The sequence below is a fragment of the Phycicoccus sp. CSK15P-2 genome (assembly GCF_016888005.1).
In the GTDB taxonomy this organism is placed as follows: domain Bacteria; phylum Actinomycetota; class Actinomycetes; order Actinomycetales; family Dermatophilaceae; genus Phycicoccus.
Genome location: NZ_JAFDVE010000012.1, coordinates 1 through 56,129, shown reverse-complemented (window position 1 = coordinate 56,129; position 56,129 = coordinate 1). Strand labels below are relative to the sequence as shown.

General features: G+C 72.3%; 52 protein-coding genes, 1 pseudogene and 1 riboswitch (1 of these 54 running past the window's edge). Of the genes and pseudogenes, 29 read left to right on the top strand and 24 right to left on the bottom strand.

Annotated features, from left to right (window positions below; genetic code table 11):
- The 4 genes in view from JQN72_RS08130 to JQN72_RS08115 are tightly spaced (at most 1 nt apart) and all read left to right on the top strand, a layout consistent with a single transcriptional unit that may run on beyond the window.
- Positions 1-570: the 3' portion of an energy-coupling factor ABC transporter permease gene (locus tag JQN72_RS08130; RefSeq protein ID WP_204134678.1), read on the top strand. 117 nt of this gene lie to the left of the window's left edge; the window shows 570 of its 687 coding nt (coding positions 118-687); the start codon falls outside the window, past its left edge; its stop codon occupies positions 568-570.
- A complete protein-coding gene (locus JQN72_RS08125) occupies positions 563-889 on the top strand; it encodes an energy-coupling factor ABC transporter substrate-binding protein (RefSeq protein WP_204134677.1) in 327 nt (108 codons plus the stop codon). The genes JQN72_RS08130 and JQN72_RS08125 overlap by 8 nt, the downstream gene beginning before the upstream one ends.
- A 1-nt stretch (position 890) precedes the next feature.
- Positions 891-1,652, top strand: a complete 762-nt coding sequence (gene cbiQ / locus JQN72_RS08120; RefSeq protein ID WP_204134676.1) for a cobalt ECF transporter T component CbiQ — start codon at positions 891-893, stop codon at positions 1,650-1,652.
- Complete coding sequence (locus JQN72_RS08115; protein ID WP_204134675.1) at positions 1,649-2,500, top strand: energy-coupling factor ABC transporter ATP-binding protein; 852 nt, start codon at positions 1,649-1,651, stop codon at positions 2,498-2,500. Before cbiQ ends, JQN72_RS08115 begins: the two co-directional genes overlap by 4 nt.
- A gap of 22 nt (positions 2,501-2,522) precedes the next feature.
- Here JQN72_RS08115 and JQN72_RS08110 read toward each other — a convergent pair whose 3' ends face one another.
- The 5 genes from JQN72_RS08110 to JQN72_RS08085 all read right to left on the bottom strand — a co-directional run bounded on the left by JQN72_RS08110 (position 2,523) and on the right by JQN72_RS08085 (position 7,808).
- A complete protein-coding gene (locus JQN72_RS08110) occupies positions 2,523-3,083 on the bottom strand; it encodes a TetR/AcrR family transcriptional regulator (RefSeq protein WP_204134674.1) in 561 nt (186 codons plus the stop codon).
- On the bottom strand, positions 3,083-3,913 hold the full coding sequence (locus tag JQN72_RS08105; protein ID WP_204134673.1) for an alpha/beta fold hydrolase: 831 nt from the start codon (positions 3,911-3,913) through the stop codon (positions 3,083-3,085). The genes JQN72_RS08110 and JQN72_RS08105 overlap by 1 nt, the downstream gene beginning before the upstream one ends.
- Before the next feature lie 129 nt (positions 3,914-4,042).
- Complete coding sequence (locus JQN72_RS18340; protein ID WP_239100337.1) at positions 4,043-6,049, bottom strand: precorrin-2 C(20)-methyltransferase; 2,007 nt, start codon at positions 6,047-6,049, stop codon at positions 4,043-4,045.
- Entirely contained in the window at positions 6,046-6,714 is a 669-nt protein-coding gene (locus JQN72_RS08090; RefSeq protein ID WP_204134672.1) for a precorrin-8X methylmutase, read from the bottom strand. Before JQN72_RS08090 ends, JQN72_RS18340 begins: the two co-directional genes overlap by 4 nt.
- On the bottom strand, positions 6,711-7,808 hold the full coding sequence (locus tag JQN72_RS08085) for a cobalamin biosynthesis protein CobG (protein ID WP_204134671.1): 1,098 nt from the start codon (positions 7,806-7,808) through the stop codon (positions 6,711-6,713). The genes JQN72_RS08090 and JQN72_RS08085 overlap by 4 nt, the downstream gene beginning before the upstream one ends.
- Before the next feature lie 54 nt (positions 7,809-7,862).
- A riboswitch (cobalamin riboswitch) is annotated at positions 7,863-7,925 on the top strand.
- Positions 7,926-8,000: 75 nt separating this feature from the next.
- Here JQN72_RS08085 and cobN point away from each other — a divergent pair.
- The 3 genes from cobN to JQN72_RS08070 all read left to right on the top strand — a co-directional run bounded on the left by cobN (position 8,001) and on the right by JQN72_RS08070 (position 14,467).
- Complete coding sequence (cobN, locus tag JQN72_RS08080; RefSeq protein WP_204134670.1) at positions 8,001-11,651, top strand: cobaltochelatase subunit CobN; 3,651 nt, start codon at positions 8,001-8,003, stop codon at positions 11,649-11,651.
- Between the two features lies 1 nt (position 11,652).
- On the top strand, positions 11,653-13,416 hold the full coding sequence (bluB, locus tag JQN72_RS18785; protein ID WP_304622426.1) for a 5,6-dimethylbenzimidazole synthase: 1,764 nt from the start codon (positions 11,653-11,655) through the stop codon (positions 13,414-13,416).
- Positions 13,417-13,687: 271 nt separating this feature from the next.
- Positions 13,688-14,467, top strand: coding sequence for a hypothetical protein (locus JQN72_RS08070; protein WP_204134669.1), 780 nt, complete (start codon positions 13,688-13,690; stop codon positions 14,465-14,467).
- A 365-nt stretch (positions 14,468-14,832) separates the two neighbouring features.
- Here JQN72_RS08070 and JQN72_RS08065 read toward each other — a convergent pair whose 3' ends face one another.
- From JQN72_RS08065 to JQN72_RS08055, 3 genes are all read right to left on the bottom strand, one after another.
- Positions 14,833-15,147, bottom strand: a complete 315-nt coding sequence (locus JQN72_RS08065) for a hypothetical protein (protein ID WP_204134668.1) — start codon at positions 15,145-15,147, stop codon at positions 14,833-14,835.
- Positions 15,148-15,225: 78 nt separating this feature from the next.
- Entirely contained in the window at positions 15,226-15,645 is a 420-nt protein-coding gene (locus JQN72_RS08060) for a type II toxin-antitoxin system VapC family toxin (protein ID WP_204134667.1), read from the bottom strand.
- Positions 15,642-15,872, bottom strand: coding sequence for a toxin-antitoxin system antitoxin subunit (locus tag JQN72_RS08055; RefSeq protein WP_204134666.1), 231 nt, complete (start codon positions 15,870-15,872; stop codon positions 15,642-15,644). Before JQN72_RS08055 ends, JQN72_RS08060 begins: the two co-directional genes overlap by 4 nt.
- A 364-nt stretch (positions 15,873-16,236) precedes the next feature.
- Here JQN72_RS08055 and JQN72_RS08050 point away from each other — a divergent pair, with 364 nt between their 5' ends.
- Together JQN72_RS08050 and JQN72_RS08045 are read left to right on the top strand one after the other, a co-directional pair.
- Positions 16,237-16,458 carry an antitoxin gene (locus JQN72_RS08050; RefSeq protein ID WP_204134665.1) on the top strand — a complete coding sequence of 74 codons (222 nt, stop codon included), beginning with the start codon at positions 16,237-16,239 and terminating at the stop codon, positions 16,456-16,458.
- On the top strand, positions 16,449-16,859 hold the full coding sequence (locus JQN72_RS08045) for a PIN domain nuclease (RefSeq protein ID WP_204134664.1): 411 nt from the start codon (positions 16,449-16,451) through the stop codon (positions 16,857-16,859). The genes JQN72_RS08050 and JQN72_RS08045 overlap by 10 nt, the downstream gene beginning before the upstream one ends.
- 206 nt (positions 16,860-17,065) lie before the next feature.
- On the opposite strand, the gene JQN72_RS08040 is transcribed toward JQN72_RS08045, so the two are convergent.
- From JQN72_RS08040 to sbnA, 3 genes are all read right to left on the bottom strand, one after another.
- Complete coding sequence (locus JQN72_RS08040) at positions 17,066-17,362, bottom strand: hypothetical protein (protein ID WP_204134663.1); 297 nt, start codon at positions 17,360-17,362, stop codon at positions 17,066-17,068.
- A gap of 203 nt (positions 17,363-17,565) precedes the next feature.
- Positions 17,566-20,556: an FAD/NAD(P)-binding protein gene (locus JQN72_RS08035; RefSeq protein WP_204134662.1), complete on the bottom strand. Its 2,991-nt coding sequence runs from the start codon at positions 20,554-20,556 to the stop codon at positions 17,566-17,568.
- Positions 20,553-21,596, bottom strand: a complete 1,044-nt coding sequence (gene sbnA, locus JQN72_RS08030; protein ID WP_204134661.1) for a 2,3-diaminopropionate biosynthesis protein SbnA — start codon at positions 21,594-21,596, stop codon at positions 20,553-20,555. The genes JQN72_RS08035 and sbnA overlap by 4 nt, the downstream gene beginning before the upstream one ends.
- Positions 21,597-22,054: 458 nt before the next feature.
- Here sbnA and JQN72_RS08025 point away from each other — a divergent pair, with 458 nt between their 5' ends.
- On the top strand, positions 22,055-22,714 hold the full coding sequence (locus JQN72_RS08025) for a response regulator transcription factor (protein WP_204134660.1): 660 nt from the start codon (positions 22,055-22,057) through the stop codon (positions 22,712-22,714).
- Between the two features lie 730 nt (positions 22,715-23,444).
- Here the strand turns inward: JQN72_RS08025 and JQN72_RS08020 are convergent.
- The gene (locus tag JQN72_RS08020; protein ID WP_204134659.1) at positions 23,445-23,687 is read right to left on the bottom strand and encodes a toxin; all 243 of its coding nucleotides are present in this window, start codon (positions 23,685-23,687) and stop codon (positions 23,445-23,447) included.
- Positions 23,684-23,917: a ribbon-helix-helix domain-containing protein gene (locus tag JQN72_RS08015; protein WP_307812518.1), complete on the bottom strand. Its 234-nt coding sequence runs from the start codon at positions 23,915-23,917 to the stop codon at positions 23,684-23,686. The genes JQN72_RS08020 and JQN72_RS08015 overlap by 4 nt, the downstream gene beginning before the upstream one ends.
- A gap of 307 nt (positions 23,918-24,224) precedes the next feature.
- Between JQN72_RS08015 and JQN72_RS08010 the strand changes: the two genes are divergently transcribed.
- Positions 24,225-24,839 (top strand): chromosome condensation regulator, encoded by a 615-nt coding sequence (locus tag JQN72_RS08010; protein ID WP_204134657.1) that lies wholly within the window; start codon positions 24,225-24,227, stop codon positions 24,837-24,839.
- A gap of 55 nt (positions 24,840-24,894) precedes the next feature.
- On the opposite strand, the gene JQN72_RS08005 is transcribed toward JQN72_RS08010, so the two are convergent.
- The 3 genes from JQN72_RS08005 to JQN72_RS07995 are packed head-to-tail and all read right to left on the bottom strand — an operon-like array spanning position 24,895 to position 28,163.
- Positions 24,895-25,845, bottom strand: a complete 951-nt coding sequence (locus JQN72_RS08005; RefSeq protein ID WP_204134656.1) for a class II glutamine amidotransferase — start codon at positions 25,843-25,845, stop codon at positions 24,895-24,897.
- Positions 25,846-25,887: 42 nt separating this feature from the next.
- Positions 25,888-26,706, bottom strand: a complete 819-nt coding sequence (gene cobF, locus JQN72_RS08000; RefSeq protein WP_204134655.1) for a precorrin-6A synthase (deacetylating) — start codon at positions 26,704-26,706, stop codon at positions 25,888-25,890.
- Positions 26,703-28,163, bottom strand: coding sequence for a cobyric acid synthase (locus JQN72_RS07995; protein ID WP_204134654.1), 1,461 nt, complete (start codon positions 28,161-28,163; stop codon positions 26,703-26,705). The genes cobF and JQN72_RS07995 overlap by 4 nt, the downstream gene beginning before the upstream one ends.
- A 36-nt stretch (positions 28,164-28,199) precedes the next feature.
- Here JQN72_RS07995 and JQN72_RS07990 point away from each other — a divergent pair, with 36 nt between their 5' ends.
- The 3 genes from JQN72_RS07990 (at position 28,200) to JQN72_RS07980 (ending at position 34,600) form a co-directional block, all read left to right on the top strand.
- Positions 28,200-28,787 carry a histidine phosphatase family protein gene (locus JQN72_RS07990; protein ID WP_204134653.1) on the top strand — a complete coding sequence of 196 codons (588 nt, stop codon included), beginning with the start codon at positions 28,200-28,202 and terminating at the stop codon, positions 28,785-28,787.
- 239 nt (positions 28,788-29,026) lie between these two features.
- On the top strand, positions 29,027-32,362 hold the full coding sequence (gene ileS / locus JQN72_RS07985; protein ID WP_204134652.1) for an isoleucine--tRNA ligase: 3,336 nt from the start codon (positions 29,027-29,029) through the stop codon (positions 32,360-32,362).
- A 162-nt stretch (positions 32,363-32,524) separates the two neighbouring features.
- Complete coding sequence (locus JQN72_RS07980) at positions 32,525-34,600, top strand: M14 family metallopeptidase (RefSeq protein WP_239100336.1); 2,076 nt, start codon at positions 32,525-32,527, stop codon at positions 34,598-34,600.
- 138 nt (positions 34,601-34,738) lie between these two features.
- Here the strand turns inward: JQN72_RS07980 and JQN72_RS07975 are convergent, their stop codons facing one another.
- Positions 34,739-34,996 (bottom strand): hypothetical protein, encoded by a 258-nt coding sequence (locus JQN72_RS07975; protein ID WP_204134651.1) that lies wholly within the window; start codon positions 34,994-34,996, stop codon positions 34,739-34,741.
- A gap of 131 nt (positions 34,997-35,127) precedes the next feature.
- Between JQN72_RS07975 and JQN72_RS07970 the strand changes: the two genes are divergently transcribed.
- A complete protein-coding gene (locus JQN72_RS07970) occupies positions 35,128-36,519 on the top strand; it encodes a folylpolyglutamate synthase/dihydrofolate synthase family protein (RefSeq protein ID WP_307812516.1) in 1,392 nt (463 codons plus the stop codon).
- Between the two features lie 66 nt (positions 36,520-36,585).
- Here JQN72_RS07970 and JQN72_RS07965 read toward each other — a convergent pair whose 3' ends face one another.
- Entirely contained in the window at positions 36,586-36,945 is a 360-nt protein-coding gene (locus JQN72_RS07965; protein ID WP_204134649.1) for a hypothetical protein, read from the bottom strand.
- A gap of 201 nt (positions 36,946-37,146) precedes the next feature.
- Between JQN72_RS07965 and JQN72_RS07960 the strand changes: the two genes are divergently transcribed.
- The 7 genes from JQN72_RS07960 (at position 37,147) to JQN72_RS07930 (ending at position 42,047) form a co-directional block, all read left to right on the top strand.
- Entirely contained in the window at positions 37,147-37,434 is a 288-nt protein-coding gene (locus JQN72_RS07960; protein WP_204134648.1) for a hypothetical protein, read from the top strand.
- A complete protein-coding gene (locus JQN72_RS07955) occupies positions 37,431-37,847 on the top strand; it encodes a DUF4233 domain-containing protein (RefSeq protein ID WP_204134647.1) in 417 nt (138 codons plus the stop codon). The genes JQN72_RS07960 and JQN72_RS07955 overlap by 4 nt, the downstream gene beginning before the upstream one ends.
- Positions 37,848-37,856: 9 nt before the next feature.
- Positions 37,857-38,279, top strand: coding sequence for a nucleoside-diphosphate kinase (gene ndk / locus JQN72_RS07950; protein WP_204134646.1), 423 nt, complete (start codon positions 37,857-37,859; stop codon positions 38,277-38,279).
- A 54-nt stretch (positions 38,280-38,333) separates the two neighbouring features.
- The gene (gene lpdA, locus JQN72_RS07945; RefSeq protein ID WP_204134645.1) at positions 38,334-39,725 is read left to right on the top strand and encodes a dihydrolipoyl dehydrogenase; all 1,392 of its coding nucleotides are present in this window, start codon (positions 38,334-38,336) and stop codon (positions 39,723-39,725) included.
- A gap of 19 nt (positions 39,726-39,744) precedes the next feature.
- Entirely contained in the window at positions 39,745-41,157 is a 1,413-nt protein-coding gene (locus JQN72_RS07940) for a pyridoxal-dependent decarboxylase (RefSeq protein ID WP_204134644.1), read from the top strand.
- A 71-nt stretch (positions 41,158-41,228) separates the two neighbouring features.
- On the top strand, positions 41,229-41,609 hold the full coding sequence (locus JQN72_RS07935; protein WP_204134643.1) for a hypothetical protein: 381 nt from the start codon (positions 41,229-41,231) through the stop codon (positions 41,607-41,609).
- 33 nt (positions 41,610-41,642) lie between these two features.
- A complete protein-coding gene (locus tag JQN72_RS07930; protein ID WP_204134642.1) occupies positions 41,643-42,047 on the top strand; it encodes a DUF1330 domain-containing protein in 405 nt (134 codons plus the stop codon).
- Positions 42,048-42,057: 10 nt separating this feature from the next.
- Here the strand turns inward: JQN72_RS07930 and JQN72_RS07925 are convergent, their stop codons facing one another.
- The 3 genes from JQN72_RS07925 to JQN72_RS07915 are packed head-to-tail and all read right to left on the bottom strand — an operon-like array spanning position 42,058 to position 45,844.
- Positions 42,058-44,316 (bottom strand): xanthine dehydrogenase family protein molybdopterin-binding subunit, encoded by a 2,259-nt coding sequence (locus JQN72_RS07925; protein WP_204134641.1) that lies wholly within the window; start codon positions 44,314-44,316, stop codon positions 42,058-42,060.
- Complete coding sequence (locus tag JQN72_RS07920; protein WP_204134640.1) at positions 44,313-45,320, bottom strand: xanthine dehydrogenase family protein subunit M; 1,008 nt, start codon at positions 45,318-45,320, stop codon at positions 44,313-44,315. Before JQN72_RS07920 ends, JQN72_RS07925 begins: the two co-directional genes overlap by 4 nt.
- On the bottom strand, positions 45,317-45,844 hold the full coding sequence (locus JQN72_RS07915) for a 2Fe-2S iron-sulfur cluster-binding protein (protein ID WP_204134639.1): 528 nt from the start codon (positions 45,842-45,844) through the stop codon (positions 45,317-45,319). The genes JQN72_RS07920 and JQN72_RS07915 overlap by 4 nt, the downstream gene beginning before the upstream one ends.
- Positions 45,845-45,929: 85 nt before the next feature.
- On the opposite strand from JQN72_RS07915, the gene JQN72_RS07910 reads away from it, so the two are divergent.
- Both JQN72_RS07910 and JQN72_RS07905 read left to right on the top strand, forming a co-directional pair.
- On the top strand, positions 45,930-46,658 hold the full coding sequence (locus tag JQN72_RS07910; RefSeq protein ID WP_204134638.1) for a TetR/AcrR family transcriptional regulator: 729 nt from the start codon (positions 45,930-45,932) through the stop codon (positions 46,656-46,658).
- 51 nt (positions 46,659-46,709) lie between these two features.
- Entirely contained in the window at positions 46,710-47,882 is a 1,173-nt protein-coding gene (locus tag JQN72_RS07905; RefSeq protein WP_204134637.1) for an alpha/beta hydrolase, read from the top strand.
- A 7-nt stretch (positions 47,883-47,889) separates the two neighbouring features.
- On the opposite strand, the gene JQN72_RS18870 is transcribed toward JQN72_RS07905, so the two are convergent.
- Complete coding sequence (locus JQN72_RS18870) at positions 47,890-48,891, bottom strand: hypothetical protein (protein WP_307812514.1); 1,002 nt, start codon at positions 48,889-48,891, stop codon at positions 47,890-47,892.
- 596 nt (positions 48,892-49,487) lie between these two features.
- Here JQN72_RS18870 and JQN72_RS18865 point away from each other — a divergent pair.
- Genes JQN72_RS18865 through JQN72_RS07890 form a run of 3 tightly spaced genes read left to right on the top strand, consistent with a single transcriptional unit; the run spans position 49,488 to position 51,837 of the window.
- Positions 49,488-50,153, top strand: coding sequence for a hypothetical protein (locus JQN72_RS18865; protein WP_307812513.1), 666 nt, complete (start codon positions 49,488-49,490; stop codon positions 50,151-50,153).
- Positions 50,150-51,073 (top strand): ABC transporter ATP-binding protein, encoded by a 924-nt coding sequence (locus tag JQN72_RS07895; protein ID WP_204134636.1) that lies wholly within the window; start codon positions 50,150-50,152, stop codon positions 51,071-51,073. Before JQN72_RS18865 ends, JQN72_RS07895 begins: the two co-directional genes overlap by 4 nt.
- Positions 51,070-51,837 (top strand): hypothetical protein, encoded by a 768-nt coding sequence (locus tag JQN72_RS07890; protein ID WP_204134635.1) that lies wholly within the window; start codon positions 51,070-51,072, stop codon positions 51,835-51,837. Before JQN72_RS07895 ends, JQN72_RS07890 begins: the two co-directional genes overlap by 4 nt.
- Positions 51,838-51,853: 16 nt before the next feature.
- On the opposite strand, the gene JQN72_RS07885 is transcribed toward JQN72_RS07890, so the two are convergent.
- Positions 51,854-53,392 (bottom strand): MFS transporter, encoded by a 1,539-nt coding sequence (locus tag JQN72_RS07885; protein WP_204134634.1) that lies wholly within the window; start codon positions 53,390-53,392, stop codon positions 51,854-51,856.
- A 69-nt stretch (positions 53,393-53,461) separates the two neighbouring features.
- Here JQN72_RS07885 and JQN72_RS07880 point away from each other — a divergent pair, with 69 nt between their 5' ends.
- Both JQN72_RS07880 and JQN72_RS18860 read left to right on the top strand, forming a co-directional pair.
- Complete coding sequence (locus JQN72_RS07880; protein ID WP_204134633.1) at positions 53,462-54,103, top strand: TetR/AcrR family transcriptional regulator; 642 nt, start codon at positions 53,462-53,464, stop codon at positions 54,101-54,103.
- 683 nt (positions 54,104-54,786) lie between these two features.
- Entirely contained in the window at positions 54,787-55,812 is a 1,026-nt protein-coding gene (locus JQN72_RS18860) for a Shedu immune nuclease family protein (protein ID WP_204134632.1), read from the top strand.
- Positions 55,813-55,965: 153 nt separating this feature from the next.
- Here the strand turns inward: JQN72_RS18860 and JQN72_RS18320 are convergent.
- Positions 55,966-56,129 (bottom strand): annotated as a pseudogene (locus JQN72_RS18320) (IS630 family transposase); the annotation flags it as partial.

Below are 56,129 nucleotides of genomic sequence, written 5' to 3'. Positions count from 1 at the left end.
GACGCCCGCCTGCTCCTCGGGGCAGCGGGGGCGTTCACGTTCGTCCTCTCCGCCCTCAAGCTGCCCTCGGTCACCGGGTCCTCCTCGCACCCCACCGGCACGGGTGTGGGGGCCATCGTCTTCCGGCCGCCCGTCATGGCGCTGCTCGGCACGGTCGTCCTGCTCTTCCAGGCGCTGCTGCTCGCGCACGGCGGGCTGACGACCCTCGGGGCCAACGTGTTCTCGATGGCCGTCCTCGGGCCGTGGGCCGGGTACGGCTGCTACCGGCTGCTGCGCCGCGCACCGCTCGCCGTCGCCGTGTTCGTCGGGGTGGCGGTCGCCGACCTCGCGACGTACGTGACGACGGCGTTCCAGCTCGCCCTGGCGTTCCCCGACCCCACGAGCGGTCTCGTCGGCTCGCTCGCCCGCTTCCTCGGCATCTTCGCCGTCACCCAGGTCCCGCTCGCCGTCGTCGAGGGCATCCTCGGTGTCCTGCTCGTCCGGGCGCTGCGCTCGTGGGCCGGACCCGAGCTCGCCGGCCTCGGCCGGGTGGGCGAGCCCGACGTCCGGGAGGAGACCGTCGATGCGTGAGCACCGCACCACCCTGGTCCTCGTCGTCCTCGCGGTGGCCGTCGTCCTCGGCTGCTTCCTCGTCGCCGGCAACGTCGGGTACGGCGGCACCGACGGCGCCGCCACCGACGCCATCACCGCCACCGACCCCGGCTACCAGCCGTGGTTCGAGCACCTATGGGCCCCCGAGAGCAAGGAGATCGAGTCCGCGCTCTTCGCCCTCCAGGCGGCCCTCGGGGGAGCGGTCATCGGCTTCGTGTTCGGGACGCTGCGCGAGCGTCGGCGCCGGCGTGCCCCGCGGACCGGCGGCGACCGGGGCCACGAGGAGGTGCACGGCTGAGATGGCCCGCCTCGCCATCGACGACGCGGCGTGGGGCAACCGCTGGCGCACCCGCAGCACGGGGGAGAAGGCGCTGCTCGCGCTCGGGCTGCTGCTCGTCGCCGTGACGACCCGGGAGCCCGGGGTGAGCGCCGCAGTGCTCGTCGTCGCCGTCACGTGCGCGCTCGCGCAGGCGCGGGTGCCGTGGCGCACCTACCTGCGGGTCGTCCTCGCACCGGCGACCTTCGTCGTCCTCGGGGCGGCGAGCATCGCCGTGACCGTCGGCAGCGGGACGGGAGACGCCGTGTGGTCGGCCGGGCCGGTGGCCGTCACCGAGGCCACGCTGGCCCGGGCGGCCGAGGTGCTCGGTCGTTCGCTGGCCGCCACCTCCGCGATGGCCCTGCTCGCCACGACGACCCCGCTCGTCGACCTCGTCGCCGGGATGCGCCGGCTTCGGGTGCCCGAGGCGGTCGTCGACGTCGCCGAGGTCATGTACCGCTTCGTCTTCCTGCTGCTCGACACCCTCGCGACGGTCCGCGAGGCCCAGGCGTCCCGGCTCGGGTACGGCGGTGGCCGGGCGGCCCGCCGGTCGCTCGGGATGCTCGCGTCGACCGTGTTCGTCCGGGCGTGGACCCGGGCCCAGCGGCTGGAGGACGGCCTGGCCGGCCGGGGTGGGACGGGGTCGCTGCGGACTCTGGCCGCCGACCGCCCGGTGTCGGTGCCGTTCGTGCTCGTCTCGGGCGCTGTGCTCGCCGTCCTGTCGACGTGGTCGGTGGTGGGATGACGCACCGCCTCGCCCAGCACGAGCCCTCGGCCGTCCCGGTCCTGCTCTCCGCCGCGGGGGTGCACGCCGGCTACCCGGGCCACGACGACGTCCTCGACTGCGTGTCGGTCGAGGTCGCCCGCGGGCGGCGGCTGGCCGTCCTCGGGGCGAACGGGTCCGGGAAGACGACGCTGCTGCGGTGCCTGTCGGGTGCGCACCGCCCGAGCACGGGTGACGTCCTCGTCCACGGCGAGCCGCTGCGGTACCGGGCGGCGGCATTGCGCGCGCATCGGCAGCGCGTCCAGCTCGTCCTCCAGGACCCCGACGACCAGCTCTTCTCCGCCGACGTCCGGCGGGACGTCTCGTTCGGGCCGGTCAACCTCGGGCTGCCGGACGCGGAGGTGCGCCGACGGGTCGGCGAGTCGCTGGAGGCGCTCGGGGTCGCACACGTCGCGGACCGGGCCGTGCACCAGCTGAGCTACGGTCAGCGCAAGCGGGTCGCGGTGGCCGGAGCCGTCGCGATGCGTCCGGACGTCCTGCTCCTCGACGAGCCGACCGCCGGGCTCGACCCGCACGGGGTGACGGCGATGTTCGCCGCGCTGGGGCGGCTCGAGCGAGGTGGGACGACCGTCGTCATGGCCACCCACGACGTCGACCTCGCGTGGGCCTGGGCCGACGAGGTCGCCGTCGTCGTCGACCGCGTGGTCCACCAGGACGTCCTCGTCAAGGTGATGACCGACACCGACCTCATGATCCGCGCTGGACTCGCCGTGCCGTGGCCGGTACGGCTGCTGCGCGATCTGGGCCGCGAGATCGACGTCGTGGCGCCACCGCGGACCTCCGCCGACGTCGCGGCCCTCCTGCGCTGACCCGCCGGGACCGGCACGGGGCTCAGCGTGAGGCTGCGGCGCGCAGCAGGGCGTCGAGGGAGTCGACGAGGACCGCGAAGCTGTCGTCGATGTCCACGGGAAGGGCGAACCCGCCGCCGGCCTCGATGTCGACGAAGCCGTGCAGCGAGGAGCGCAGCACCCGAACGTGGTGCTCGTCGACGGCCGCCGCGCCGTAGCCGGCGAGAGCGGCGGTGATGCAGTCGAGCACCCGGGCGGCCGCGGTGGCGAACTCCTCGCCGGCCACCCGGTGCTGGGTCAGCGGGTAGCTGCCGGGGTGGGACCGGGCGAAGGCGCGGTAGGCGTGGGCCAGGGCCGCCAGGGCGTCGCGGCCCGCCAGCCCGCGGACGGCGTCTCCGAGGTCGCGGGCCAGCTGGTCGGCGGCGTCGACCGCGACGAGCCCGAGGAGGTCCTCGAGACCGTCGACGTGCTTGTAGAGGCTCGGCGGCGCCACGCCGAGCTCGGCCGCCACGGCGGACATCGTCAGCGCGGGAACGCCGCGCTCGTCGACGAGCCGCCGCGCGGTCCGGGCGACGGTCGTGGGCGTCAGGCCGGCTCGGGGCATCAGCGGGCGTTCTCCTGGAGGAAGGACAGGACGAGGGCGGCGGTCTCCTCCGGGTACTGGGTGTGCGGGTAGTGCCCCGCGCCCTCGACGACCTCGAGCCGGCCCAGCCCGGCCGGGAGCCCGGCGACGACGGCCTCGCCCTCGGCGACCGGGTCGGCCCAGTCCGGGTCCTGCGAGCCCGCCACGACGAGGACGGGGCAGCGCACGTCCGCCAGGCGCTCCCCGGCGTCGGCCGGCGAGGTCCGTCCCATGGCGCGCAGGGCGTCCATCCGGCCCGGCTCCCGCAGCTCGCGCGCCATCCGCTCCAGCTGGGCGTCCCAGTCGGCAGGCCGCCGTCCCGGGACGGCGAGGGCGAGGTAGCGCTGCCAGGCCGTGACGCTGCCGAACAGCGCGGTGCGCAGCAGGGCGGTCATCCCGCGGCGGTACCGTCCGACGCGCAGGTCGGAGAGCCGCACGGACTGGGCGCGGGTGAACGGCGCGAGCTCGACGAGGGCGGTGACCAGCTCGGGGGCCTCCGCCGCTGCGATGGTGACTGACCCACCGGAGATGGAGTGCCCGACGAGGACCGCGGGTGCGCCGAGGTGGCGGAGCAGGGCGACGAGGTCCCCGGCGATGTCGGCGCGGCTGTAGGACGGCCAGCCGACGCTGGATGCGCCGCAGCCGCGCAGGTCGACGGCCACGACGCGGTACCCGGCGTCGACGAGGAGCGGGCTCAGGTGGCGGTAGGCGGCGCGGCTGTCGCCCATGCCGTGGGCCAGCACGACGGTGGGGCCGGTACCGGTGACCTCGTAGGCGATCGTTCCGCCGTCGAGCTGAAGCGTGTCGGACATGCTGGGGTCCTTCTGGCTAATTATCATAGCTAAAAGCTATGGCTATTAGTCTATGGGTGTCAAGCACTCCGGCGGGATGGGCCTCGGGTGCTCCGGATGCGGTCGAGGGACGAGGGCACCCGGAGCGGGTCAGTCGACGAAGCGCGGGGTCCAGACCCGGCCGGTCGGGGTGACCCGGGTGCGGGAGGAGCCGATGATGACCAGGCAGCGCATGTCGACGGTCTCGGGGTCCAGGTCGCCGAGGGTCGTGACCCGCAGCTCCTCGCCGTTTCGGCCGACGTCCTTGGCGACGACGACGACGCGGTCGGGGGTGGCGACCTCGCGGACGGCGTCGAGGGCCTGTCCGAGCTGGTCGGGGCGGCTGCGTGAGCGCGGGTTGTAGAGCGCGACGGCGAGGTCGGCGCGGACGGCGGAGACGAGGCGGTCGAGCAGGACGTCCCACGGCTTGAGCCGGTCCGAGAGGGAGATGAGCGCGTGGTCGCCGCCGAGCAGGGCGCCGGCGAGCGCGGACGCGGCGTGTGCTGCCGTCACGCCCGGCACGACGTGCACGGGGACGTCGACGTAGCGTGGGTCCTCGGCGGCCTCGAACACCGCGGCGGCCATCCCGAAGACCCCGGCGTCCCCTCCGGAGACCACGGCGACCGACTCGCCGCCGAGGGCGAGCTCGAGGGCGTGCCGGGCGCGGTCGACCTCGACGGTGTTGCCGCTGGGGTGGCGCTGCAGCCCCTCGCGCTGGGTGACTCGCTGGACGTACGGTGCGTACCCGACGACGTGCTGCACGCCGGCGAGCACCTCGGCCGCCTCCGGGGTGAGCCACGCGTCGGGTCCCGGGCCGAGGCCGACCACGTGGACGACCGGCCCGTCGCCGGCGCCGGGTGCGAGGCCGGCCCGGTGCGCGGCGTGTGTGTCGGACTTTGGTGTGGTGTCGCTCTGGTGCGTGGTGAGCGCGTCGGACCCTGCGGCGGTGCCGACCCGGTGCAGCACAGCACCCGCGCCCGGGACGTCCATGTGCTCCGGATCCTGGGCCACCACCCCCGTCCCCGATCCTGGCGCACATGTACCTGTGCTCCCAGTGGTGGGCCGGCGTTCGTCCGGAGGGGGCGTCTGTTCCGGAGTGCGCGTGTGCTCCGCGAGGTGGGCTCGCGGCTCCGATCCTGGAGCGGATGTACGTGTGCTCCGGGAGGTGGGCCGGTTTTCGTCCGGAAGACCGGGGTGCCCCGAGGTGTGTGGGGCTGGCCCGGATGTCGGAGCATCTGGACGTCCCGTGACCGACCCCTGACCACCGGCTTCCCGGTCGGGTCCCGCCGCGCCCGCGGCCTCGAGTCCGGCCGCACTCGTGACCTCGGCCCCGACTGCCCTCGCTCCGAATGTTCGCCCCGGAGCGCGCCCGGCGGCATCCGCGCGCAGGTCGGCACCCGGCACGACGACGACCGACATGTACGGCACGGCCTCGGCCGCCACATCGGCCACCGGCAGCACCCGCTGCTCGCGGCTGCTCGCCCGCTCGACGTAGAGCGCGTCGTCCAGCCGCCCGGCCTGGCGCAGCGCCTCACGGACGTTTGCGAAGGTCCGCCCGAGCTTCATGACGACCGCGGCGTCGGTGTCGGCGAGCCGCCGCGCGAGCTCGGGTACCGGCAGCGTCCCGGGCAGCACGGTGAGGGTGTCCTCGTGCCGGCTGAGCCCGGTGCCGACCGCCGCGCTCGCCGCGGACACCGACGTCACCCCGGGGACGACCTCGGTGGGGAACTCCTCGCGCAGCACGTCGTGGACGTACATGAACGAGCCGTAGAAGAGCGGGTCACCCTCGGCGAGCACGACCACCGACCGTCCGGCCGCGAGGTGGGCCCGCAGCCGCTCGGTGCACTCGAGGTAGAAGTCGGCCAACGCCCCGTAGTAGCCACCGGGATGGTCGGTGCTTCCGGTCGTCACCGGGTAGACCAGCGGCTCCTCGACGGCTCCCGGCCCCAGGTGTGCCGCCGCGATGCCCCGTGCGGTCGACTCCCGGTGCGCGGCCCGGTGATAGGCCACGACGTCGGCGGACGCCACGAGCGCGGCGGCCCGCAGCGTCATGAGGTCGGGGTCGCCGGGGCCCACCCCGACGCCGTAGAGGTGGCCGGGCTCCGCGCCGCGGGTCATGCCAGCTCGTCCGGGTCGGCGATGGCGTTGAGCGCGGCCGCGGCCATCGCCGAGCCGCCGCGCCGGCCGTGCACGACGACCCACGGCACCTGGCCGCCGCCGGGCAGCGCGTGCTCGGCCAGGGCGACCTTGGACTCGGCGGAGCCGATGAAGCCGACGGGCATCCCGACGACCGCGGCCGGGCGCGGCCCGCCGTCCAGCAGCATCTCGAGCAGGTGGAACAGCGCGGTCGGGGCGTTGCCGACGGCGACGACGGCGCCGTCGAGCCGCTCGGCCCACAGCGACACCGCCGCGGCGGCCCGGGTCGTCCCCCAGGCGAGAGCCAGCCCCGGCACCTCCGGCTCCCGCAGCGTGCACAGCACCTCGTTGTCCGCCGGCAGGCGGCGCCGGGTGACGCCGGAGGCGAGCATCTGCGAGTCGGTGAGGACCGGCGCGCCGGCGAGCAGCGCCGCCCGGGCGTCCCGCACGACGTCGGGGTGGGCCGCGAGGTCGTGGACGACGCCGACGTCCCCGGCCGCGTGCACGACCCGGGTGGCGACGCCGTGCAGGTCCTCGGGCAGCGCCGAGAGGTCGCTCTCGTCGCGGATCGTCGCGAAGGAGCGCCGGTAGATCTCCAGCCCGTCGGTGACGTAGTCGTACCGGCGGGTCGGGGGGAGCAGGGTCATGCGGGGTCTCCGGGGAGCAGGGACAGGACGGCGTCGGCGTCGGCCGGGGCCAGCGCGACGACGTCGCCCTCCCGGGCGCCGCAGCGCCGCTCGCAGCCGACGACGTGGACGGGAGCCGGGAGGGTGCGTCCGGCGGCGTCGGCGCGGCGGACCGTCTCGGTGGCCACGGCCAGCGTCCCGGAGCGGCCCTTGGCGCAGTGCGGCGCCCCGACGCAGGCGCTGACCCGGGCCGCGGCCGACTCCGGCGAGACGACGAGCCCGGCGGCGGCCAGGCGCCCGGCCGCGGCCGGCCCGTCCGGGACGACGACCGACCGCCACGGCGTGACGACGACGAAGCGTGCCTCCGCCGCCAGCGCCGCGACGTGCCCGGGCGTCAGCATCCCCAGCGGGACGCCGGCGACGAGGTCGGCGCCGGCGGGCCCGGGGCGCACCGGCGGGGCGACCGACGGCGAGCAGGCGAACAGCCCGTCGAGCACGGGGGAGCCGTCCGGGAGGTCGCGGACGTTCCACACCCCCTCGGGGGCGTGCGCGAGGAACGCCTGCGCCACCTCGAGCACCGCGTCGACGGCGTCCTCCGGCGCGACCGGGCGGCCCCGGCCGCCGGCCAGCAGCAGCCCGCCGCGGGGCGAGAGCTGCTGGTAGGCGACGTCGTACGGCTCGGAGAGCGGCGAGCCCGCGGCGTCGGCCACGGCGAACAGGAAGCGGCCCGGCAGGGCGGCCAGCGCCGGGTCGGCGCACAGGGCGCGGTCGAGGGCGCGCACGAGCGGCTGCAGCCCCGGTGCCATGGGGGAGGCGAGGATGTTGCGCACCCGCTCGTGGCTGGCCGACGGCAGCAGCCCGGTGGCCTCGACCGCCGCGACGAACGCCTCCGGGAGCGGGTCGGGCAGGCCCCGCAGCTGGAGGTTCCCGCGGCTCGTCAGCTGGAGCACGGGGGCCCCGAACCGGCCCGCGAGGTCGGCCAGCCGGGTGAGGACGTCGGTGCGCACGACCCCGCCGGGCACGCGCAGCCGGACGAGCGCGCCGTCCTCGGCGACATGCGGGCGGAGCAGGCCCGGGCAGCGGTCCGCCGTGGGCCGGGCGGGGGAGGTGGACATCGCCGCCAGCGTACGCGGCACGCCCGGGTAGGCTCCGCTACGTCCGACGTCGACGGAACCCGGTGCGAGTCCGGGACGGTCCCGCCACTGTGAGCCCCTCCGGGGCGAGTCAGGAACGCCGCCGCGGATGCCCGGCCGCGCCGGGCCCCACACCCGACATGGGGGCGAGGAAACCCCCGGAGGAGTCCGCCCGTGCCGCGCATCGCGTTGCTCTCGACGTCCGACACCGACCTGCTGTCCGCCCGCGCCAGCGGGGCCGACTTCGTCGTCGCCAACCCCGCCCGCCCCGGGCACACCGACCTCGCCGCCGCCTTCGAGGAGGCCGACGTCGTCGTCGCCCGCATCCTCGGCACTCCGGACGACCTGTGCTCCGGCTTCGCCCGCATCCGCGAGACCGGCGTCCCGATGGTCGTCGTCGGTGGCGAGCAGGCCCCGAACGCCCAGCTGATGGCCGAGTCCAGGGCGCCGCAGGGCGTCGTCCGCGAGGCGCACGAGTACCTGCGGCACGGTGGCGCCGACAACCTCGCCCAGCTGCACGCGTTCCTGTCCGACACGCTGCTGCTCACCGGCGAGGGCTTCGAGCCGCCGGCCGAGCTGCCCGCCTGGGGCGTCCTGGACCGCCCCGAGCCCGAGCCGACGGACTCCCCCCGGCCGCGGGTCGGCATCCTCTTCTACCGGGCGCAGTACGCCGCCGGGAACACCGCCTACGCGCACGCTCTCGCCGACGCCGTCGACGCCGCCGGGGGCGTCGGCGAGCCGGTCTTCGCCGCCTCGCTGCGCGACGCCCCGGCCGGACTGCTCGAGCAGCTCGGCACCTATGACGCGATCGTCACGACCGTCCTCGCCGCCGGCGGTGCGGGCACCAGGGCCGCGGACGCCTCGGCCGGTGGCGACGACGAGTCGTGGGACGTCGCCCAGCTGGCCGCCCTCGACGTCCCGCTCCTCCAGGGCCTGTGCCTCACGTGGAGCCGCGCCGAGTGGGAGGCCGCCGACGACGGCATGTCCCCGCTCGACGTCGCCACCCAGGTCGCCATCCCGGAGTTCGACGGGCGTCTCGTCACCGTCCCGTTCTCGTTCAAGGAGACCGACGCCGACGGGCTGGCCCGCTACGTCGCCGACCCCGAGCGGTGCGCCCGGGTCGCGGGCATCGCCCTCGGTCACGCCCGGCTGCGGCACGTGCCGCCGGCCGAGCGCCGCGTCGCCGTCGTCCTGTCGGCGTACCCGACGAAGCACTCCCGGATCGGCAACGCCGTCGGGCTCGACACCCCGGTCTCGACCGTCCGGCTGCTCCGGATGATGCGCGAGGCCGGCTACGACCTCGGCGGCCCGGGCGCCATCCCGGGGCTGGACCCGCTGCCCGAGGTCGAGGGCGAGGCACCCGACACGACCGCCGGCAACGCGCTCGTCCACGCGCTCATCGCCGCCGGCGGACAGGACCCGGAGTGGCTCTCCGAGACCCAGCTGACCGAGCACCACGTCCGCATCCCGGCGAGCCGCTACCGTGAGTGGTTCGCGCGCTTCCCGGACGACCTGCGCGCCGGCGTCACCGAAGCCTGGGGCGAGGCGCCGGGCGAGGTGTTCGTCGACCACTCGGGCGAGGAGCCCGAGATCGTCACGGCGGCGCTGCGGGCCGGCAACGTCGTCCTCCTCGTCCAGCCGCCGCGCGGCTTCGGGGAGAACCCGATCGCGATCTACCACGACCCCGACCTCGCGCCGAGCCACCACTACCTCGCCACGTACCGGTGGGTCGAGGAGGAGTTCGGGGCGCACGCCGTCGTCCACATGGGCAAGCACGGCAACCTCGAGTGGCTGCCGGGCAAGAACCTCGCGATGTCCGCGTCGTGCGGCACGGATGCCGCGCTCGGCAGCGTCCCGCTGGTCTACCCGTTCCTCGTCAACGACCCGGGCGAGGGCACCCAGGCCAAGCGCCGCGCGCACGCGACGGTCGTCGACCACCTCGTGCCGCCGATGGCCCGCGCCGAGTCGTACGGCGACATCGCCCGGCTCGAGCAGCTGCTCGACGAGTACGGCAACGTCTCGGTCATGGACCCGGCCAAGGCGCCGGCGCTGCGCGGCGAGATCTGGACGCTCATCCAGGCCGCGCAGATGCACCATGACCTCGGCATCGAGGAGCGCCCGGACGACGAGACGTTCGACGACTTCGTCATGCACGTCGACGGCTGGTTGTGCGAGGTCAAGGACGTCCAGATCCGCGACGGCCTGCACGTCCTCGGTCAGCCGCCGGAGGGCCCGCAGCTCGTCGACCTCACCCTCGCGATCCTGCGCGCCGCCCAGGTGTTCGGCGGGCAGCGCGGGGCGGTGCCGGGGCTGCGCAGCGCCCTCGGGCTCGCCGAGGGCGAGTCGAGCACCGCCCGCACCGACGAGGTCGAGGCCTGCGCCCGGCGGCTCGTCGAGGCCGTGGCGGAGGCCGGATGGGACGCCGCGGCCGTCCCCGGCGTCGTCGCCGCCGAGCTCGGTGAGCCGAACGCCGGTGCCGAGGCGTCGCTGACCTTCGCCTGCGACGAGGTCGTGCCCCGGCTGCGCGGCACGACCGACGAGCTCGCGATGGTGCTGCACGCCCTCGACGGCGGCTACGTCCCGGCCGGGCCGTCCGGCTCGCCGCTGCGCGGGTTGGTCAACGTGCTGCCCACCGGCCGGAACTTCTACTCCGTCGACCCCAAGGCCATTCCGTCGCGGCTGGCGTACGAGACGGGCTCGGCGATGGCCGAGTCGCTGCTCGAGCGCTACCGCGAGGACAGCGGCGAGCTGCCGCAGTCGGTCGGGCTGTCGGCGTGGGGGACCTCGGCGATGCGCACCTCCGGCGACGACCTCGGCGAGGTGCTCGCGCTGCTCGGTGTGATCCCGGTCTGGGACGAGCAGTCGCGGCGGGTCACCGGGCTCGAGGTCATCCCGCTCGCCGAGCTCGGCCGGCCGCGGATCGACGTCACGGTGCGGATCTCCGGGTTCTTCCGGGATGCGTTCCCGCACGTCGTCGACCTGCTCGACGACGCCGTGGCGCTCGTCGTCGGGCTCGACGAGCCGCTCGACATGAACTACCCGAAGGCGCACGCGCAGGCCGACCTCGCCGAGCACGGCGACGAGCGCCGGGCCCGGACCCGGATCTTCGGCTCGAAGCCGGGCTCCTATGGTGCCGGCATCCTCGAGGTCGTCGAGTCCGGCTCGTGGCGCGACGACGCCGACCTCGCCGAGGTCTACACCGCGTGGGGCGGGTTCGCCTACGGCCGCGACCTCGACGGCGCACCCGCACGCGAGGACATGGAGCGCAGCTACCGGCGCATCCAGGTAGCGGCGAAGAACGTCGACAACCGCGAGTCGGACATCCTCGACTCCGACGACTACTTCCAGTACCACGGCGGGATGGTCGCGACGGTGCGCGCGCTCACCGGTGCGGCGCCGAAGGCGTACGTCGGCGACTCGACGACGCCCGACCTCGTGCGCACCCGCTCGCTGCACGAGGAGACCTCGCGGGTGTTCCGGGCGCGGGTGGTCAACCCGCGCTGGGTCGCGGCGATGCGTCGGCACGGCTACAAGGGCGCGTTCGAGCTCGCGGCGACGGTCGACTACATGTTCGGCTTCGACGCCACGTCCGGGGTCGTCGACGACTGGATGTACGACAAGGTGGCGCGCGAGTACGTGCTCGACGACGAGACCCAGGCGTTCCTGCGGCATGCCAACCCGTGGGCTCTGCGCGGCATCGTCGAGAAGCTGTCCGAGGCCGCCGACCGCGGGCTGTGGGAGGAGCCGGACCCCGAGCTCGTCGCCGAGATGCAGCGGGTCTACCTCGAGGTCGAGGGCGACATCGAGGCCGGCCAGGAGGTCTGAGATGGAGCCGGTCACGCCGCCCGCCGGGGGGTACGCCCGCCCGGTGCCGCTCGTCGGTGACACGACGAGCGCGGCGGCCCGCGCGGCCGACCCGGACGGCTGGGCGATGGGCCCCGACGTCGTGGCGGCGCTCGGCGAGGTCGTGGCCGGGCGGCGGGACATCCGGCGCTTCCGCCCCGACCCGGTGCCTGACACGCTGCTGACGGCCGTGCTCGAGGCGGGGCACCGCGCGCCGAGCGTGGGGCACAGCCAGCCGTGGCGGTTCGTCGTCGTGCGGGACGCGTCGACGCGGGACCGGGCTGCGGCCCTGGCGGATGCGGCGCGGCTGCGCCAGGCCGAGGTGCTCACCGAGGACCGCGCGGCGCGGCTGCTCGACCTCAAGCTCGAAGGGCTGCGCGAGGCCCCGGTGGGGGTCGTCGTGGCGTGCGACCGGCGGACGCCCGCGGCGGGGGTGCTCGGCCGCGCGACCTTCCCCGACACCGACATGTGGTCGTGTGCCACCGCCGTGCAGAACATGTGGCTCACGGCGCGGGCGCTCGGGCTCGGGATGGGGTGGGTGACGCTCTTCGAGCCGGCCGACCTCGCCGGGCTGCTCGGGCTGCCGGACGGGGTCGAGACGCTGGGCTGGCTGTGTCTGGGCTGGCCGGACGAGCGGCCGCCGGAGCCGGGGCTGCAGCGGGCGGCGTGGTCGAAGCGGGCGCCGTTGGCCGACGTCGTCCTCCACGAGCGGTGGCCGGACGAGGACGGTGGGCCGGCGGCGCCGGTGTCGCACCTGCGCGGGCCGTCGTCGTCCCGGCTGGTGGGGGCGACGGATGCGGCGGATGCCCAGCTGGCCGCCCCGGAGGCGCTCGGGGTGCTCGACCGGGTCGTGGCCCGGGTGCGTTCCCTGGGTTCCGGGCCGGTGACGGGCGGGACGCTCGTGCTGGCGGCGGCGGACCATCCGGTGGCCGGCCTCGGGGTCAGTGCGTTCCCGTCGTCGGTGACCCGTGACGTGGCGCTCGCCGCGGTGGCGGGGGAGTCGGCCGGTGTGCTGGCGGCCCGTGGCGCGGGGCTCGGCGTGGTCGTCGTGGACGCGGGGGTGTCGGGTGGGCTCGTGCCGGGTGCGCTCGATGCGCGGCCGGTGTCCGGGCGGGGTGACCTGGTCTCGGCCGACGCGCTGGCTGGCGAGGACGTGGACCGGCTGGTTGCGGCTGGGGTGGCGGTCGGGCGGGATGCCGCGGCGTCGGGGGTCGTCGTGCTCGGTGAGGTCGGCATCGGCAACACGACCGTCGCGGCGGCGCTCGCGGCGGCCCTGGTGGGGCTGCCGGCGGAGGACGTCGTGGGGCTGGGCGTCGGCGCGGATGCGGAGACGCTGGAGCGCAAGCGGACCGTCGTCGCTGCTGCGCTGGAGCGGGTGGGGGATGCGTCCGGGCTGTCGGCCCGGGCTCTGCTGGCGGCGCTGGGCGGGGGAGAGGTGGCCGTGCTCACCGGGGTCGTGCTCGGTGCGGCCCGGGCCGGTGCGGCCGTTGTCTTGGATGGTCTCGCCGCGTCGGTGCCGGCGCTGCTCGCCGTGCGGGAGGAGCCTGCCGTCCAGGCGCACCTCGTCGCCGGTCAGCGCAGCCGCGAGAAGGCGCACGCCGCGGTGCTGCGCGAGCTCGGGCTCGAGCCGGTCCTGGCATTGCGCCTGCGGGCCGGGGAGGGCGTCGGCGGATGCCTCGCCGCGTCACTCGTCCTGCAGTCGCTGCACATCCGCACCACCCTCGCCGTGACCCAGGACCCCCGCTGACGCGGCGCCCCCATCGATCCCGGGCCGCGCAGGGCTGCCGCGGACTTCAGCTGCCGGCGGGAGGGTTGGACGATTCTCACCGCGCGAGCCTTCCCAACATCCCCTGTGCTGGCAACACCATTCTCGAGCGTCGTCGTGAGCGCACGGCTTCAACATGCGTCACTCCGCCGCGAAGCGCCGTGCTCCGATTCCGTGGGACTTCGTCGGATGAGAACGGGCGTTGGTGGGTGGGCCGTCATCATGGTGGTCTTGAACCGAAAGGGGATGTGCCGTGTCGCACGAGATGCAGGTCCTCATCTTCGACAGCGTGCTCGGCGAAGGCGAGGTGCCGACTGCGCTCGCGACCGTGGATGATGTGGCGTCTTCTGAAAGCATCCGAGCCGAGATGGCAGAGTTCGCGGCAGATGTCTCGAAGGTCCGCCATGTCACGGATGTCGATGTCATCGCGGGCCGGGCGGTTCTGGTTACCGCGCCGCCTGAGCACATCCGCCACGTCGCCGAGTACTGCGTCAGCTATCGCCCTGAGGGCAGCACAGTGGTCGACCCCGTGTCGTACGCCGTGCTCTCGCAGTGGACGGACGTCGAGGAGACCTTCGAGGAACCACCACTTGATTCCGACCTCGCCGAACGATTGCAGAGAGTGTTCGAGGCTGTGTCCGCCCAACTGGGAGCAACATTGACCGCCACCAGCGCGGTGTTCGGCCCCCCGGCCCTACGTCAGCTCCATGACGGCCTGTCTCACGAGTGGCGCCACGGCGATGAGTCGAGACTGCTGGTCGTGGAAGTCGTGGTCTCGGTTTTCGGACCACGCGTGAGCATCGTCGCAGCGGAATGCCCGCGAGCCAGCTTGACCGCGTCCAACACCGGGCGTCCCCAGGAAGACCACCTCACGCCGACCCACTGCACTGTGGGCGACCTGGAGGCAATGGACAACTCGCGCTCTTGGGAGTTCGCCATCGCGAGTCCCACGTGGGACCACGTTCTCGCCGCGGCCTGCATCGACCTTGCGACCTGGATCGATGCGTTGGCTTCGCGCGCGACGGAACACTAGCCCCTTTCGCCGCCTGTCGACCTACCGAGCCGCGGCAGTACCGAGCGCTCTCGGGCAGGATGCGTGCCATGGCGGAGTCCGGCGGCGTGACGATCTCACTGACATCGGACGAGGCGTTGGTCTTGTTCGCTCTTCTCCACCGTTGGGAGGACGCGAACAGGGTCACCGAGCCCGAGCACCGGTCGGAACAGGTTGCCCTGTGGGCGTTGTCAGCGCTCTTGGAACGCGAACTGCGTGAGCCGTTCGACCCTCGGTACGTGGACCTTGTTCGCAGCGCGAGGAGCCGACTGGCGCGGGTCGAGTAGAGGCGCCTGACTGCAACGTCCGGAGGCCGAACAGCGTCACACCGCCGCGAGTTCACGCGGTCATCGGCTCTGGCGCTCTGCACCCGTGTCGAAGTAGCGGTCGAGGTACTGCTCAGTGGCAAGGTCGCTATCTCGCATCAGACTGAATACCTCGGCACCATGGTCGATAGGGTCGCCCAGCACGTAGCCCTGCGCGAGACCGGTGTAGCTCGCGTCGACCATCTCCGCGTACTCCAAGGCTTCGTTCTCAGCGAGCTGGATTCCAGCCGCGACATCGGGCACTCGCCAGATCGTCACACGCTCTTCGAAGGTCCGCGTTCCGTCAACCTCGGACTCAAAGACACACCGAACTGCCACCCAGCCGCTCGACTCCATCGGCCGAGTTTGCCAGTCGGAAACAGGCGGATTCGACGGGTAGCCCACATCGCCGCCTGCCGACCGCGCTCAGAGGTGTTAATGCTCGAAGGGGTTGATGAGGGACAACCCGGCGGTGGTGGAGAAGTCGTCGGTGTTGCGGGTGGCCAGTTCGTGGCCGCCGGCGATGCAGATACCGGCGATCTGAGCGTCGGCTAGGGACATGCGTCGGCCCGCCGCTTGGGCGGCTACCAGGATCGAGGCGGTCTGTCGGGCTGCTGGCAGGTCGTAGATCACCACGGCGTCTGCGAAGGCCTCCACCAGCGTGGTCCAGCGATTCTCGAGGTCCCGACGTCTGCGGCCCACGGGCAAGCGCCCGAGGCCGCGCTCGATCTCCTCAACGGTGACCACGCAGATCGACAGATCGGCAGGTGCGATGGAGCCTGCCCAGACCAAGACGCCCGGGTCCGGGGCATCTCTCATGAACTCCGACACCACGTTGGTGTCAGCGATGATCACGAAAGGTCCACCGGCCGGGGCTGGTCTGTCCGGGGCGGGACCTCGAGGCCACCGGCCTCCGCCATCACTGTGTGCAGGGACAGCAGGAAGTTGCGATCCGGGACGTTGACCGCCGCGTCGAGGATCGACCGGACCTCCGCCTCGACCGAGCGACCGTGCTCTGCTGCGCGTCCTCGGAGCCGGGCGTGAGTGCGCTCGTCGAGCTGCCGGATCGTCAAGGTGCTCATCGCCGACCTCCTTCCACTGACAGCAATGCTAGCACCTTGCCGACCTTTGGTCGTGGCGCCAAGCACGTGCCCCTCTTCGCCGCAAGACGCTCGGATGCGTCCGTCATGCGTGGGCGCCTCGGGATCGAGCGTCGAGACGTCAGGTCTGTCGAGTGTGAGCCGGTTGTCGTAGATGATTCTGGCGTGCAGTTCGACTACGCCTCCCAGAACATCGCCTGTATGACGCGGCCTCGCGCTGGCACACCGGGCCCGATCGGAGCGGCCCGAAGCAACTGATTGACGCGGCCACGCAATGCCTGGTCGAAGGCCTGGACTCGGAGGGGGCCTCTACCGCTGATATCATGAGATATCGGAGGTGGTTCGCATGGCTGACGTCCTGATCCGTGACGTCCCCGAAGCAGTGCTGGCCGGAGTCGACGCCCACGCCGCGCGGTTGGGCCTGTCGCGGGTGGAGTACATCCGCCGACGCCTGGCCGCCGATGCGGCGACCTCGGATGGCACGGTCTGCGGGTCCGACCTACGCGCCTTCGCCGACCTCGCTGGCGACCTCGATGATCCTCAGGTGATGGGCGCTGCGTGGCAGTGACCGAGTGGCTGGTCGACAAGTCAGCCTTGGTCCGGCTGGGTGACAGCCCGGACGCGGAAGACTGGGCTGGGCGGATCGGGCGGGGTCTGGTGCGTATCGCGACCGTGACCCGTTTGGAGGTCGGCTACTCCGCCCGCAGCGGTCAGGATGCCCGCGCCCTGTTCGCCCGGTCCCCGTTGTCGGCGATGCCCGTGGAGTACCTGACCCCGGCGACCGAGGACCGCGCGCTCGAAGTACAGCTACTGCTGGCGGCGCAGGGGCAGCACCGCGCGCCGTCGATCCCGGACCTCGTCATCGCCGCCGTCGCGGAGCTGGCCGGGCTCACCGTGCTCCACCTCGACAAGGACTTCGACCTCATCGCCGGCATCACCGGCCAACCCGTCGAACGACTCACGCTCTGAGCGCGGCAGGGGCACCTGCCCCTCTTCGCCGCGAGCCGGGCGCCTGAGGGCCGGTCCTAGCGGCGCGGTGGGGGAGTAGGTTGCGTGGACGGCCGCCCCGGACGTCGATGACGAATGGTTCTCGGCGGCTCGGGCCTGACGTGGGCGCTTCGATCACTCACTCCGAGGAACACCGCTCCGACGAGGAAACCTCGCGACACCTGCAGTCAACGGTTGGGTCGTGGAGCTCGGCTGGCAGCGGGATGCACCGACGACGCGCCTTTCCTGCCGGTGATCGCGCCGGGTGTGCGGCGATGGACGACGAGGTTTGTGGCGAGGAGGAGATAGCCGAGCGGAGGCAGGAGGAACAGCAGGAGGAACCACCGCACGGGCCGCACGCCGATCCAGGGCCGCTTCCATCCGCCGGAGGCATGCGCGGCGTAGAGCGCGATGGCCAACGCCGGGACGAAGAAGAACGGCACAGCGAGCCAGTTGACGTAGAACCTGACCCCGACATCCTCCATGGCGGGAGACTAGATGGCCGCACATCTTGTGGGCCTCGCAACGTCCCGAGCCGAGCCATTTGTCCTGGTCGTCGCGGGTGCTAGGAGGTCGATCGGTGCGGGTCAGTTCAGGTGGACTCCGTCGTTGTCGGTGCGGAACAGGATGCTTTGCGCCAGCGTGGGTCGAGCCCGCCACGGCGTGCTTGGCTGCGGCAGGCGCGCGGTTAGGGGTATGTCGAGGGGCGGGTCGGCGCGTCGATGGGGTCCAGCTCCCAGCCGGCCTTCCGTCGGACGAGGTTGCGGGCCAGCGGGATCTGGTGGGAGGCACTCTCGAGGATGTGCATCTGGTAGCCGGCGGTGTTGACGAAGGCGACGAGATCGCCGGTCGCCACTCCGCGCGGGAAGCTCATCCGCCGCAGCGTCAGCAGCTCGGCCTCGATGCAGTAGGCGCCCACGAGGTAGCCCGTCCCTGGTTCGCTGCGGTCCTCACCGACGGGAACCAGGACGGGGTCGAGGAGGAAGTCGGCCGCAGCAGAGCGACACTGCGTGCGGTTCATCTCGAGTCCGATCAGCCATTCACCGTCGCGGCCGCGCTTGCGGAAGGCGACGCGGGCCACCGTGAGTCCGCAGCCGTCGAGCAGGGCACGGCCGGGTTCGACATGCAGTCGAACGCCCGAGGCGCGGAGCCTCGACGCGATGGTCCCGCCCTTCCTGCTCGCCGAGGTCAGCACTCGGGCGAGCCACGCACCGCGCACCGGCTCCTGCCACATCGGGTAGACCGGCGGGGTGCCGTGGACCTGGTCACCGACGACCTGCCGTCCCAGAGGGTCGTTTCGCCACGTGACCTCGGGCCCTCGACCCAGCAGCGCCGACGTGTGGGCATCCCAGAACGTCGTCCAGGGCTCCGCGCTGTCGAGATAGCGCATCGGGACCCCTCCGCCGATGTCGATGAACGACGGCCGGTGACCCACGCGCCGGGCCGTCTCCACCACGTCGAGCGCGGCGTCGAGCGCGAGGGCCCTGTCGGAGGCCGCGTAGCCGTGCAGATGGAAGTGGACGCCTTCGAGGCGATGGCGGAAACCTGAGGCAAGGAGCTCCTCGGCCTCCTGAGCGGTGAAGCCGAACCGTGACTGCAGCAACGGTTCGGGCGCAGCGAGCCGGACGGCGACCGGGGTCTCTCCATCCGCCCCTGCCGCGCCCAGGGCCACGAGCTCGTCGTGGTTGTCCAGGGACGTGCACACCCGGTTGTCGACGGCGACGCGCAACAGGGACAGGGGCTTGACCGCCGCGGTCAGGATGACCCGGGACGGGTCGGCCCCGCGGTCGAGCAGCTGTGTCAGCTCACGTTCGCTCGACACGTCCACGCCGTGGCCGGCCGCGAAGGCCGCCTCGGCCAGGCTGATCGCCTTGTTTGCCTTGCGGGCGAAGAAGACGCGGACATCGACCCCGAGCCCTTCCCCGGCACTCACGAGCTCAGCGGCGTGACCTGCCAAGGGTGCCGCGTCGAGCAGGTTGACCGGAGACCCGTACTCGTCGAGCAGGCGCGAGAGTCGGTCCGCCGACCGCAAGGTCTCACGCTGCCACGGCAGCAGCCGCGCGGGCAGCGGCGTGACGCCGACCATCGACGCCCGCACGTCCCCGAGGTCGGTCGCCGACAACCCGAGCAGGCCGCGCGCGAACGCGTCCGGCGAGTCGTGAAGAGTCCGCACCAGGGTGTCGTGGCCGATGACGACGTCCTCGGCGACCCGCCCCAACGCCCACAGCCCGGGGGTGGGCGCGCCCGACCCGGCCAGACAGGCTCCGGCCGGTGTCACGCGCAGCCCACGCCGGCTCTCGGCCGTGCTGACATGGCCATCGGCGAGGAGCTCCCGCCAGAGGCCGTCGACGATGTCGACCAGGCCAGGAGGCGCAAGGACGGCATCGACCACGGCGTCGGCCGCGACCTGCTCTGCCACCGCGGCCGCGTCGCCCGCGACCACATCGACCACTCCCGCCTCGAGCAGCGCGAGCAGCTTGTGGCCGTTGACGGGCGGAGGTCCGAACGCCAAGCGCTCCACGGAGCGCGACCAGGCGCGGAAGCCCGGCCAGCCCAGCACCGGGCCGGTCGAGCAGGGGTCGACGGCCAGGAGGTCGGCCTGATGAGCGACCAGCCGGGGGTGGAGCAGGCGCCAGGCGTGGCCGAGCGCCCAGCGCACGTCGCCGGGCGCTCTGCCGGCGGCCACCTCCAGGTCGTGACGCAGCTGCAGGGCAGGTGGGGGAGGAGGGCACTCCCAGGCGGCCGGCCCCATCGTGCGGGCGTGCTCGAGCAGCTCCCGCTGGGCGGGCGGCAGCTCGGCGCATCCGAACCGTGCGTGGGAGCGGTGCAGCACCAGCCCAGCAAGCGTGGTGAGCGCGGCCGGCCAGTCACCACGAGCCACGGCGTCCGAGCAGAGCTCGTCGATCTCGTCGGCTCCCACGCCGAGGGCGGTGACGACGGCCGGGTCGGTCTTCGGGACCATCAACAGCCCGCTGCGACCGACCACGGTGATGCGGGGCTCGCGGCCGGACGGCACGTAGCGCAGGCTCGTTCCATCGGCCTCGAACCGGCCGCCCTGCCCTTCGGTGAGGGTCAGGACGGCGTCGATGCCGGTGAGCGCGGCGCCCCTGACCACCACCCTGCGCGCCGCCGCGGCCGCCGACAACAGCCGTTCCGGTGGGAACGCCGGTACCCCTGACTCCAGCGCCCCCGTCCAACCACCGGTGTGCCCCGTCGTCAGCAGCACGTCGTCGAAGTCCTGCGCCCCACCCCCGGCCGTGACCGTCCACCTGTCACCTGCCGTGACCCGTCGGACGGGGTCGGTGCGAACGGTCACCGCGTCGCCGAGCTCGGCCAGGACGGTCTCCCCGACCTCCGCCAGGTAGCGGCCAGCCAGTGCACGAGGCGGATAGAGGTCGTCACCGGACCCCGGCCATCGCGCCTCGCGCCAGTGGTCGAAGGAAGGGCCCCGCCCCTCACGGCCAGGCACGGACCACGCGTCGACCGCACGGGAGGCCACGTTGAGACGAAGAAACGAGGGCAGGTCGAGGTCGTAGTGCTCACTCGCTCCCAACCGTCGGGCCGTGGTGAAGACCACGATGTCCGGTAGGGGCGCACCCGACTGCCGGGCCCACCACGCCAGACGCTCCAGCGCCCACAGTGCTCTCGGTCCTCCCCCCACCACCGCGAGCCCGGTCATGGACGCGAGCCACTCGACGGGTCGGCGACGAGCTGTGCCAGCAGCGGGGGAGCACAGCCGAGCCGCTCCTGCACCCACGTGTCGTCGTAGACGGTGTCGAGATACCGCGCGCCCCCGTCGTGGGCGATGAGGACGACGTTGTCATCGGGGGTGAACCGCTCCAGGACCCGCTCCGCCGCGGTGACGACGCCGCCCGCCGAGGCGCCCACCAGGAGTGCCTCGCGCTCGACCAGCCGCCGGCAGCCGACGACACAGTCGAGGTCGGTGACACGGAGGACGTCGTGCGGGGCGGCCCGGGCGGCGAGTGGCGGCACGAGCCCGGCGCCCAGACCGGGAAGCTCGCGCGCTCCACGCAGGCCGTCGAAGAGGACGCTGCCGACGGCATCGACCGCGTACAGGGCGGCGTCGACGCCCTCCTGCGCCAGCCGGTCGCCACATCCGACGAGCGTGCCGGTGCTGCTCGTGGCGGTGAAGAGCGCCGCGAGGTCCCCGTCGAGCGTCTCGAGGATCTCGCGCATGGTGCCGTCGGCGTGGGCCGTCGCGTTGGCCGAGGACCCGTACTGGTTGGGCCACCACGCGCCGGGAACGGCGGACATCATCGACGTCACCGCTTCGATACGCGCCACCAGCCAGTCTCCCGTGGCCGGGTCGGGCTCGGACACCACGTGCAGCTCGCCGCCGAAGGCCTCGATCAGTCGGCGAGTCGTGAGGGGGGTCCGTGGGTCGATGACGCAGATGAATTGGACACCGTAGGCGCGGGCCTGTTGGGCGAGCGCCACCCCGAGGTTGCCCGAGCTCGACTCGATGATGGTGCTCCCGGGTCCGATCAGTCCCTCCGTCCAGGCTTCGCGCACCATGTGGGCGGCGGGGCGGTCCTTGGCGCTCCCTCCAGGGTTGGCGGCCTCCATCTTCAGGAACAGCCGCGGCGAACCCGGCCGGTCGGCTGCGAGCCGGCGCAGGTGCACCAGCGGGGTGTGCCCGACGAGCTCGTCAGGATCGACAGGGGGCGCGACCACGAGTCGCGCGGGTGACGTCTCCATCGAGACCTCCGGTGTTGGCTCGGTCGGGCGGGGGCGACATGCCGCTGTCACCGCGCTGGGGGTGGGGGGCCGACAGCGGGTGCGTGCGCCGCGCCCCATCGCCGTGTCGACGGTGACCATGCCCCCGTGACGAGGGTGGGGATCACGCAGCCACCGGTGGCTCGTCCCCGGCAGCCGGAATGCGTCTCACGCCGGCCCCGGCAGCCGGGGCCGGCACCGGGCTGGCATCGTCGTGGGACCGGATCGTGCCGCTCGTGCGTCGGCGCACGGGGCGCCCGAGGTCGCGGACGTGGTCCGTCGGGTCGGAGGCAACCCGAACGCTCACGTCCCGGGTCGAAGATTCGTCATGAGGTCACTCTCGTGTCACCGGTGGCTTCCCACACCACCCCTGGGGGTGAGATGGCCGTGGACGTGGGACGACGTCCGCCCCCGGTCGTCAGGTGCTCTACGTTGCTGACATGGCCGAGGACCCCCAGCCCGTTCGTGTCGCGTTACTCAACGACTACGACATCGTCATCCAGGGCCTGGCTCGGATGCTGGAGCCGTACCGCGGCCGGGTCCACCTCGTGGAGTTCGACTCGCGACTGCCGGTGGTGCGGCCCGTCGACGTCGCCCTCTACGACACCTTCGCGCAGGACCAGGCGGACCGGGCCGGTCTGCAGGACCTGCTGGAGCGCGGCGCTGCCGACAAGGTCGTCCTGTACAGCTGGAACACGCACGAGGCGCTCGTCGAGGCGGCACTGCGGCGAGGAGCTTCTGGCTACCTGTCGAAAGGAATGTCCGCCGACGAGCTCGTCCTGGCCCTGGAGAAGGTGGCAGCCGGCGAGCGGGTCACCGACCGAACCGCCTACCGCGAGGACGACGGTGGTGACTGGCCAGGTCGCAGCGAGGGGTTGTCCGCTCGTGAAGCCGAGATCGTCGCTCTCATCACCCAAGGCCTGACGAACGACGACATCACGAAACGCACGTATCTGTCGATCAACTCGGTGAAGTCGTACATCCGCAGCGCCTACCGGAAGATCGGCGTCACGCGGCGGCCCCAGGCCGTCCTGTGGGGCGTCCGCCACGGGTTCGAACCCGACACTCTCCGTCGTCCCGGCCCGGACGCCGACGACTGACCCAGCAGCGGCGCCGTCCTCGACCTCAGGAGCTCCTCTCGGGGATGCATCGCGTGGACAAGGAGGTGCGCCTGCTCGCTCGGTTGTGCCCGGCCACGGACGGAGGGTGACGGGCGAGGATTGCGTCGGCTACCGGCGCAGTGGCTGGAGAAGGCCCAGCGGGTTACGCGAAGCTCTGGAAGGCTTCATGTGTGGCGGCAATCAGGGGACGTCCAGCGAGGCACGGCGCTGTGGCGCTGGCGTGCGCCCTGCTGTTCAGCGCTTGTACTGCGTCCGGACCGGAGTTGCCGGACCGTTCTGACCCTGCGGTTCAGGCTGACGAGGCACGACTCGCCGCGCTCATCGGGTCTGCCGGGTCCGACCCCAGCATCCTGGGGGAGGAAGGTACGTGCGCTGTCCGACTGCTCAGACGAACCAGCGAGACTGCGTTCGTGTGGGCGGAGTGCAACGGCATCGTGCACGCCGACACCGGGATCAGCGTGCCCATGCGTGTCGTGGGATCGCAGGTACAGGTTCCCGGTGACGGACCTGACTACGCGCGGGACATACGCGCGCTGTTTCCCGAGGATCTCGTCGAGACCGTCTTGGCCGGCGACACCCCGGTTCGCCCGTAGCGGGAAGTACCCGACAACCGTCAGCATTCGTCCTCACGAGCGGAGGCCGTGACGTCGACGATCCTCGGCGCCGGCGGCTGACATCCTCCATCTCCGGCCCGCCGTCGCTGGGTCCGTCAGGGCAGCAGGCCCAGGTACTTCTTGCGCGCCGGCATCGCGTGGATGACCATCTCGTCGCCACTGGCGAACACGAGCACCACAGTCTCGAGGAGCCGGGCTTGAGTGTCGAACCCGAGACGAAGCTCTCGCTCAGGCGACTCGTCCTCGCTCAGAGGCTCGATCCACGATGCCCATTCGGCCGCCTGGCGAATGTCCTCGGGGTCGATGCCGTGCTTGAGTGCGCTGGGGTGGATCTTCACGCGGCGAAGTGCGCCAGCGCCGCTCGGATCGCCTCGGATCGGCTCATGTTGCCCTTGTCGGCGGCGGCATCGAGGGCCTCGAGCTCTTCCGCGGTCAGCCGGACGGCGACTACCTGCATCGATTCCGCGCCTCGACCCGGTCGTCCGCGACCACGCACCTTGAGGGCATCGACGTCGTAGCCGGCTTCGGCCTCGTCGGCCCACTCCTGGATCTGCTCGTCGCTCACCACGAGAAAATCGTATAACGAAAATCCTGAGCCAGGAAGTCCGCCTCGGCCGCCATGTACCGGGTCGTGCTCGCCCACGTCCGCCGACGAAGGCGCCGATGATGTCTGCGCCGAGCGTGCTCGAGTCATGCGATCGGTCGAACAAGTGCAACCGCCCCGGGCGTCATGGGCGACACGGTCGGTCTGAAGGACCGCGTCGGCACGTCGGGCAGCTCCACGAACAGCGGCTCACGCTGGGCTGACACCGGTGGGTCGCGCCCGGCCGTCGTGTTGAATGCCCGAGAGTCGATGCGGGCAGACGAGGTGACGTATGCGCAGTGCTGTGGCGGCGGGGCGGCGCCATTCCGTCGGTCGCCGCGCCGACGGGACGGTCGTCGGAGCCGGGCACGGGGGCGCCGGCGAGCTCGCTGTGGCCGGGTGGACGGACGTCGTGGCGGTGGCTGCCGGGAACGTCCACGCTGCGGGCAACACCGGCCGCTCGCACACGGTCGGACTCCGTGCCGACGGCACCGTCGTGGCCACCGGGGTCAACGGCCGCGGGCAGTGTGATGTCGAAGGATGGTCCGCTCTGGCCGGCATCGCGGCGGGCTACCTGCACACCGTCGGGCGGCGTCGGGACGGCCGGGCCGTCGCCTCCGGAGAGGCCAGGACCGGGGCCTGCGCGGTGGAGGAGTGGCGCGACCTGGTCGACGTGGCGGCGGGCAGCCGGCACACCGTCGGCGTCACCGAGGGCGGGCGTGTGCTGGCGAGCGGCGACAACAGCTGGGGTCAATGTGACGTCGACGGGTGGCGAGGCGTGGTCGCCGTCGCGGCCGGCGCCACCCACACCCTGGGCATGTGCGGCGACGGCACGGTGCTCGGCACCGGTGACAACACCCACCACCAGTGCGAGACCACCGACTGGAGGGACATCCGGCCAGGATGACCCGGCCCAGCCCGCTCGTCGGATGGCCCGTGGTGCTGCTCGGGGGAGTTCCCGGCTACACCGACAGGGTGCGGACGGTCTTGGTCACCCGTTCGCCGTCGTTCTCGAGGAAGACGATCTCGCCGAACTCCAGGGACGACCATCCGTCGGAGTCGTCGGTCAGGGCCTCGGAGGCGAAGATCGCGCCGGTCGCGTCCTCCTCGTCGCACGTGTCGAAGTCGTAGGTCGTCTCGTCCTTCTCGAAGTCGCGGCCCATGAGGAGGTGCATCGGCTCCAGCAGCATCGAGAGCGAGAACTCGTCCGAGCCCGGCTCGGCCTCGCGCAGCTCCCGCCAGTCGCCGTCCGGGTCCGTCTCGCCCCGGAGCCCGAGACCGGTGTTCACCCCGATTATGCGGTTCGGCGCCACCAGCGCCATCTTCAGCTTCGTCAGGCCCGGGAGGTCGAGGTCGGCCATGGCGCCCGCGATGAGCCGGGTCATCTCCTCGACCGCGCGCTGCACGTCCTCGTCGCCGTCCCCCTTCATGAGCGAGAGCAGGAGCACGTAGAGGAACTCGGTGTCCGTCGAGCCCTTCATCTGCTCCAGGTAGGAGTCCTCGCAGTGCTGCAGCAGCTCCCGCTGCAGCAGCTGCCAGCTCGGCAGGTAGCCGTTCTGCGCGACGATCCAGGGGGTTCCCTCGAACGAGAACGGATGGCAGTTCTCGTCCGCCAGGACGACCTTCGCGTCGTAGGCGGCCGCTCGGACGTGGGCGAGCATCGTGTGGGCGCGCAGGCTCGGGACGATGCGCTCGAGGTTGTCGTCGTAGAAGGCGGCCATCGGCCGGCGGTAGAGAAACGGCTCCTCCGGCTTCAGGAGGTGCTCGCTCCACGCGCCGAACCCCCACCCGGCCAGCTGGAGCTCCGGGTGCCGCTCGGGGTCGAGGGCCTGGTTGACCAGGCTGTTACTGGGTGTGAGGAGCAGCTTCTCCAGCGGGGTCTCCGGCCCGATGAACGCGAGCACTCGGCACATGCGGTTCCTTCGTCGACGGGGGGCGCTCGGTCGTGAGCGTCGTCAGCCTATGGCTCGGGCAGTGTCCTCGGTGCCTTCCCCTCCGGCGGTGCCGGTCGGGAGCGTGAGCGCGTAGGTGTCCATGACCCAGCCGTGCCGCTCCCGCAGCTGCGCGCGCAGGGTGACGAGCTCGTCGGCGAGGTCTGCCAGGCGTCCGGCGCGCAGCTCCTGCTGCGGCAGCCCGAGGTAGGCCCCCCAGTGGACGTACAGGTCCGGGGCGCGCTTGAGCAGCTGCACGCACTGGAGCCGGGCGTCGAGCATGACGACGACGGTGCCGAGCTCCGGCCGCCACTCGGATGCCAGCCGCCGCCCGGTCGTCACGTGCACCGGCCCGCCGATGCCGTTGAGGACGATGCCGTGCTCGGCCGCCAGCACCTGCAGTGCCGAGATGCCGGGGACGACGCTCATCACCACGGGCGTCAGCCGGCCGACGGCCTCGACGATCCGGACCGTGCTGTCGTAGAACGCCGGGTCGCCCCAGACGAGGAACCCGACGACCGCGTCCACGGGCAGCGCGTCCAGCACCTCGGCGTAGCGGCGGGCCCGCGCGGCGTGCCAGGCGTCGACCCCCGCCTGGTACTGCGCGGCGTCACGCGAGGCGTCCGGGCCGCGCTCAGGGTCGGGCACGGTGACGAACCGGTACGAGCCCGCCTCCAGCAGCTCTTCGCAGAGCCCCCGCCGCACGGCCACGAGCTCGTCCTTGGCCTCGCCCTTGTCGGCCACGAGGAAGACGTCGCACGCCCGCATCGCCGAGACCGCCTGCCCCGTGACGTGCGCCGGGCTGCCCGTGCCGATCCCGATGACGTGCACCGCGCGGCTCATCCGGACACCACCGGGGCTACCCGCTCGGACGCCAGCGAGGTGATCGCGTCGAGGTCGAGATGCTCCTCGACCGCGTCGGCCAGCGCGTCGACCATCGCCTCGCGCCGCGCCCCGAACCCCGGCGCCGACGCGTCCGCCACCCACCGCGACCCGCTCGCCGCCGCGACCTCGGCCAGCCACGCCCGCCGGAACGCGTCGCCCTCCAGCGTGCCGTGCCAGATCGTGCCCCACACGGCACCGGCCCGCATACCGCCCGGGAACGACCCGTCGTCGCCGACGACGCCGTGGTGGATCTCGTAGCCCTCGACCGGCACCCCGCCCCACGTCGCCGACGGCCGGGCCAGCACCTTCTCGGCCGAGAACGTGACGTCGGCGCCCAGCAGCCCGAGCCCGTCGACCCGCCCGTCCCGGCTCTCGACCGGGTCGTCGATCGTGCGGCACAGCATCTGGTACCCCCCGCACACCCCGAGGACCGGACGCCCGGCGGCCGCACGCTGGCGCACGACGTCGGCGATGCCGGTACGCCGCAGCCAGGCCAGGTCCGAGACCGTGGCTCGGCTGCCGGGCAGCACGAGCAGGTCGGCCTCGCGGCAGCGCTCGGGGTCTGTCGTGACACGCACGTCCACCCCGGGCTCACAGGCAAGGGCGTCGACGTCGGTGGCGTTCGAGGTGCGCGGCAGCCGGACGACGGCCACCGTCAGCCGCTCCCGGGACAGGTCCGTCCCCGATCGCCAGCGCCCGACCGAGAGCGCGTCCTCGCTGTCGATCCACACGTCCTCGAGCCACGGCAGCACCCCGACGCACGGCATGCCGGTGCGCTCGGTGACGGTCACGAGCCCCGGCGCGAGCACCGACGGGTCGCCGCGGAACTTGTTGACCGCGTACGCCCGCAGGTGCGCGCGGTCGGCGTCGTCGACGAGCGCCCACGTGCCGAACAGCGACGCCAGCACGCCACCACGGTCGATGTCGCCGACGAGCAGCACCGGCAGCCCGAACCGCCGCGCCAGCCCGAGGTTGACGTAGTCGCCCTCGCGCAGGTTGACCTCGGCGGGGGACCCGGCGCCCTCGACGACGACCAGGTCGACGGACGCCGCGAGCTCCTCGTAGGCGGCGAACGCGGCCTCGGCGAGATGGCGGCGGCCCGTGGCGTACTCGCCCGCGCGCAGCCGCCCGGCCGGTTCGCCGCGCAGCACGACGAACGCCTCGCGGTCGCTGCCCGGCTTGAGAAGGACGGGGTTGTGCACCGACGACGCCTCGACCCCCGCCGCCTGGCACTGCAGGTACTGCGCCCGACCGATCTCGGAGCCGTCCTGGCAGACCATCGAGTGGTTCGACATGTTCTGCGCCTTGAACGGCGCCACCTTCACCCCGAGGCGGCGCCACGCCCGGGCCAGCCCGGTGACGACGAGAGACTTGCCGGCGTCCGAGCTCGTCCCCGCCACCAGCAGTCCAGCCACGCGGGAGAGTCTAGGCACCCCGCTACGGTGTCCCGCGTGCCGCCCGCCCGCATCCACCTCGTCCGCCACGGGGAGTCGACGTGGAACGTCGAGCGTCGCCTCCAGGGCGCCACGGCGCATCCGCCGCTCACCGAGCGCGGGCGGGCCCAGGCCGAGGACGCCGCACGCACCGTCGCCGGCCTCGTCACCGGCCCGGTGCGGCTGCTCTCCAGCGACCTCGTGCGCGCCCGGCAGACGGCGGATGCCGTCGCCGCCGCCCTCGGCGTGCCGGTCGAGGAACATCCGGGACTGCGCGAGCAGGCGCTCGGCACCCTCGAGGGACGGCTGACGAGCGAGCTGCGCGAGGAGCCGGTGCGGGACGGCGTCGACGTCACCGAGATACGTTGGGGCGGCGGCGAGAGCATCGCCGACGTCCACGTCCGGACGACCGCCCTGCTCGCCGAGGTGGCCGGATGGGACGCCCCGGACGTCGTCCTCGTCACCCACGGAGACACCCTCCGGGTCGCGCTCGCCGTGCTCGACGGACGCGGCCACCGCGACGTCGACTGGTCGGTCGTCGACAACGGTGAGGTCGTCACCCGTGCGCTCGGGAACGCGTTCGGAGCATCCGGCCGCGACGGCTAGACTCGTCGGCACAGGCGCTCGAGCCGTCATCAGCGGCGAGCCTCCGGAAGAACGGGCCCGGGATCCCACCGCGGGACACGGCCCCACTAGACCCGGACGTCGGGGTCACGTCACGACCTGGTGCAAGAGCGGTCGCCCACAGGGCGGCAAGCGAGGTGGTACCGCGGTGGTGCCCGGCGCGAGCCGGAGCCGTCGTCCTCGGCAACGACGAGTCGACGACCCGCAGGAGAACCCCCGCGATGACGTACCCCAAGGTCTCCACGACCGGCGAGCACACCGGCGCCGCCTTCGGTGTGCCCGCGAGCCCGCGCTTCCCGCAGGTGGAGGAGGCCGTCCTCGCGCACTGGGAGGCCGACGGCACGTTCCAGGCGTCGATCGACCAGCGCGACCCCGGCGAGCGCGGCGAGAACGAGTTCGTCTTCTACGACGGCCCGCCCTTCGCCAACGGCCTGCCGCACTACGGCCACCTGCTCACCGGCTACGTCAAGGACGTCGTGCCGCGCTACGAGACGATGCGCGGCAAGCGCGTCGAGCGGCGCTTCGGCTGGGACACCCACGGTCTGCCCGCCGAGCTCGAGGCGATGCGCCTGAACGGCATCAAGACGACCGACGAGATCCTCGAGCTCGGCATCGAGAGGTTCAACGCCGCCTGCCGCGAGTCGGTCATGAAGTACACGGGGGAGTGGCGCGACTACGTCACCCGCCAGGCCCGCTGGGTCGATTTCGACCACGACTACCGCACGATGAACCCCGACTACATGGAGTCGGTCATCTGGGCGTTCAAGTCCCTCCACGACAAGGGATGGGTCTACGAGGACTTCCGCGTCCTGCCCTACTGCTGGAACGACGAGACCCCGCTGTCCAACCACGAGCTGCGGATGGACGAGGAGACCTACCGGATGCGGCAGGACCCCTCCGTCACGGTCGGCTACCTGCTCGACGACACCGGCACCGACCCGGTGCTCGACGGCGCGCACCTGCTCGTCTGGACGACGACGCCGTGGACGCTGCCGAGCAACCTCGCGGCGATGGTCGGCTCGGACATCGAGTACGTCGTCGTGCAGGCGCCGGTGCCCGGCACGGAACACACCGCCCGCTACGTCCTCGCCGAGGCCCGCCTCGCCGCGCACGCCCGCGAGCTGGCCGACGCCGAGGGCGAGTTCACCGTGCTCGGGCGCTACCGCGGCGCCGACCTCGTGGGCCGCTCGTACACCCCGCCGTTCTCGTACTACTCCGGCCACGAGAACGCGTTCCGCATCGTCGCCGCCGACGACGCCGTGACGACCACCGACGGTACGGGCGTCGTCCACACCGCCGGCGCCTTCGGCGAGGTCGACAAGCAGGTCACCGACCGCGAAGGCATCGTCGCCGTCATGCCCGTCGGCAAGGACGGCAGGTTCACCGCGCCGGTCACCGACTACGAGGGGATGCAGGTCTTCGACGCCAACGCGTTCGTCATCGACCACCTCAAGGCCGCGACCCGGGGCGATGGCCCCGCCGGCTCGGTCACCCCCGGCACCGTCCTGCTGCGCCGCGAGACCTACGACCACAGCTACCCGCACTGCTGGCGCTGCCGCGAGCCCCTCATCTACAAGGGCGTCGAGTCGTGGTTCGTCGAGGTCACCGCCTTCAAGGAGCGGATGGCCGAGCTCAACCAGGAGATCACCTGGGTGCCCGAGCACGTCAAGGACGGGCAGTTCGGCAGGTGGCTCGAGAACGCCCGTGACTGGTCGATCACCCGCAACCGGTTCTGGGGCAGCCCGGTGCCGGTGTGGAAGTCGGACGACCCCGCGTACCCGCGCATCGACGTGTACGGCTCGTTCGCCGAGCTCGAGCGCGACTTCGGCGACATCCCCCGCGACCGGGACGGCACCCCCGACCTGCACCGCCCGTTCGTCGACGAGCTGACGCGCCCCAACCCCGACGACCCCACGGGGAAGAGCACGATGCGGCGGGTCACCGACGTCCTCGACGTCTGGTTCGACTCCGGCTCGATGTCCTACGCCCAGGTGCACTACCCGTTCGAGAACGAGGGATGGTTCGCCGGCACCGACACCCAGGACGCGCACTTCCCGGCCGACTTCATCGTCGAGTACATCGGCCAGACCCGCGGCTGGTTCTACACGCTGCACATCCTCGCGACCGCGCTGTTCGACCGGCCGGCGTTCGAGGCGTGCATCAGCCACGGCATCGTCCTCGGCAACGACGGCCAGAAGATGAGCAAGTCGCTGCGCAACTACCCCGACGTCCGCGAGGTCTTCGACCGCGACGGCGCCGACGCGATGCGCTGGTTCCTCATGGCCAGCCCCATCCTGCGCGGCGGCAACCTCGTCGTCACCGAGGAGGGCATCCGCGAGGGGGTCCGCCAGGTGCTGCTGCCGCTGTGGTCGTCCTGGTACTTCTTCAGCCTCTACGCCAACGCCGCGAACGACAGCGCCGGGTACGAGGCGCGGTGGTCGACGGCGTCCACCGACCCGCTCGACCGCTACCTGCTGGCCAAGACGCGCGGGCTCGTCGAGAACGTCACCGCGCAGATGGACGTCTACGACGTCGCCGGGGCGTGCGAGTCGGTGCGCGGGTTCGTCGACGTCCTGACGAACTGGTACATCCGGCGCTCCCGCGAGCGGTTCTGGGACACCGGCGCGGGTGACTCGGCGCGCGCCGAAGCGGCCTTCGACACCCTCTACACGGTGCTCGAGGTGCTCACCCGGGTCGCGGCGCCGCTGCTGCCGCTCGTCACCGAGGAGGTCTGGCGCGGGCTCACCGGCGGGCGCTCGGTGCACCTCGCCGACTGGCCGTCGGCCGACGACCTGCCCGCCGACGACGCGCTCGTCGCCGCGATGGACCAGGTGCGGGCCGTGTGCTCCACGGGCTCCGCGCTGCGCAAGGCCGAGGGCCTGCGGGTTCGGCTGCCGCTGACCGGTCTCACCGTCGTCACGGCCGACCCCGCGGGGCTCGAGCCGTTCGCCGGGATCGTCCGCGACGAGCTCAACGTCAAGGATGTGACCGTGCTCGACGTCGCCGTGGCGCACGAGTCCGACTTCGGCATCAGCCAGCGGCTCACGGTCAACGCGCGGGTCGCCGGGCCGCGGCTCGGCCGCGACGTGCAGACGGCGATCAAGGGCTCGAAGTCCGGCGACTGGTCGGTGTCCGACGACGGCACGGTCACCTCCGGCGGGCTCGCGCTCGTCGAGGGCGAGTACACCCTCGAGACGGTCGTCGAGGGCGGAGCGGCCGGCTCGCGGGCGACGGCGATGCTGCCCGGCGGCGGGTTCGTCGTCCTCGACACCGAGGTCACACCGGACCTGGAGCGCGAGGGCCTGGCGCGCGACCTCGTCCGCGCCGTGCAGCAGGCCCGCAAGGACGCCGGGCTCGACGTCTCCGACCGCATCCTCCTCGAGGTCACCGGCGACGACGAGGTCGCCGCGGCCGTCGAGGAGCACGCCACGCTGGTCGCGGGGGAGACGCTCGCGACCGAGGTCACGGTGCTCGACGCCCCGGACGGCGAGCAGGTCGCGGTCGTCACGGTCGGCGACGGGCGAAAGGCGTCCGTCCGGGTGACCAAGCGCCCCTGACCCCGAGGGCCGGGTGCCCGGAGGCGCACGAGAGTGCCGTCCGGGCCTCGGCCCGGGGGAGCACGGCGCTCTCGGGATGCGGGCGACGCACGGCGGGTCTACGGTCCTCCTGGGCCGCCGCATCCGGCCCGGTGCAGGGGTCCAGGCCGACAGGAGCAGCCCATGCCGTCACGTCCCGTCAAGGTCCGCAGGTTCTCGATGGCGCTGGCCACGGCCGCCGTTCTCGCCGTGGGTGTCTCGGGGGTCTCCCTCGCGGCGCCCAGCCCGCCGGACGACACGCCGCGGCTCGTCCACGTCCTGGCGCCGACCGCGGCCGAGCGTACCGACGTCAGCGAACTCGGGCTCGACACCACCGAGCACGCCGACGCGACCGGCATCGACGTCATCCTGCACGGCGAGGCCGACGCCCGCCGGTTGCGGGAGGCCGGCTACCGGTGGCGTGTCGTCGACGCCGACCTCGCGAAGACCGCGCGCGAGAACGCCGCCGCCGACCGCCGCTACGCCGCGGCGACGAAGAAGTCCGGGCTCCCGAGCGGCCGGACGTCCTACCGGACGCTCGACGAGGTGAACGACGAGCTCGCCGCCCTCGCCCGTAGGTACCCCTCGCTCGTGCGCCTCTTCACGCTGCCCAACCGCACGGTCGAAGGGCGGCCGGTGCGCGGCATCGAGATCACCCGGGGCGCCCGGTCCGTCGACGACGGCAAGCCGGCCTTCCTCCTCATGGGGGCGCACCACGCGCGCGAGTGGCCGTCGGTGGAGCACAGCATGGAGTTCGCGTACGACCTGCTGGAGAACCGGCGCAGGGACGGCCGCGCCCGGGAGATCCTGCGGGACGTGCGGACGATCATCGTGCCCGTGGTGAACCCGGACGGCTTCGACATCAGCCGGTCGGCGGCGCCGCTCGGCGACTTCTCGCTGTTCGACTACGAGATGAAGCGGAAGAACTGCTCGGTCTCCGGGTCGACCCCGGCGGCGTACCTGACCGGCACGTGTGAGGACAACCCGGCCGGGCGGCTGCGGGGTACCGACCTCAACCGCAACTACCCGGGCTTCTGGGGTGGCCCCGGCGCGAGCACGAACTGGAGCAGCGACACCTTCCGCGGTGACGGCCCCGGGGACACCCCCGAGGTCGGCAACATCAAGCGGCTCATCTCGTCGCGCCAGGTGACGAACCTCGTGACCAACCACACCTACAGCAACCTCGTCCTGCGGCCGCCGTCGATCGCCTCGACCGGGTGGGCCCCCGACGAGCCGGTGTACAGGGCGCTCGGTGCCGACCTCGCCGAGCCGAACGGCTACACGAACCAGGCTGCGTTCCAGCTGTACGACACCTCCGGCTCGGTCGAGGACTGGAGCTACTGGCAGACCGGCGGGCTCGGCTTCACCTTCGAGATCGGCCCGGACGAGTTCCACCCGCCGTACGAGACCGGCGTCGTCGCCGAGTACCTCGGCCTGCAGCCCGCGGCCGGAGCCGGCAAGGGCGGGAACCGGGAGTCCTTCTACCGGATGGCCCAGGCGACCCGGGACCGCTCGCTGCACTCGACGCTGGTCGGCACCGCGCCCAAGGGCACGGTTCTCACGGTGAGCAAGACCTTCCAGGCGTTCACCTCGCCGGTGATCGCCTCGGACGGCACGGAGGGGGACCCCGTCGCCTACCAGAACGACCTCAGCAGCACGCTGCGTCCGGACGGTCGCTTCACGTGGGACGTCAACCCGTCCACCCGCCCCGAGGTGGCCGGCCGCTACGGCCGTGACCCGCTCGCCCCGCCGCAGCCCAGCGCGGAGCTGGCCAACCCCGCCGGCATCCCGGAGGAGGGCGAGGCCGAGGAGAGCACCTTCACCGTCGAGGGGTTGCCGCGGTACGACAACGCGACGGCCGAGGTGCGGGTGTCCTGGCCGGACGCCGACGTCGACTGGGACGTCTACGTCTACGACGAGGACGGCCGGCAGGTCGCGTCCGCGGCCAGCCTGGACGACCCCGAGGTCGCGCTGCTCGTCGACCCCGTGCCCGGCAGGTACACCGTGCGCGTCGAGAACTACGCGGGCGGGGCGAGCAGCGACTGGACGGGCGAGGTCGAGTTCCTCTCGCCGACGCCGGCCGCGTACACCGGCGTCAAGGAGGCCTGGACACTCACCTGCACGAACCGCAGCGGCAAGGTGCTGGCCGAGCGGCAGGTCGTCGTCGACCGCGGCCAGCAGGTCTGGGTCGGCACCGTGTGCCGCAAGCCCAAGGACTGACGCCCGCTCGGTCAACGACCGTCAGGCTGCCGGAGGATGAACGCGCTGGTCCTGATCGCGTCCCCTCGTCGGGTGAGGAACCGGCGGGTGTCACTTCTTCGACGAGCGGTGGTGCGGGTCTGACGATGAGCGACGTCCTCACCGTGGTGGGACGCGAGCGTGCAGCCAGGACTGCGTGCCCGCGGGCATGCCCTTGAGCTTCGGCAGCCGGTCGACCGGGCTGACGAGCAGCGCCGTGCCGTCGGGCAGCGACCACTTCAGCTCGTGGTAGACGCGCGAGAGGGTGTCCTCGCTGGCCACGAGGGCCAGATCGTCGGTGAGGACACGGACCTCCTCCCACGGGCCGGGCAGGTGCCCGGGCAGCGGCGCCCCGGTCCAGGCCAGGTAGACGGTCATACGGCCTCCCTCCGTCGGGCACGAGACTAGCCACGACGCTCGTCGAGGCGCGGCCGACTCCGTCGAGTGCGGAGATGGTCGCCGGGTCGACCGGTTCCGCACCCGCGGCCGGGGTGCGGGAGGATGAGTGGGTGAGCCCTGCACCCGACGCCGCCCAGCGCGAGGCCGCGCAGGCCCTCGAGGTCCGCAAGCGGCTGCGAGAGGTCGAGGAGTCGATCCTCTCCCGCGCGCCCGAGCACGACCTGCAGCCGTCCATCGACCGCATCGCGGCGGTCATGGAGCTGCTCGGTGACCCGCAGCGCACCTTCCCCGTCATCCATGTCACCGGGACCAACGGCAAGACGAGCACGGCCCGGATCATCGAGTCCGTCCTCGGTGAGATGGGCCTCAAGGTCGGCCGGTTCACCAGCCCGCACCTGCACTCGATGCTCGAGCGCATCGCCGTCGGTGGCCGGCCCGTCGAGCCCGAACGCTTCCTCGCCGCGTACGACGACGTCATCCCGTTCGTCGAGATCGTCGACGCCCGCTCGGTCGCCGAGGGCGGCCCACTGATGACGTACTTCGAGGTGCTCGTCGCGGTCGCGTACGCCGCGTTCGCCGACCTGCCGGTGGACGTCGCGGTCGTCGAGGTCGGGATGGGTGGGTCGTGGGACGCCACGAACGTCGTCGACGCCCCGGTCTCGGTGGTCACCCCGATCGACGTCGACCACCGGCACTTCCTCGGGGACACTCCCGTCGAGATCGCCGAGGAGAAGGCGGGGATCATCAAGCCGGACGCCATCGCGGTCTCCGGCGTGCAGCCCGACCGCGACGCCGCCGAGGTGCTCCTCGACCGCGCCACCGAGGTCGGCGCTCGGATCGTGTTCGAGAGCGCCGACTTCGGCGTCACCGCGCGGGATGTCGCCGTCGGAGGGCAGCAGCTGTCCCTCAGGGGCCTGGCCGCCGACTACCCGGACCTCTACCTGCCGCTCCACGGCGCGCACCAGGCGCAGAACGCGGCGATGGCGGTCGCCGCCGTCGAGGCGTTCGTCGGTGGGGCCGAGCAGCCCCTCGACCTCGACGTCCTCAAGGCGGGCCTGGCCGCCGTCACGTCCCCGGGGCGGCTCGAGATCGTCCGCCGCAGCCCCACCGTGCTCGTCGACGCCGCGCACAACCCCGCGGGCATCCGGGCGCTGCGCGAGGCGCTCACCGACTCGTTCACCTTCGTCAAGCTCGTCGGCGTCGTCGCGGCGATGCGCGACAAGGACGTCACCGAGATGCTCGAGGCGCTCGAGCCGGCGCTCGACGAGGTCGTCGTCACCCGCAACAGCTCACCGCGCTCGATGCGGCCTGCGGAGCTCGGCGAGATCGCCGGGGACATCTTCGGCGAGCACCGGGTCACGGTCGTCGATGACCTGCCGGACGCCCTCGACCGCGCCGCCGGGCTCGCGGACGAGGGCGGCGTCGCGGGGGGAGTGCTGGCCACCGGCTCGGTGGTCACCGCCGCCGACGTCCGGATGCTCCTCGGCGAGACCACCGTCTGACCTCCATGGCCTTGGCCGCGGTGTCCGCCCAGGAGACCCGCCCCTGGGCGGACACCGGAGCATCGGTCAGGCCCTGAACTGGGTGTGCTGGCAGTTCTTGTTGACCCGTTGGCCGTACTCGTGCACCCAGTCGCAGATCGTGACGTCCTGCCACCAGCCGTCCGCGATGTTGCCGATGGTCTCGCACCCGTTGTAGACGATGCGCTCGCGCTGTGGCTTGTTGCCGATCACGATGGCATGCGCTCCGATGCCGTCGCCGGTCGCCAGGTCGCACACCTTGATGGCGTTGGCACTGTCGTCGTGCCAGATGTACGACTTCCCGCTCTTCGACCACATGGTGTAGTCGGCGGCCTGAGCCTGTGTCGGCACGGTCAGGAGCGCCACGGCCCCAGCGGCCGCCAGCACGGTACGTGTCTTGGTTCTCATCGTGTCCTCCCTCGGTGGTCGGGAGCGCAGTGGTCGCGGCCCCCCGCCGGACTCTAGCGGCAGCGGCGGAGCCCGAGGTCGTGCACGCAGCCGAGTGCGAGTCATGGGCCCGTCCGAGGATGTGTGCCACGGACTGCAGCCGGGAGCGGTACCGATGGCCGCGTCGATGTGACCGCAGATGGCGCCCGTAGGCTGGGCGGCATGAGCCCGCTCGTGAAGCTCGTCCTCATCATCGCCGTGGTCGTGGCCGTCTGGTACGTCGTCCGTGCCGTCCGGGCGAACGGGATGCCCGGCCTGTCCTCGCACGTCACGTTCATGCCCGTCGACGAGCTGCCCGAGCACGCGCGGCAGGCCATCGACGTCGAGCTCGCACAGGACCGTCTCATCCCGGCGATCAAGCTCTACCGCGAGGCCACCGGTGCCGGCCTCAAGGAGTCCAAGACGGCCGTCGAGACCTACCGCTGGAAGCACGGCGGGACCACCGCGTGAGGGGTCTGCCCCTCTACGGGCGCCAGGGGAAGCTCACCTTCCGGCTGCTCGCGGTCGCGCTCGTCGGCCAGGCCGTCCTGCTGTCGTTCTTCGCCCTCGTCGCGCGGGGGCTGGCCATCGCCGACGACCGGTCGGGCGACGGCTCGCGGCTGTTCTGGGTCGGGATGGGTCTGGCGGCGTTCTCGCTCGTGGCCGGTGGGCTGATGCGCTCGCCCGTCGGCATCACCCTGGGGTGGCTCGTCCAGGTGCTCACCTGGGTGAGCGCCTGGCTCGTGCCGGCGATGGTCGGGGTCGGCGTCGTCTTCACCGCGCTGTGGGTGCTGCTCATCGTCCAAGGGCGGAAGGCGGACGCCACGCTGGCCCGCCGGGAGGCCGAGGCCGCCGCTGCCGGGGGTTCGGCGGGGGCCGACTAGGCTGGCTGCGTGACCATCGAACGCTCCCTCGTCCTCGTCAAGCCCGACGGCTACGCCCGCGGCCTCACCGGTGAGGTGCTCCGCCGGATCGAGGCCAAGGGCTACCGGCTCGCCGCCCTCGAGGTCGTCTCCGCCGACACCGACATGCTGCACCGGCACTACGCCGAGCACGAGGGCAAGCCGTTCTTCGAGCCGCTCGTCGAGTTCATGTCCTCCGGCCCGGTGTGCGCGGCCGTCATCGAGGGTGACCGCTGCATCGAGGGTTTCCGCGCCCTCGCCGGCGCCACTGACCCCACGGCCGCGGCCCCGGGCTCCATCCGGGGCGACCTCGGCCGCGACTGGGGCGAGAAGGTGCAGAAGAACATCGTCCACGGCTCGGACTCCCCGGAGTCCGCCGAGCGCGAGATCGGCATCTGGTTCCCCGAGCTCTGAGTCGGAGCCACGCCCCGATCGGGAGGCCCCCGCAGCCCCCGATAGGCTGACGACATGGCTGACTTCGACGTCGTGGTGCTCGGTGCTGGTCCTGGTGGGTACGTCGCGGCGATCCGCGCCGCGCAGCTCGGCAAGAAGGTCGCCGTCGTCGAGAAGAAGTACTGGGGCGGGGTGTGTCTCAACGTCGGCTGCATCCCCTCCAAGGCGCTGATCAAGAACGCCGAGCTCGCCCACACGCTCGAGCACGACAAGGAGCTCTTCGGCATCGAGGGCGAGGTGTCGATGAAGTACGGCGCCACGCACGCCCGCTCCCGCAAGGTGTCGGCCGGCATCGTCAAGGGCGTCCACTTCCTCATGAAGAAGAACACGATCGAGGAGATCGACGGCTGGGGCACTCTCACGTCCGCCACCTCGATGGACGTCGAGCTGAACGAGGGCGAGAAGCGCAGCATCACCTTCGACCACCTCATCCTCGCCACCGGCGCGGTCACCCGGATGCTCCCCGGTGTGGAGGTGTCGGAGAACGTCGTCACCTACGAGGAGCAGATCCTCGACGAGAACCTCCCGGGCTCCATCGTCATCGCCGGGTCCGGCGCCATCGGCGTCGAGTTCGCCTACGTCATGAAGAACTTCGGCGTCGACGTCACCATCGTCGAGTTCCTCGACCGGATGGTCCCCACCGAGGACGAGGAGATCTCCAAGGAGCTTCTCAAGCACTACAAGAAGCTCGGCGTGAAGGTCCTGCTCGGCACCAAGGTCGAGTCCGTCGAGGACACCGGGTCCGGCGTGAAGGTCACCGTGTCCAAGGACGGCAGCGAGGAGGTCCTCGAGGCCGACAAGCTGCTCTCGGCCATCGGCTTCGCCCCGCGGACCGAGGGCTTCGGCCTCGAGGCCGCCGGGGTCGAGCTCACCGAGCGGGGCGCCATCGCGATCGACGAGTACTGCAAGACCAACGTCGACAACGTCTACGCCATCGGCGACTGCACGGCCAAGCTCATGCTCGCCCACGTGGCCGAGGCCCAGGGTGTCGTCGCCGCCGAGCACCTCTCCGGCGCCGAGACGATGCCCGTCGAGTACGACTTCGTCCCGCGGGCCACCTACTGCCACCCGCAGATCGGCTCCTTCGGCTACTCCGAGGCCCAGGCCAAGGAGAAGGGCTACGAGGTCAGGACCGCCAAGTTCCCGTTCAGCGCCAACGGCAAGGCGATGGGGCTCGGCGACGGCGTCGGCTTCGTCAAGGTCGTCGCGGACGCGGAGCACCACGAGATCCTCGGCGCTCACATGATCGGCCCGGACGTCACCGAGCTCCTGCCGGTCCTCACCCTCGCGCAGAAGTGGGACCTCACCGCGGACGAGGTCGCGCGCAACGTCTTCGCGCACCCGACGCTCTCCGAGGCCGTCAAGGAGGCCGTCGAGGGCATCGCCGGCCACATGATCAACCTCTGAGCAGAAGGGCCCGTCGCCCATGACGCCCGAAGAGTTCCGCGCCGCCGGTCACGCCCTCGTCGACTGGATCGCCGACCACCGCGAACGCGTCCCCTCCCTGCCGGTCGCCGCACAGGTCGGGCCGGGCGAGGTGCGTGCAGCGCTGCCGGAGCACCCGCCCACCACGGCCGAACCCTTCGAGTCGCTCCTCGCCGACCTCGACCGCGTCGTCGTCCCGGGCATCACCCAGACCCAGCACCCGGGCTTCTACGGCTGGTTCCCGAGCAACGCCTCGCTCGCGTCCGTACTCGGTGACATCGCGGCCGGCGGCGTCGGCGCGCTCGGCATCACGTGGCAGTCCGCGCCGGCGCTCACCGAGGTCGAGCAGGTCGTCACCGACTGGCTGCGCGATCTCTGCGGGATGGCGCCGCAGTGGCGCGGCGCCATCCAGGACACCGCGTCCACGGCGTGCCTGGTCGCCCTGCTCGCCGCGCGGGAGCGGGCCAGCGACGGCTCCGAGCACCGCGGCGGGCTCCAAGGGTTCGACGCTCCCCTCGTCGTGTACACCTCGCCGCACGCGCACTCGTCGGTGGCGAAGGGGGCACTGCTCGCCGGGTACGGCGCCGACAACCTCCGCTACGTCGCCGTCGACCCCGTCACCTACGCGATGGACCCGGACGCCCTGCGCTCGGCCATGGCCGCGGACGCCGCCGCCGGGCGCGTCCCGGCCGCCGTGGTCGCGGCCGTCGGCACCACGGGGACCACCGCGATGGACCCCGTCCGGGACGTCGTCGAGGTCGCCCGCGAGCACGGCGCCTGGGTGCACGTCGACGCAGCGATGGCCGGCTCGGCGATGCTCCTGCCCGAGATGCGCCACCTCTTCGAGGGCGTCGACGACGCCGACTCCCTCGCATGGAACCCGCACAAGTGGATGGGCACGATCCTCGACACCTCGCTGCTCTACGTCCGGGACGTCGACCACCTCGTCTCGGTGATGTCGACCACGCCGAGCTACCTGCGGGCGAGCACCGACGACGAGGTCGTCCAGTACAAGGACTGGGGGATCCCCCTCGGGCGCCGCTTCCGGGCGCTCAAGCTGTGGTTCCACCTGCGGCTCGACGGAGTCGAGGCCATCCGTGAGCGTCTGCGCCGCGACCTCGCGAACGCGCAGTGGCTCGCCGAGCAGGTCGAGGCCGAGCCGGGATGGCGGGTCCTCGCCCCCGTCTCGCTGCAGACCGTCTGCCTACGCCACGAGCCCGCGGGGCTGGAGGGCGACGCGCTCGACGCGCACACCCTCGCCTGGGTGGACGCCGTCAACGCCACGGGGCGCGCCTTCCTCGGGGCGAGCCAGCTCGACGGACGGTGGATGGTGCGGGTCTCGATCGGTGCCGAGCCGACCGAGCGGGCCGACGTCGAGGCGCTGTGGGATCTCCTGCGGGACACCGTGGTCTGAGATCGGCCGTTCGGACCGTTCCGGGGGCCGCCCTCTAGGAGCGGGTCACGGGTGAGGTCTACGGTCCCGGCATGCGCATCGACTCAGAGTGGAGGACCCGCCGGGTGGCGCCGGCGCTCGCGGCGACGGCCCTGCTCCTCGGTGGCTGCTCCGGCACGGGCGCGTCCGGCGCTCTCGCGACCTACGACGCCGGAGCGTCGAACGACGACGCGATGCTCACCGGCACCCTCTCGATCACGGACGAGTGCGTGACGGTCGACGACGGGTCCGCGGTGACGACCCCCGCCTTCGTCGGTGCGTCGCTGAGCGACGGCGTGCTGCGCTACCGCGGAGCCGAGTTCGCCGACGGCGCCCGCATCGAGCTCGGCGGTGGCGAGACCGACGACCGCGCGGTCGTCGACCTCCCGCGCGGCTGCCCGAGCGAGCACGTCTTCCTCGTCGCCCACGACTGACCGGCGACCCATCCCCGGTGGCATGCTCGGGGGATGGCCGACACGTACCTGGAGCCCGCCCCGGACGCTCTCTCCGCACTCGCCGGGCTGCCCGACGACGAACCGGTGGTCATGCTCAACCTGCTGCGCTTCCGGGACTCCGCCGAGTACCCCGCGGGCGTGGACGCGGAGCCGTGCTCCGGCCGTGAGGCGTACGAGCGCTACAGCTGTGAGGCCGTCCGCTTCGTCCGAGCCGTCGGCGGTGAGCCGGTCTTCCAGGGGGCTTCGGAGCTCGCGGTCATCGGGCCCGAGGGGGAGTGGGACGAGGTGCTGCTCGTGCGCTACCCCTCGCGTGCGGCGTTCCTCGCCATGGTCAGCGACCCGGACTACCTCGCGACGACCGTGCACCGCACGGCCGCGCTCGCGGACTCCCGGCTCGTGGCGACACGCGCCGGGTGACCGGGCCGGGTCACGCCTCGGGAGCGAGCCCGAGGACACGGTCCGGCGTGAGCGGCAGGTGGGTGAGCCGCCGCCCGGTCGCGTCGAACACCGCATTGGCGACGGCCGCCCCGACCCCGGTGATGCCGACCTCGCCGGCGCCGACGACGCCGCGGGGCGCGGTCGGGTCGGGGTCGCCGAGGAGGTGGATCCCGATCTCCGGCACGTCGGCGTGCGACGGCACGTGGTAGTGCGTGAGGTCCGGGCCGACGAGCCGGCCGGTCCGGGCGTCGGTCACGGACTCCTCGGTGAGGGCGAGACCCAGGCCCATGACGATGCCGCCGCGCAGCTGGCTGGCCGCCGTCTTGGCGTTGAGGACCGCGCCGATGTCGAACGCGCCGACCCATCGCGTCACCCGCACCTCGCCGGTGTCGGCGTCGACCGCCACCTCGCAGAAGTGGGCGCCCCAGGCTGCACGCTGCCAGCGGCGCTGTCCCCACAGTGTCTCGGCGATCCACCGCAGCGTCCCGGCCCGGGCGCGGAGCCCCTCGTCGTGCCCGACGACGACCTCGACGTCCTGGCCGTGCGCTCGCACGGCGTCGAGGACCGACCCCGCGGCGGAGGGGCCGAGCCGCTGCACCCGTGACCTGAGCCGCTCGGCGGCCCGTACCGTGGCAGCCGTGAGGCTGGCCGTCTGGGTGGACCCGCCGGCAGGAGGGGCGATCGGCTGGTCGGAGTCCCCGTACTCGACGCCGACGCGGTCGAGGGGCACGGCGAGCTCGTCGGCCACGACCTGCGCGAGGACCGTCGCGATGCCCATGCCCATGTCCTGGGCGCTGGTCCGCAGGACGACCCGCCCGGCGGCGGTGGCGCGCAGCACGACGTGGGCCTCGAAGGTCAGCGCCGGATGGTAGGCCAGCGCCATCCCGTGACCGACGAGACGGTCGCCGTCGCGCCGACCTCCCGGACCGCGCTCGGCCCAGCCGAACTCCCGGGATCCGAGCTCCATGAGGTCGGGGACGCGCCGGTGGGAGAAGCGCCGGCCGTGCAGCGGGGTGCGGTCGGTATCGTTGCGCAGCCGCAGCTCGACCGGGTCCAGGCTCACGTCGTGAGCGAGCTGGTCCATCGCGGACTCGAGCCCGAAGCTGCCCGTCGCGTCGCCCGGGGCGCGCATGAAGGTGTTCGGCAGCATGTCGAGCTCGACGACCTCGGTCCCGACCCGGAGGGCCGGGGTGGCGTAGAGCGCGGTACTCACGGCGACGACCTGCTCGCTGCCGCCCCCGACCGTGGAGGAGCGCACGACGGCCTCGTGGACGACGGACCGCAGCCGCCCGTCCCGGTCCGCACCGAGTGCGACGCGCTGCATCGTCGGGGTGCGGGCGCCGACCGTGCGGGTCACTGCCTCGCGGCTCAGGGCCATCCGGACCGGTCGCTCCACGTGCCGCGCCGCGAGCACAGTGAGCAGGGTGCCCGCCCACACGCTGCCCTTCCCGCCGAACCCGCCACCGATGACGGGAGCGAGGACGCGCACCTGGCGGACGTCGACGCCGAACCGTCGGGCGAGGTGCTTGCGGCACCAGTCGATGCCCTGCGTCGGGTCCCACACGGTGAGCCGGTCCCCGTCCCAGTGCGCAGTCGTGACGTGCGGTTCCATGGCGCTGTGGTGGTGCGCCGGTGTGGTGAGCCCGAGCTCGACGACCACCGGAGAGGCGTCGAGCGAGGCGACCGCGTCCCCCTTCGTCCCGCTGACCGTCGGGGCCGCGGGGGTCTGCTTCGCCCGCGTCGCCGTGTCGCGGGCGGCCCGGAAGTCCGTCGTCGCGGGGAGGACCTCGTAGTCCACGCGGACCAGGGACGCGGCGTACCGCGCCGTCTCGAGGCTCTCGGCGACGACGACCGCAACGGGCTGGCCGTCGTAGTGCACCTGGTCGGTGTTGAGGTACTCGACACGGCTACGGCTCGCCAACGAGCTGAGGTCGAGGAGGCTGGCCGAGGGCGGCGGTGCCATACGGGGTGCGTTGTCATGGGTCACGACGTCGACCACCCCGGGATGGGCACGGGCGGCGGCGGTGTCGATCGCGACGATGCGTGCTCGGGCGTGCGGCGCGTGCACCATCCAGCCGTGCGTCAGGCCGGGGAACGGACGGTCGGCGGTGTAGAGGGCGTCACCGTGCACCTTGGCCGGGCCGTCACGGCGGTCGACGCCGCGCCCGACCCACTGGCGCTCGTCCGTTCTTCCCGCCGTCGGCGGCGTCGAGGGTGTGGCACGGGGCCGGGTCGGGGTCGTCGTCATGCGATGGCTCCTGCCGTGGAGTCGGAGGGGGTGGCCAGGCGGCGCAGCGTCGCGACGGCGGTTCGCCGGGCGAGCTCGACCTTGAAGGCGTTGTCCGGCGTGGTGCGTGCGTCGGCGAGCTCGAGGGCCACGGCCTCCGCGACCCGCTCGTCGCTCAGCGGCGACCCGGTGAGGTGGGCCTCGGCCCGGTGGGCCCGCCACGGAACCGTGCCCACCCCACCGAGCCCGAGGCGGACGGAGGCGACGTCGCCGTCCACGACGTCGAGGACGGCGGCCACCGAGACGAGCGCGAAGGCGTACGACGCGCGGTCCCGCACCTTCCGGTAGTCACCCCGGCCCGGGGGAGGTGAGGGGAGGACCACGGCCGTGACGAGCTCGTCGCGGCGGGCGACCGTCTCGATGTCCGGGGTCTCTCCCGGCAGGACGTGGAAGCCGTCGGCGGAGACCTCCCTGACCCCGTCCCGGGAGGCGAGCTCGATCCGTGCGTCGAGCGCGACGAGTGCGACGGCGAGGTCGGAGGGATGGGTCGCCGCGCACCGCTCGCTCGTCCCGAGGACGGCCAGGCCACGGCTCGCCCCGTGGCGAGCGGCACACCCCGCGCCACGGTCACGCTTGTTGCACGGCGCATCGAGGTCGGTGAAGTAGGGGCATCGTGTGCGCTGGTGCAGGTTGCCTCCGACGGTGGCCATCGCGCGCAGCTGTCCGGAGGCCCCGGAGAGCAGCGCTCGGGAGAGCACGGGGTACCGGCGCCGCACGAGCGGGTGGTGGGCCAGGTCCGAGTTGCGCACGCCGGCACCCACGCGGAGGCCACCGTCCGCGGCTTCCTCGATCTCGTCGAGGGGGAGCCGGGAGACGTCGACGAGGAGGTCGGCGGTCTCGACGCCCCGGCGGAGGAGGTCGACGAGATTCGTCCCACCGCCGAGGAACCGTGCACCGGGGGTGTCGCCGACGAGCGACAGTGCCTCGTCGACGTCTGCCGGGCGTGCGTAGTCGAAAGGCCTCACCGGGCCGACCCGCTCTCGGCGACCTCGCGGACGGCCGCGACGAGACCGTTGTGGGCGCCGCACCGGCAGAGGTTGCCACTCATCCGCTCGCGGATCTCGGCTGAGGTCAGCGGGACGGCGTCCGCAGCCAGGTCCTCCGTCACCAGGCTTGGCGCACCGGCGCGGTGCTCGGCGAGCATCCCGAGCGCCGAGCACACCTGTCCCGGGGTGCAGAACCCGCACTGGAGCCCGTCGTGGTGGACGACCGCGTCCTGCAGCGGGTGATGGGGGCCGACGCCCTCGATCGTCACCACGTGGCAGCCCTCGGCCTGCATCGCGAGGGTGAGGCAGCCGAGGACCCGGCGTCCGTCGACGAGCACGGTGCAGGCCCCGCACGCGCCCTGGTCGCAGCCCTTCTTCGTGCCGGTCAGACCGGCCTGCTCGCGCAGTGCGTCCAGGAGCGAGGTGCGCGGTTCGAGCGACGCCGTGGTCCGGCGGCCGTTGACGGTGAGGGTGACGGGACGGGCGGGGGGTGGAGCAGGCATGGGAACTCCTCGTCGTTGCGCAATGGCGTTGCGTTACTACACCGCTAAGGTAATGCAACGTCATTGCACTGGCAAGAGGAGGATCGTGGCCGACTCGGCAGCATCGTCCCCGGAGGGCGCGGGTGTTCCCGCGCCCCCGACCTTCGTGCGGGCGAGGACCCCGGAACAGAAGGAGCAGCGTCGCGCAGCGATCCTCGGGGTGGCGCGGGGGCTGGTGGAGGAGCGCGGGATCCTGGGCCTCACGCTCGCGGACCTGGCCGACGAGGTCGGGCTCGCGACCTCGAACGTGGTGCGTCACTTCGGGACCCGCGAGGAGATCTTCGTGGCGCTGGTCGCCCAAGACGGCATCGAGGTCACCCGCGAGGTCGTGGCGGCTCTCGACGGCGTGCCTCGTCCCGGTGGCTCGGCCACCCCGCAGGACGTCGCCCGGGTCGTGATGGACACGGTGCTCGCGCGGACCGTGTTCTGTGAGCTGCTCGGCCATCTCCCCACGCATCTCGAGCACAACGTCTCGCTCGAGACCGCGACTCGGCTCAAGGAGGCCACGGCCACCCTGGTCACCGACCTCGGCGACGCGGTGCGACGGGCCTGCCCCCCACTCACGGCGGACGGCGCCACGCTGTTCGTCCTGGCGGTGGTCTCGATGGTGTCGGCGGTGGCCACGGGCCGGCGGCCCGCGCCCGTGGTCCGGCAGGTGTACGCGCACAGGCCCGATCTCGAGGTGTTCGCCGGCGACCCCTTCGGTCAGGTGGAGGAGCTCCTCGCCGCCACCCTGCGCGGTCTGCTGGCGTCGCCTGCTTCCGAGAAGGGATGACGTCTCCTGCCCGGGGAGGCGTGGTCGAGCGCGTCGACCGACGATGGTGACATGAGCACCGGCGCACGCCCCGGGCGTCCGGAGCCGGTCCACGGGCCGGCGACGGTGGTCGTCATGGTCGTGACGATCGCGCTGGGGCTGGCTGCGGTGGCGGTGTCGACGGGTGGGCAGAGCGCGCTGGGGCTGACCGGTAGCCGGCTGGCCGGGATGTCCCCGTGGCTCCTCGCGCTGGCCGCGGCTACGGCAGCGGTGGCCTGGCTGCTCGTGCGGGCGCGCCGCAGTGCCGTCCGGCTCACCCTCGCGGTCCTCGCGTCCGGAGCGGTGCTCGCCCACGGCGTGGTGACCACCCAGCTGCTCGCCGTGGGCTGGCGCGTCGGCGTCGTCGTCAACCCGTGGTCGGTCGCGCAACGCGGTGCTCCGAGCGACGCCCCGGACGCCCGGGTGCGCTACCTCACCGACGCCGGTGAGGACCTGTCGGTCGCCGTCTGGGAGCCGGCCGGGCCCGGCGCACCGGTGCTGTTCTACGTCCACGGCGGAGGCTGGGTCGGAGGTGACCCCGAGCACCGTGCCGTACAGCTGCGGTGGTTCGCCGAGCAGGGGTGGCTCGTCGTGGGCGTCCAGTACTCGCACTCCGACGCGCGACGCCACCTGTGGGACGTCGTCCCGGCCCAGGTGGGCTGCGCTCTGGTCTGGGCGGCCGAGCACGCCGTCGACCACGGCGGCGACCCGTCGCGCATCGTCGTCGTGGGGGACTCCGCCGGTGGCAACCTCGCCGTGAACCTGGCCTACCGGTCGGCCCGTGGTGACGCGCCGTCCGCCTGTCCGGGCCGCGTGCCGCGGGTCGTGGCGGTCGCGGGCCTCTACCCGGTGCTGGACCCGGTGGGTTTCCACGACGTCGGTGGGCCACTCGGTCCGAGCGCCCGGCGGATGGCCTCCGCGTACCTCGGGGGAACCCCGGAGGAGGTGCCCGAGCGTTACCGCGACGTGGACTCGACGACCTACGTCTCGGCCGAGGCCCCGCCGACGCTGCTCCTCGTGCCCGGGAGCGACCGTCTCGTCCCGGCGTCGGACGCGGAGGCCTTCGCCGATCGCGCGCGGCAGGCCGGGGTCGACGTCACCGAGGCCCGGTTCCCGTACCTCGACCACGCCTTCGACCGCGACGCGCTGCCCGACGCGCTCTACCGCCGGGTCACCGACCAGTGGCTGCGCGAGCACGTGCGCTGAGCCGGCGTCACCGGGCCAACGCGTCCGGGAGCGGGTCGCTGTGCACCACGGTCAGGGCGGACACGGCCCGGGTGAGAACGACGTAGAGCCGCCGGAGCCCGGTGCGTTCGTCCGGCTCCGCAGCGGCGATGGCCGCCGGCTCCACGACGACGACGCGGTCGAACTCCAAACCCTTGGCGATGCTCGCCGGGACGAGCTCGACCTGCCGGTCCTCGTCGTCGCCGTGCTCGGCGTCGAGCCGCCCGTGGCGGATCTCCGCGCGGGCGAGGGCCGCATCCAGCGCGTCGAGGAACGCGTCGGGCGCGATGACGCCGACCGACCCGGGTTCCTGCACGGCCGCGCGCACGGCGTCGACGACGGCGGCCGAGCGGCGGGATCCGTCGGCCGCGACGACGTCCAGCCGTCCGGGGTTCTCGCGGACGGAGACGGGCGCGCCGAGACCCGGGGCCATCGACGGCAGCAGGCGGGCGGCGAAGTCGATGACGAGGCCGGGGACGCGGAAGCCGCGGTCGAGGGTGACGAGCTCGTGCTCGGGGCGGCCGAGGTGGGCCATCGCGGTGTCCCACGACGGCGTCGCCCACGGGGTGGTGCCCTGCGCGATGTCGCCGAGGACGGTGAGGCTGCCGGTGGACGCGCGGCGCCCCACGGCGCGCAGCTGCATCGGGGAGAGGTCCTGCGCCTCGTCGAGGACGACGTGGCCGAGGCTCGGCGTGCGGTCGAGGAGGTCGGCGAGCTCGTCGAGGAGCGCTTGGTCGGCACGGGTCCACCGAGCCGCGCCCTTGGTGCGGGGTGGCTTCTCCCAGAGCAGCATCCGCTGCTCGGTCTCGGTGAGCACGCCGTCGGCCACGTCGGCCAGGGCGTGCTCGTCCGTGAACAGGTGGAACAGCACGGCGGCCGGGTCGAGGGCGGGCCAGAGGTCCTTGGTGTAGGCCTTGACCGGCGCGGACTTCGCGATGGAGTTCTGGACGCGCTCACCGGGGAAGTCGCCGGACCGCTCGATCTGCCGCATGACAAGGTGGCGAGCCGCTGGGGGAGGAGGTCGCGAGCCGCAGAGTAGCGCACCCCGCGGCGCGCGAGGGCGTCGACCTCGTCCTGCACCTCGTAGGCCGGGACCCGCCACTTGCGGGAACCGCGGGGCACGACGAGCGCCTCGGTGGCGCGCCCGACGCTGCGCCACACCGCCGCCCTCAGGACCTCGGACATCCGGGCGTCGCCCTTGAGCACGGCGACGTCGGTGGGGTCCTGCCCGCGGACCCGGCCGTGGTCGAGCAGCGTGTCGATCGTCGCGTGCTGCACCCTGATCTCGCCGAGCGAGGGCAGGACGGCGCCGATGTGGTCGAGAAAGGCCCGGTTGGGTCCGACGACGAGCACACCGGAGCGCTCCAGCCGGGAGCGGAACGAGTAGAGCAGCCAGGCCGCGCGGTGCAGCCCGACGGCGGTCTTCCCCGTGCCGGGTGCGCCCTGGACGCAGATACTCGCCGAGATGTCGGAGCGGACGATCTCGTCCTGCTCCGGCTGGATGGTCGACACGATGTCGCGCATCGGCCCGGAGCGGGGGCGCTCGATCTCCGCGGCGAGGATGGCGCTGTGGTCGGAGCCCCTGCCATGGGTGAGGTGCTCGTCCTCGTAGGCCGTGAGACGGCCGCGGTCGACCCCGAAGCGGCGGCGGAGGCCGACGCCCATCGGCTCGGTGGCGGAGGCCCGGTAGAAGGCGGTCGAGACCGGGGCGCGCCAGTCGACGACGACCGGGTCGCCGTGGTCGTCGCTGACGTGCCGGCGGCCGACGTGGAAGGTCTCCTCGCCGTGCTCGGTGCGGCAGTCGATGCGACCGAAGAAGAGCGTGGTGCGCGGGTCGTCCTGGAGGGAGGCGACCCGGCGGGCGAGGACGTGGCTGAGCACCGCGGCGTTGAGCGGGTCGCTCGCGGTGCGGGCGTCGAGCCGGTCGACGGCCGCACGCATCCGGGCGAGCTCGGCGCGGGCTCGGTCCAGGTGGGCCTGCTCGGCCGCGAGGACGGGGTCCGCGGGCGGTGGGGCGGGCGACGCGGGCACGGCGGGACCGCCTCCTGTCGTCGCGGTGGGTCGGGGGCCGGTGTTCTCGGGAGAGCTCATACCGGCGAACCGATGATGGTACACCGGGAGCGGACCACCCCGGTACGACGCCGCGGGTCACCGACGGCGGGCTGCGGGCGTGCCCGCCGTGCAGATCTGCACGAGATCTTCACGCCGTGCTCCCGGAGATCCCGGACCACCGCCCCTAGATTCGACACATGATCCAGGTGCGGGGACTGACCAAGGACTTCGGCCGGGTGCGTGCTGTCGACGGGCTGACGTTCGACGTCGAGCCCGGGACGGTGACAGGGTTCCTCGGGCCCAACGGCGCCGGCAAGTCGACGACGATGCGGATGCTGCTCGGCCTCGACCGTCCCACGGCGGGGACGGCGACCGTCGGCGGGCGGCGCTACGTCGAGCTCCCGGCGCCGATGCGCGAGGTCGGCGCCCTGCTCGACGCCGCGGCCATGCATCCGGGGCGCTCCGGGCGGACCCACCTACGTATCGCCGCCCGAAGCAACGGCATCCCCATGACGAGGGTGGACGAGGTGGTCGAGCGCGTCGGCCTGGGCGCGGCCGCACGGCGCCGGATCAAGGGGTACTCGCTCGGGATGCGCCAGCGCCTCGGGATCGCCACCGCCCTGCTCGGAGACCCGCCCGTCCTCGTGTTCGACGAGCCGGTCAACGGGCTGGACCTCGAAGGGGTGCGCTGGATCCGCACCCTCTTCCGGGACTGCGCCGACGAGGGGCGCACCGTCTTCGTCTCCAGCCACCTGATGAGCGAGGTCCAGCTCGTGGCCGACCGGGTGGTCATCATCGGTCGTGGCCGGCTCGTCGCCGACGCCCGGGTCGACGAGGTGCTCGCCCGAGGTCGGCACCGGGTCCGGGTCCGTAGCCCGCGCGCCGACGAGCTGGCGGCCGTCATCGGAGGGCTGGCGGACGTCGTCGTGTCCGGGGTCGGTGAGCTCGAGGTCGTCGGTCTGAACGAGGCCGAGGTCGGGGACACCGCCCATCGGGCCGGGGTCCCCCTCCACCACCTGGCGACGGTCGAGGAGTCGCTCGAAGCCGCCTACTGGTCGTTGACCCAGGACGAGGTCGAGTTCCGGGGGAGCGCGTCCGACCGGGCCGGGGAGGCCTCGTGAGGACCGTGACAGTGCTGGCGCGCACGGTCCGGGCGGAGTGGGCGCGGTTGTGGACCGTCCGCTCCACGTGGGTGCTCGTCGTGGCGCTGACCCTGTTCGTCGCCGGGCTCGGTGCACTCGCCGGTTACGACGCCGCAGGCGGAGAGGACGCCGGCTACGGGGGGTTGTCGGCCTGGGAGGGCGTCCGGTTCGTCATGCTCTTCCTGCTCTTCGGCCTCGTCGCCCTGTCGTGCGTCGCGGCTGCGTCCGACTACGGGACGGGCGGGATCGTCCCGACCCTGCAGTGGACTCCCCGACGTGGGGTGCTGCTGGCCGGCCGGGCACTCGTCGTGGCCGGCGTGTCAGTGCTGCTGGCGGTGCTGCTCCTCACGGTGGCGGCGGCGCTCGTCGCTGTGCAGGCCACGGGGCTGGGCATGTCGCTGTGCGCCGGCTCCTCGATCCTCGGCGACGCCGCCCTCGTCGTCGGCTGCGGCTCGCTGCTCGGCATCGGGCTGGGGTTCCTCACCCGGAGCACCGCCGGCTCACTCGTCTCGGCCATCGCGCTGCTCGTCGTGCTGCCTCTCGTGCTGGGAAACCTGCCGTACGAGTCACTGCGCACCGTCGCCGAGTACCTCCCCGGTACGAACGCGATCTACGTCGTGTTCGGGGAGGGCATCGGTGAGGACATGACGATCGCCTCCGCCCGGTCGACCCTCTTCGCCTGGGCCGTCGGCGGGATGGCGGCGGGTGGCCTCCGGCTGCTGCGCACCGATGCCACCCGCTGACCGAAGCGTCCGCCCCTCAGTCCTGTGCGGACTCCGGGGCGCGATCCCGTGGGGCGAGGACGAGGACGACGACGGCCGCCACGGCGACGATGACGGCGGCCACCGTCAGCGCGTGCGAGATGCCGTCGACGAACGCCTGTTGGGCGGCGGCGACGACCTGCTGGGCCGCCGGTCCGGCTTCCGCCAGCTGCGGGGAGCGCGTCACGGCGATCGACTCGCTGAGCGCGTCCCCGGCCTCGGCGGGCAGGCGGCTCGCGGCGCTCGCGACCCCCTCGCTGTACGTCGTCGCGAGGATCGTGCCCAGGACGGCGATGCCGATGGCCGAGCCGAGCTCGCGCGCGGTGTCGTTGACCGCCGAGGCGACGCCCTGCTTCGACGCCGGGAGCGCCTCGGTGATCGCCGTCGTCGCCGGGGTGCCGGCCATCCCGGCGCCGGCCCCGAAGAGGACGAGGCCGCCGACGAGCACGCCGTAGCCGAGGTCGCGCTCGAGCATCGTCATGACGAACAGGCCGGCGGCGAGCAGCAGCAGCCCGACCGCCCCGAGCCGGCGGAAGCCCAGCCGTTGCGCGATGACCGGGGCCCGGCGGGCGGTCGGGATGAGGACGAGGGGGAGGGGCAGCAGTCGGAGGGCGGCCTCGAGCGGCGAGAAGCCGACGACGAACTGGAGGTACTGGAGGACGGCGAAGAAGAACCCGAACATCGCGAAGAACTGCACGGTGATCGTCAGGCTCCCGGCCGACAGGCCGCGCGCGGCGAAGAGGCGCGGGTCGAGCAGGGGGTCGGACACCCGTAGCTCCCACGCGACGAACGCGGCCAGCCCGACGACCCCCGTCGTGAGGGCGCCGATCGTCACCGCGTCGCCCCAGCCGTTCTCGGCGCTCTCGATGATCCCGAAGACGACGCCCGCGACGGCGACGAGCGACAGCAGGCCGCCGACGAGGTCGAGCCGTCCGGCGCCGTCGTCCCGGCTGCCCGGGACGACGGCGAGCGTGCCGACGAGGGCGAGGACCGCGAGGACGACGTTGAGGCCGAAGAACGAGCTCCACGCGAAGAACTCGAGGAGGATCCCGGTGCCGAAGAGGCCGAGGACGGCGCCGCCGCCGGCGATCCCGACCCAGACGCCGATGGCCTTGGGCCGGTCCTCCTCGGGGAAGGACGTCGTGATGACCGAGAGCGTCGTCGGCATGATCCCGGCGGCGCCGAGTCCCATCGCGGCCCGCAGGGCGACGAGGGTGCCCGGGTCGGTCGTCACCATCGCAACCGCGGCGGCGGCACCGAAGACCACGAGGCCGGCGACGAGCACCCCACGGCGCCCGTAGCGGTCGCCCACCGCGCCCGCGAGGAGCAGCAGGCCGGCGAAGACGACGGTGTAGGCGTCGACGATCCAGGTGAGCTGGGTCTGGGTGGCGCCGGTGTCGACCGCGAGGTCGGGCAGCGCGACGTTGAGCCCGCTGACGGCCGAGACGACCGTCATGAGGGCGAGGCCGACCGTGACGAGCACGGCGGTGCGGCGGCGGGGGTCGGCGATGACGTCGTCCGGTAGCTCAACAGGCATTGAATTCAACATGCATTGAGTTATGCCAGACTGGGGAGGGAGATGTCAAGCACGTGGAAGGGTGAGCGGGTGACGGACGACGCAGCACCTCGGGTGCGGCCGACGGGTCGGCGCCCCGGCGAGTCCGGGACGCGCGAGGTCATCGCCGACGTCGCCCGCCGGCACTTCGCCGACAAGGGGTTCGCCGCGACGACGCTGCGCGCCATCGCGACCGAGGCCGACGTCGACCCGGCGCTGATCGTCCACCACTTCGGCTCCAAGAGAGCGCTGTTCCTCGAGGTCCTCGAGCTTCCGGAGATTCCCCTGACCTTGGTGCGTCAGGCGCTGGAGGGACCCCTGGAGTCGCTGCCCGACCGTCTCTCCGGAGTCCTCGCGCGGGTTCTCGGCGACGAGCGCACGGTCCAACGGCTGGAAGCGCTCATCCGGACGGCGGCGAGCGACCCGGAGGCCGCGGCGCGCATCCGCGGGTTCCTCGAGGCGAACCTCATGCACCCGATCGCGGCCCGGCTCGCCGAGGCGCCCGGTGCCGACCCCGACGAGGCGGCCCTGCGCGCGACGATGATCGGGACGTCCGTCGCCGGCACCATCCTCGGCCGTCGCATCCTGCGCCTCGACCCCCTCGCCGCCGCCGACGCGCCGGTCGTCGCTGCGCTCGTCCGTCGCGCCGTCGTAGCTCAACTGCCGCCACTTGCGCGCGACCAGACCGTCTGAATCGGCAACGAGTAGATAGGCGAGCGGCCAGCACAGAACAAGCGTCCGCCGTCGGTGCTGCTCATATCTCCCCGACCGCGGCTGTTGTCGAAGCCCATTGACAATCTCAATTCGATGTAGCATCCTCTGGGCAGGTGACTATCGCCTATTGCCTGAGGTTTCTACGCAGAAGTTTAAGTTTCACTCGCTGGACGATTCGATACGGGCTCTCATGCTCAGAGAGGTGGAGTTGGATGGGAAAGACGTATACCTGAGCACCTACCTCACGGAATTAGGAAAACGCGCCTACCCAGCACTGCTCCGAGAGGCGATAGAAAAGCACGACGAGGGGTGGCTCACTGCGGAACTCGAATCGGAGGGTCGTATCCGGCCTGACGCGCGGGCACGAGCGGCCGAAACATTCGCCATCTCAGAGTTCAATCGCTACCACATTCGTGCCGCGTGTGTTCGTGCGATTGAGCATGGGGACAATACTGTTTTGGTGTATCGCGCCCGTGACTCCGAAAATCACCGGCTCTCCTCCGATGAGCTTGTAGGTACCAAACAGCCTGCGAACGTGGTGCTCGATGATGTTAGAACCGGGCGCCAATCCGGGGCGATCCTTGGGGTGGCTCAGGCCAACTCTGGCATCACGGTCCGTTGCGCGTGCGTCACCTGCACTCCGAACGAATAGTGCACGCTAAGTGTGTGAGGAAGGCGAAGAGGTTGAGGTCTCTGCCACCAGCGGAGATATCGATGCTGCCGCTACTAGCCATGGTGCAGGCGCCACGATCCTGGGGTTGCCGATCAAGCAGCGAGGTGCTGTTCGCCTCACGGGGGCGGGTGAACACGACACGGTCGCTGCCGCTTGGACAGTGGCAGGGACAGCTGACGCCGATTTCCTTGTTAAGGTTCTCATCACGCGTGAGAGTCGACGAGTCAGTGAGATCTGGATTCAGGCACATTGGCAGGTGGAGTCAGGGACGTACGAAAGAACCGTTCTACACTTGAGCGGCGACGCTGCCGCGTCATTCGTCGCACTTATGGGTAACCAAACGCTGACAAGTCTGGGCGACGAGGAGAGTTCGAGTTTCGTCACCCTGCCGTCCTCTGAGGCGCTAATGGCCGCTTACATGGAGGACTCGTCGCTCTTTGAAGAATTAATTGCCACCGATGTGTCGGCGAAAGACATTGTTGCAATTGCAGGTCGACGAGAGGCGGTTGACAGATTCCGTCGTCTCTTGGGGGACTCGGCTTTCTTCGAAAGCGAGGCGAGGAGACTGCGCGGTGGAGAACGCGTCTGGCAATTGTTGTTCGAGGCAAATCCCTGGATGCTGGGTGGTGGCTTGGCGCAGCAGTATTTAGATGGCTGGGACGAGAAACGCCTCGAGCAGGTCGTGGCTGGCTCATCTATCGCTCAATCTGGGAAGCGGGTTGATGCGCTCCTCAAAACCGCCGGCGTCGTGAGGTCATTGGTTTTCGTCGAGATCAAACGTCATGACACGCTGCTGCTCGATGAGGAGTACCGGCCGGGGTGCTGGCGCATCGATAAGGAGGTCGTTGGAGCTGTTGCACAGATTCAAGGCACCGTCGACCGTGCTATCGATGGCATCCGGACCAGGTTCTCTTCTTTGGATGACGAGGGCTGGGAGACTGGGGGTTTCACCTATGCCGTGCGTCCACGAAGCTTCCTAATTTTTGGGGCAATTGAGCGAATTTTCGCGAGATGAAAAGGATCACGTCGACAAGATTCGATCTTTTGAATTGTTCCGTCGAAATCTGGTGGAGCCAGAGGTGGTCACCTTCGACGAGCTTCTTGCTCGGGCCGAGAAGATTGTGGATCTCGCGGAGGAGTCTGGACTAGAGACAGGTGAAAGCGACGCCTAGTGGTTCGTGTTTGAAGTTTTCTGACGGTTGGCCTTCTTGAGGATGTCGTCGGCGGTCTTGGTCCACACGAAGGGGTGGGAGCGGTCGTTCCAGCCGTTGATGAAGACGCGGATCTTGGCGTTGAGCTCGCGCACGGATCGGAACGTGCCGCGGCGGATGG

Coding starts and splice junctions, on each gene's coding strand:
- JQN72_RS18340 (WP_239100337.1), bottom strand. CDS start 6,049: ATGACCCGCGGCGCGGAGCCCGGCCACCTCTACGGCGTCGGGGTGGGC.
- JQN72_RS08025 (WP_204134660.1), top strand. CDS start 22,055: ATGGCCGAGGACCCCCAGCCCGTTCGTGTCGCGTTACTCAACGACTAC.
- JQN72_RS07980 (WP_239100336.1), top strand. CDS start 32,525: ATGCCGTCACGTCCCGTCAAGGTCCGCAGGTTCTCGATGGCGCTGGCC.
- cbiQ (WP_204134676.1), top strand. CDS start 891: ATGGCCCGCCTCGCCATCGACGACGCGGCGTGGGGCAACCGCTGGCGC.
- ileS (WP_204134652.1), top strand. CDS start 29,027: ATGACGTACCCCAAGGTCTCCACGACCGGCGAGCACACCGGCGCCGCC.
- JQN72_RS07975 (WP_204134651.1), bottom strand. CDS start 34,996: ATGACCGTCTACCTGGCCTGGACCGGGGCGCCGCTGCCCGGGCACCTG.
- JQN72_RS08055 (WP_204134666.1), bottom strand. CDS start 15,872: ATGAGCACCTTGACGATCCGGCAGCTCGACGAGCGCACTCACGCCCGG.
- JQN72_RS07940 (WP_204134644.1), top strand. CDS start 39,745: ATGACGCCCGAAGAGTTCCGCGCCGCCGGTCACGCCCTCGTCGACTGG.
- JQN72_RS08090 (WP_204134672.1), bottom strand. CDS start 6,714: ATGACCCTGCTCCCCCCGACCCGCCGGTACGACTACGTCACCGACGGG.
- bluB (WP_304622426.1), top strand. CDS start 11,653: ATGGAGCCGGTCACGCCGCCCGCCGGGGGGTACGCCCGCCCGGTGCCG.
- JQN72_RS07930 (WP_204134642.1), top strand. CDS start 41,643: ATGGCCGACACGTACCTGGAGCCCGCCCCGGACGCTCTCTCCGCACTC.
- cobF (WP_204134655.1), bottom strand. CDS start 26,706: ATGAGCCGCGCGGTGCACGTCATCGGGATCGGCACGGGCAGCCCGGCG.
- JQN72_RS08035 (WP_204134662.1), bottom strand. CDS start 20,556: ATGACCGGGCTCGCGGTGGTGGGGGGAGGACCGAGAGCACTGTGGGCG.
- JQN72_RS08065 (WP_204134668.1), bottom strand. CDS start 15,147: ATGGAGTCGAGCGGCTGGGTGGCAGTTCGGTGTGTCTTTGAGTCCGAG.
- JQN72_RS07885 (WP_204134634.1), bottom strand. CDS start 53,392: ATGCCTGTTGAGCTACCGGACGACGTCATCGCCGACCCCCGCCGCCGC.
- JQN72_RS08010 (WP_204134657.1), top strand. CDS start 24,225: ATGCGCAGTGCTGTGGCGGCGGGGCGGCGCCATTCCGTCGGTCGCCGC.
- JQN72_RS07905 (WP_204134637.1), top strand. CDS start 46,710: ATGAGCACCGGCGCACGCCCCGGGCGTCCGGAGCCGGTCCACGGGCCG.
- JQN72_RS08125 (WP_204134677.1), top strand. CDS start 563: ATGCGTGAGCACCGCACCACCCTGGTCCTCGTCGTCCTCGCGGTGGCC.
- JQN72_RS07915 (WP_204134639.1), bottom strand. CDS start 45,844: ATGCCTGCTCCACCCCCCGCCCGTCCCGTCACCCTCACCGTCAACGGC.
- JQN72_RS07960 (WP_204134648.1), top strand. CDS start 37,147: ATGAGCCCGCTCGTGAAGCTCGTCCTCATCATCGCCGTGGTCGTGGCC.
- JQN72_RS18865 (WP_307812513.1), top strand. CDS start 49,488: ATGGGTGAGGTGCTCGTCCTCGTAGGCCGTGAGACGGCCGCGGTCGAC.
- JQN72_RS08040 (WP_204134663.1), bottom strand. CDS start 17,362: ATGGAGGATGTCGGGGTCAGGTTCTACGTCAACTGGCTCGCTGTGCCG.
- JQN72_RS08050 (WP_204134665.1), top strand. CDS start 16,237: ATGGCTGACGTCCTGATCCGTGACGTCCCCGAAGCAGTGCTGGCCGGA.
- JQN72_RS08105 (WP_204134673.1), bottom strand. CDS start 3,913: ATGTCCGACACGCTTCAGCTCGACGGCGGAACGATCGCCTACGAGGTC.
- sbnA (WP_204134661.1), bottom strand. CDS start 21,596: ATGGAGACGTCACCCGCGCGACTCGTGGTCGCGCCCCCTGTCGATCCT.
- JQN72_RS08005 (WP_204134656.1), bottom strand. CDS start 25,845: ATGTGCCGAGTGCTCGCGTTCATCGGGCCGGAGACCCCGCTGGAGAAG.
- JQN72_RS07935 (WP_204134643.1), top strand. CDS start 41,229: ATGCGCATCGACTCAGAGTGGAGGACCCGCCGGGTGGCGCCGGCGCTC.
- JQN72_RS08115 (WP_204134675.1), top strand. CDS start 1,649: ATGACGCACCGCCTCGCCCAGCACGAGCCCTCGGCCGTCCCGGTCCTG.
- JQN72_RS07925 (WP_204134641.1), bottom strand. CDS start 44,316: ATGACGACGACCCCGACCCGGCCCCGTGCCACACCCTCGACGCCGCCG.
- JQN72_RS08110 (WP_204134674.1), bottom strand. CDS start 3,083: ATGCCCCGAGCCGGCCTGACGCCCACGACCGTCGCCCGGACCGCGCGG.
- JQN72_RS07965 (WP_204134649.1), bottom strand. CDS start 36,945: ATGAGAACCAAGACACGTACCGTGCTGGCGGCCGCTGGGGCCGTGGCG.
- lpdA (WP_204134645.1), top strand. CDS start 38,334: ATGGCTGACTTCGACGTCGTGGTGCTCGGTGCTGGTCCTGGTGGGTAC.
- JQN72_RS07895 (WP_204134636.1), top strand. CDS start 50,150: ATGATCCAGGTGCGGGGACTGACCAAGGACTTCGGCCGGGTGCGTGCT.
- JQN72_RS18870 (WP_307812514.1), bottom strand. CDS start 48,891: ATGCGGCAGATCGAGCGGTCCGGCGACTTCCCCGGTGAGCGCGTCCAG.
- JQN72_RS08085 (WP_204134671.1), bottom strand. CDS start 7,808: ATGTCCACCTCCCCCGCCCGGCCCACGGCGGACCGCTGCCCGGGCCTG.